Origin of the sequence: Halomonas sp. DP5N14-9 (assembly GCF_019802175.1) — a bacterium.
Lineage (GTDB): Bacteria > Pseudomonadota > Gammaproteobacteria > Pseudomonadales > Halomonadaceae > Halomonas > Halomonas litopenaei.
In genome coordinates this window covers 1-56,522 of the sequence record NZ_JAHVHR010000033.1, presented here as the reverse complement: position 1 = coordinate 56,522, position 56,522 = coordinate 1, and the positions used below count along the sequence as shown (strand labels likewise).

Sequence of the window (56,522 nt, the reverse complement as noted above, 5' to 3'; positions counted from 1 at the left end):
CAGCCGGCTTTCTCGAGGCAGCGGCGGGTGGCCGGGGCCGGGCCGATGCCCATGATCGCCGGGTCGACGCCGGCGTTGGAGTAGGCCTTGATGCGTGCCAGCGGCTCCAGGCCGAGCTCCTTGGCCTTTTCGGCGGAACACAGCATGACCACGGCGGCGCCATCGTTGAGCGAGGAGGCGTTGCCGGCGGTCACGCTGCCGTCCTTCTTGAACGCCGGACGCATGGTGCCGAGTTTTTCTGCGGACACTTCGCGGGGGTTCTCGTCGGTGTCGAAGACCACCGGGTCGCCCTTGCGCTGGGGAATCTCGATCGGCACGATCTGGCCCTTGAAGCGGCCTTCCTTGATCGCGGCGGCGGCCTTTTGCTGGGAGGCGGCGGCGAAGGCGTCCATCTCCTCGCGGGTGACACCGTACTTCTCGCCGAGGTTCTCGGCGGTGATGCCCATATGGTAGTTGTTGAAGGCGTCCCACAGGCCGTCATGGACCATGGTATCGATGGCCTTCCAGTCACCCATGCGCTGGCCGTTGCGTGAATTGGGCAGCACGTGCGGGGAAGCCGACATGTTTTCCTGACCGCCGGCGATGATCACCTCGGCGTCGCCGAGCATGATCGCCTGGGCGCCCAGATGCAGGGCCTTGAGGCCGGAGCCACAGACCTTGTTGATGGTCATGGCGGGCACGGCGTCGGGCAGGCCTGCCTTGATGGACGCCTGACGGGCGGGGTTCTGGCCGACACCTGCGGTCAGCACCTGCCCCAGCAGGACCTCGTCGACCTGTTCCGGCTTGACGCCGGTCTGTGCCAGCACGTCCTTGATCACGGCGGCGCCAAGGTCGCTGGCGGGAATGCCGGCGAGGGAGCCACCGAAGGCGCCAACGGCGGTACGGCGTGCAGCAACGATCACCACTTCTTGCATGGAGTGTCTCCTGACTTTAAGGGGCTGTCCCGTCAGCATAGGGAGCCTTGTGCAACGCGGCAATCCCTGTATGCCCGGTTTCGACGGGGGACTTTAGTATAGCGATCAAGATCAATTCGCGAGCCGTTGTGGTCAATCGCGCATAGAGCACCGACGATCGCTAAAGTAGCAAAGAGTGGCGAAAAGACCACCGGTTGGCCTGGGGGGGGGCTGGACGAGTGTCTCGCAGCGCCCTGGCCCGGTCACTCGGTGGCGGCGACCCCCCGCTGGTGGCCTCGCCGCTCCAGGTTCAAGCGCTCGATGGCTGTCACCAGTTCGCTGGCGTGGGTGATGGCGATGGCGCCCTCCGGGGTGTGCTCCTCGTCGGGAAAGTGGTTGATGTGGATGACCTGCATGCCGGCCTTGAGTCCGGCTTCCACCCCTACCGCAGCGTCGTCGATCACCACGCAGTTCTCCGGTTCGGCGCCCATGCCTTCGGCGGCGGCGAGATACAACCCGGGGTCCGGCTTCCACACCTGCAACTCGTAGGCGCTGTAGAGATTGTCGCCGAAGTGCGGCGCCAGTCCACTGGTTGCCATGGCCAGGCGGATCTTGGCCAGCGGGCCGTTGGAGGCCACCGCCTTGGGGTGGCCGGAAAGCGCTGCAAGGGCTTCCGGGATGCCCGGAACCGGGGTCAGCTCGGCCTTCATGCGCGCGGCCATATTGTCCCGCAGGCGATCCTCCATGACGTCGCGCCGGGCGTCATCGAGGGCGCCGAAGCGTTGCTCGAGTTCTAGCACGATGTCGAGAAAGCGCACGCCGCGAAACTCCTCCATGTACTGCTCGGGCGTGAACGGCAGGCCGAAGTCGGGGAAGGTCTCGGCCATGGCCCGGGCGAGCAGCGGCTCGCTGTCGACCAGGGTGCCGTCGGAGTCGAACAGCAGGCAGAGGGGGGCGGTGGTGTCGGACATGGATACCTCAGAAAAGGAGGAAGGCCACGACAGTGGGGACGGTCGCGGCGGATGATGATCAGACGAAATCCGGCGCGATCAGGCGCGGGATTGCCAGAACGATGTCGGGAAAGACGATCAGCAGCAGAATCACTGCCAGCATTACCGCTAGATACAGCAGGGTGGTGGCGAGCGCTTTCAGCAGCGGAATGCCTCCGATCTTGGCGGAAATCATCAGGCAGAGTCCATAGGGCGGCGTAATGAGGCCGAGCCCCAGCGCCATGACGCCGATGACACCGAATTGCACCGGATGCACCCCGGCCTGCATCGCCAGCGGCTGGAAGATCGGTGCCATGATGGCCATGGCGGGCAGCGAATCCATGAAGGTGCCGATGAGCAGCATCACCAGCGTCATGATGATCAACAGGGTCACCGGGTTGGTGATGTTGACGCCTTCCATCAACTTGGGCGGGATCTGATAGAAGCTGATTAGATAGCCGAAGATGGCCGCGCCCACCAGACTGAAGAGCGAGAGCGAGCACAACCGCACGGTATCGGTCGAGGCATCGAGAACCTGGCGAAAGCTCAGCTCCCGGTAAACGATGAAACCCAGTATCAGAGCGTAGAGCACGGCGATTACCGCCGCTTCGGTGGGGGTTACGATACCCAGGGTAATACCGCCGATGATCACCACCGGGATGCCTGCGGCGAGTAGTCCGTCCTTGCTGGAGCTGGCCAGTTGGCGCCAGCTGGCTCGGGGGCGTACCGGCACCTGGTAGCGCCGCACGTAGCCCATGTTCATCAGCAACTGGGCGACGCCAATCATTACCCCCGGAAGAATCCCGCCCAAGAAGAGCCCGGCGATGGAAGTATTGGTCAGGGCGCCCCATACGATCATGTTGATCGATGGAGGAATGATGATGCCCATGACTGAGGATGCGGCGGTCACGGCCACAGCGAAGTGCGTGGGGTAGCCTTCACGCTGCATGGCCGGGATCAGCACGGTACCGACACCGGCACTGTCGGCGGTGGACGAACCCGACACGCCGGCGAACAGCATGCTGACCATGACGTTGACGTGGGCAAGCGCCCCCTTGACGTGACCGACGAGACGCATGCAAAGAGTGATCAGGCGGTCGGTGATGCGTGCGGCGTTCATCAGATTGCCGGCCAGCAGGAACAACGGCACAGCCAGCAGCACAAAGGAGTCCATGCCGTTGTACATGCGCTGGAACATGACCCAGTAGGTCAGGCGAGGATCGAGGATGACCATGCCTACTGCGGTCAGCACCAGGGCCATGGCGATGGGTACACCAACAACGATAAGCACGCCGAGCAGGCCAAACAGCAGCCATGGCAGGATAAAGATGGCATCCATGGAGATCATGATGGCCTCCCGGCGCCGGTACTCTGTTGAGGCGCATCCAGGTCGAGATGGTGTTCTTGCTGGGCCGCGATGGCCTCCTGCACGGGATCTGGCGTGTTCATGGCGGCTTCCATGGCATCAAGGCCGTCGAGCACGGCCCGGGCCAGACGCTCAAGTGCGAATAGCACAATGAACAGGCCACAGACCATAAAGGCCGAATAGACGAAGATCATTGAAAGCCCCGAGGCGGTAGCGCTGCGGCGCAGGCCTGAGGCGGCGAATTCCTGGCCATACACGACGAAGATGACACCGACTGCAAGGCATGCCAGGTCACGGATCCAGCGGGTTAGGCGATCGGCACGAGTGCCACGGGGAAAGGCCTCGAGTACGAAGTGGTCGGCGTGAAGCACGCCGATGGCGGTTCCCAGCATGATCATCCACTGGAAGGCAAACCGGCTGAATTCTTCGGTCCAGTAAAGGCGTGGCAGCAGCGGCAGGTTCCGGCTGACGATCTGGTAGATGATCATGGCGATAAAACCGAACAGCAACGCCAGCAATATCCAGTGCAGTAGTTTCTCGAGCGCGCGATTCGCGCGCGAGAGCACGTTCAGGAAGAGCCTCATGGTCTCATCCTCTTGAAGGTTGGCACCGGGGCTTGCCCCGGTGCGGGGGGGAGGTTACTCGGCGTTGACGATCATTTGATGCAGCTCGGTCAGGCCCATCTCCTCGATCACCTCGGCCAGCGGCTCACTGACGATTTCCTGCATCTTCTCGCGGTCGAGTTCATGCAGGGTCGCACCTTCTTCGACCAGCAGGTCGAGCGCCTCGGAGTCCTGATCGAGCTGTACCCCGCGGGCATAGCTTGCGGCCTGGTAAGCCGCATCCATGACCGCCTCCTGTTGCGCTTCGTCCAGCCGGTCCCAGGTCATCTCGGACATGGTCAGCAGGCGCACGGTGATGTCGTGTTCGGAAAGGCCGATGTGCGGCGCCACCTCATGGAAGCGCATACGGTGGATCCACTCCGCCTCGTTGAGCAGGCCATCGATGGCGCCCAGTTGCAGGCCGGTATAGATTTCCTTCCAGGCCATCACGGTGGGCTCGGTGCCGAGGGCAGACCAGGCGGTGATCAGCGGCTTGGTGGGGTTGGTGCGAAGCTTCATGCCCTCGAGATCTTCGAGGCTGTCGAGTGCCCGACTGGAGACGATCTGGCGCTTGCCACCGCCGAAGAATGCCAGCACCTTGACTCCGGTCTCGGCGGTGATCTGGTCGGCAATCTCACGGCCAACCTCACCGTCGAGCACGGTTTGCCAGTGCTCCTGGTCGCGGTATAGGAAGGGAATGGAGAAGACGTTGGCGGTATCCGAGAAGTCGGTGATCAATCCCGGGTTGATGATCGACATGTCGAGGGCACCCGCCATTTGCTGCTCGAACATTTCTGTCTCGTGCCCGAGCACGGAGTTGCCCATGATCTGCACACCGAGGTCGGTGTCGGCCTGTTCGAGCAGTTCCTTAAAGCGGGTGGCACCGAGATGGTAGGCAGTGTCCTCGGTGCCGCCGTGACCGAAGCGCAGATCGAAGGCTTGGGCGCTGGCACCGAGGCCGAGCCCGGCGAACAGGGTAGCGCCGACCAGCAGACCGTGGCCGAGGCGCGCAATGGAGGTGCGGGAAAGGGGCTTGGGGGTATGAGTCATGTAAACCTCGATTTATTGTGTTGTCAGGCGTTGGCCGATTCAGGGGATGGGGCCGGCCACCCCATGGATCTTCAGTCGTTCAGCACTTCGTCGTTGACTGGACTCAACGGGCGTTCGCCCTTGAGCGCCAGGCGGATATTGTCCACCGCGCGCTGGGCCATGGCGGTACGCGTCTCGTGGGTGGCCGAGCCGATATGGGGCAGGGCGACCACATTGGCCATGTGCGGCAGCGGTGAATCTGCGGGCAGCGGCTCCTGCTCGTAGACGTCGAGGCCGGCGGCGTGCAGGGTGCCGTCTTGCAGCGCCGCGATCATGGCGGCTTCGTCTACCACCTTGCCACGGGCCAGGTTGACGAAGATGGCGCCGGGCTTCATGCGCTGGAACTCGGCGGCGCCAAAGAGCTTTTCGGTCTCGCGGGAGAGCGGCACCGTGACGCAGACGAAATCGGCCTGCTCGAGCAGCTCTTCCAGCTCGCGTCGCTGGGCGCCGAGTTCTCGCTCGAGCTCAGGCTTGGGTGAGGCCTTGGTATAGAGGATCTTCATGCCGAAGCCCAGGGCGCCGCGGCGGGCGATGGCGGCGCCGATGCGGCCCATGCCGACCATGCCCAGGGTCTTGCCGTGGACGTCGCTGCCATAGAGCGGCTTGCCGATGCTTTCCTTCCAGTTGCCTTGCTTGACCAGCTCGGCCAGTTCGACGGCTCGCCGTGCGGTGCTCATGATCAGCAGAAAGCCCGTATCGGCGGTGGTCTCGGTCAAGACGTCAGGGGTGTTGCACAACAGGATGCCGCGGCGGGTCAGCTCGTCGAGGGGATAGTTGTCGTAGCCCACCGAAATACTGGCGATAGCCTCGAGGTTCGGCGTCCTGTCGAGCAGCGAGGAGGTGATCTTGAGGCTTGAACCAACCAGGCCATGAGCCCGTGACAGGGCGTCGACAAAGGCCGGGTCCTCGGTATGCGAGACGCCCGGCAGGTAGTCCACGTGGAACTCCTCGCGCAGGGCGTCGAGCTGCTCTTGGTTGATCTCGCGAAATACCAGGATGCGTTTGGTCATGGGGTGCTCTTGTCGTTGTGGTGCGGTGGGTTGCCGGCCGTCCTTTTCGGCATGGGGCAGCCGGGGGCCGCGTCGGGTGACGTCTGCCGAAGGCAAGGGGGCCTTCGGCAGTCGGCGCGTCAGGCCGCGGTTGCGGCTTCCAGTTGGTCCAGGCGCTCGCGGTCGGGGAGTCCTTCCATGTCGCCCGGTACCTGGACCTGCTCGGCGCCGATAAGGTTGGCGCGCTTGAGCGCCTGGCGTGGATCGAGACCATCGAGCATGGCGCTGACGAAGCCCACGGCGAAGCCATCCCCGGCGCCGACGGTATCAACCACCGTCTCCACCGGGACGCCGGCCACGGTGAAGGCTTCGTCTTGCCCTGTCAGGGTGCCGCGGTAGTAGCTGCCCTCCGGGCCTAGCTTGATCACCACGGCATCTGCACCCTGATCCAGGTAGAAGCCGGCGATATCGTGGGCGCTGGTCTGGCCGGTCAGCAACTGGCCCTCGGACAGACCGGGCAGCACCCAGTTGGCCTGGGCGGCCAGGCCGTTGAGGGTGTCGCGCATCTCGCTTTCGCTGGCCCACAGGGTCGGACGCAGGTTGGGATCGAAGGACACGCTGGTGCCATGCTGGCGGGCCTTTTCGAGCAGAAACTGCGAGAGTTCACGGCAGCTGGCGGACAACGCAGGCGGGATGCCGGTTGCGTGCAGATGGCGCAGGGTGCTGAAGTCGACGTCCTGGGCGTCGGCCGGCGACAGCTTGCTGGCGGCGCTGTTGTGGCGACGGTATTCGACTCGGGGATCCGCGCCGCCCACCGCGCGCTCCTTGAACACCAGACCGGTGGCGTGCTCGGCGTCGGTGATCAGGTGGCGACAGTCGAGGCCTTCGCGCTCCAGGCTCGCACGCAGGTAGCGGCCAAAACAGTCTTCGCCGACCCGACTGAGCCAGCCCACCTTGAAGCCCAGCCGTGACAGGCCGATGGCCACGTTGGTGTCGGCGCCGGCACAGCTGCGCGAAAAGCGCTCGACCTCGGCCAGGTCGCCCGGGGCGTCGGCGGCGAACAGCGTCATGGCCTCGCCGAAGGTAAGGATGTCAGGAGTGTTCTGGTTCATGAGGAGGTCTCTGAGGTGGAAGACGAAGAGGACACTGAGGAAGGCTCCGCAGTGACGGAAGGGGTGGCAGCGGGCTGGGTGGAGCCCCTTGCCGTCAGCGTCGGGGCGAAGGTCGCACGCTGCGGCGCCTGCCGAGGCCCGACGGCACGGGCGCGCAGGCAGTCGACGGCGGCCTGACCGATGGCACCGGTGGGCTGGGCAAGGGTGGTGATGCCCGGTTCGGTCAGGTCACACCACTCTAGCTCGTCGATGCCCATCAGCCCGATCTCTCCCAGGAGGTAGCCGAGGGCCTTCATGCGTCGGGTCAGTGCCAGGGTTACCTGGCCATTGGCGCAGAGGATCGCCGGGCGGGAATCGCCTGCGCTATCGACAAATCGAGCCAATGCCTGGTCCAGGCGTTGGCGATCGCCAAGCTCGATGACCAGGGTGTCGCCGGATAGCGAGCCGTCACGGCAGCGCTGGTTGAAGCGCTCCAGACGAGCTTGACGAGAGCTGGCCTGGGCCGGCGGTTCGGTAATGAACAACAGGCGCCCGTAGCCCTGTTCGCGCAAGTGCGCGATGGCCATGTCGATGGCGGCGTCGTTGTCGAGCCCTACCTCGTCGGCATGGACGTCGGCGAGGCTGCGATCGAGCAGTACCAACGGCGTGCCGCTGTCGGCCAGCTGGGCGAGGGCGTCGCTGTGGCGGCCGGTCGCGTTTACCACCAGGCCCTCGATACGGTAGGACGACAGCAGCGCCAGCTGCTGGCGCTCCTGCTCGAGGTCGTTATCGCTGTTGCACACCATCAACGACAGTCCCGCCTGACGACAGGCCTGTTCGACGCCATGCATGATCGCCACCGAAAAAGGATTGCGGATATCGGCCACCAGCATGCCGACCAGGCCGGAGGGGCCTCCCTTGAGGCCCCGGGCCATGGGATTGGGCTGGTAGCCCAGCGCAGTGGCGGCAGCGACGATACGCTCGCGCATGGCCTCGGACAGCCGTTCTCGTTCACCGCTGTAGTAGCGCGAGACGCTGGTCTTGGAGACGCCAGCCTGGCGGGCGACTTCGAGGATGGTGGCGGGTCGACGGCGGTCATTCATGGGGCGGCTCTTGGATAAGATGGCATCGTCCGTTTACAAGGGCGACGCTGGCGAGCCCTGTCGAGGTGAGCAGGCCAGGTGATGCGACAACGGCAGGACGTCGAGAAGTCCGTATGGGAACGTTCCCATTGGCTGACAAGCTTAGGCGCTAAAGGCCGAAGCCAGCAACAAGGCGTGCCTTAGACAATGGTCTCGAGGTGATGTAGAGCAATGAAAAGGCCCGACAATTGCCGGGCCTCAGGGTATATGCAGCGGAATTTAGCCGCTGGAGAGCATGGCGTGTCTGTCGCGATCCTTCTGCAGCCGTGAGATGACCGTCGGCAGCTGGAACATGCTGGTGATCATGTGGGCGCCTTCGGGCGTTTCTTCGGCATCGGCGAAGCGATTGAGGTGGACCACGGTCATGCCTGCGGCCAGGGCCGCGTTGACGCCGACGATGGCGTCATCGATGGCGATGCAGTCCTCGGCGGCGAAGCCCATGATGCTGGCGGCATGCAGGTACAGGCAGGGGTCCGGCTTCCAGCAGTTGGCCGTGTAGCCGCTGAACAGGCGATTGCCGAACACCTCGGTCAGGCCCACGGTGGCAAGAGAGGTGCGCACCTTGTTTTCGGGGCCGTTGGAAACCACGCCCATGGGGTAGTGCGACAGCGCGGCGAGGGCCTCGGTGGCACCGGCGATGGGGGTCAGGTCGGTGGCCAGGCGGCGGTTGAGGTTGGCGCGCATGCTCGCTTCCAGCACCTCGAGGTGGTCCGGATCGACCTGACCATGTTGTGCCTCGAGGGTGGCGACGATGTTGCGAAAGCGCGCGCCGCGAAAGTCGCCCATATAGTCCTCGGCCCGGAACGGCAGTCCGGCGGCGGAGAGGCTGACGGCCATCTCGGCGGCCAGCAGGGGTTCACTGTCCACCAGGGTACCGTCACAGTCGAACAGCAGGCAGAGGGGGCGAGCCATGGAGGCGACCTCGCGATTCGTTGCGTTATCGAACAGTGTTGCAGATTTCTGCGGAGTCTGCCTGTGTTCGAAGTCGAAAACCACAATTTTTGAACACTGTTTTTTCACGCTGCGCAGTCCGCACTATTGCGGTGCGGAAAAGGGGAATTTGAGGCGGCGAGGACCTCTTCGCTATGCTGAAACACTGCGGTGTTCGAAACACCACATTCTCGGGGCGGGATGGCCCCGGCCATGGTTCAAGGAGGTACTCATGAAAGAAGAGACACTGTGGTCCATCGTGGGATCCGCGGCCGCGGTGGGGGCCAGCGTGATGTCACGCAAGGCCGCCAAGCGTGCCTATCAAAAGGTATCGGACAAGGAACCGCCGGAAAATCCGGATCGCGACGACGTCGAGTGGCGCGAGGCGATCCTGTGGGGAGCCGCTACCGGCGTGATGGTCGGCGTGGCCCGCGTAGTGGGCCGTAGCGCCGGGCGCAAGGCGCTGGACAAGACCCGCAAGGGCGGGCGTTCTGCCAGGCTGCTGCCCGGCAAGCGTTGATCACAGTACAGCAAGGGGCGTCGCCCACCGCCCCTTCCTGGGTCAACCCGTCATGCCCTTGAGCACCTGGGCCGCGATGTGACCTGCTTCGCTGTGGTCGGGGATCGCCATGAAGGTGCTCTGGGAATAGGCGGGGTCGGGATAGCGGTAGAAGCCTTCGCCACTGGGCAGACCTAGCTTTCCGTTGGCAAGAAAATGCTGATGGAGGAAGTCGGCGTTGGCCCGCATTTCGTCGTTGTCGTCGACCTCGCCCCAGTGGTGGCTGACGTCGAAGCACGTCTTCATGCCGATGATGTCCATCATGCCGCAGGGCCCCGCTGCAGAGCTCCACATTTTCATGAAGGTGCGGTCGATCATCTCGGCGCTGCCGACGCCCTCACGCAGCAGGGTCAGGGAAGCTGTCAGCAGTGGCACCAGCCAGCTGTTGATCAGATAGCCGTTGCGCGGCTTTTCGACCGGGATGGGGATCATGCCGATGTCGATGGCGAAGCGCGTAACCGACTCCAGGGTAGTGAGTGATGTGCGTGGGTGAGCCATCACCTAGGCCACATTCATGATCCACACCAGGTTGGCGAAGTGCAGCGCGCAGTAGCGCTCCGGGCGTCCGCTGTCATCGGCGAAGTCGGCGGGCAGCAGGGTCGAGGAATTGGTTGCCACCAGGGTCTCGGGGCTGAGCAGCGGTGACAAGGTCCGGTACAGCTGGCGCTTGATCTCGGGATCTTCGGGTACGGCTTCGATCACCAGTTCGGCGTCGGCCACCGCTTCGGCCAGGTCGCTGGTGTAGGCGAGCCGCGCGCGGGTGGCGGCGATGGCTTCGGGCTTGGCGCCCACGTCGGCCTGATAGATGCCGGCGTAGTGGTCATGGCTTGCGCGGCAGCGCTCCAGCGCCGTGTCGTCGATGTCATAGACGATGACACTTTTGCCCTTGAAGGCGCTGTGCCAGGCGATCTGGCCACCCAGGACGCCGCCACCCAGCACGCACAGCCTGTGTGGTCCATTTTCGAGAGAAGAGGAAAGGCTCGGGGTCATGTTCTGTCTCCGTGCTGGATCAGAATCTTGGCGTGATCACCGGGATGGCGAAGCGTCTCGAAGGCCGCAGGGACCCCGTCGAGGGTGACGCGGTCGGTGATCAAGGGGGCGGCGTCGAGGCGGCCGTCGGCGAGGTCGGTGAGGGTGGCAGCGAACTCCTCGGGGCGGTAGCCGAACGAGAAGCTGAGGTCCAGCTCCTTGCCAATACCGACGATCGGCTCGATCTGATCGGTCTGCATGCAGACGCCGACCACCACCAGCCGACTTCTTGGTGGCAGGTCGAGCATGGTCCGGGCGATCAGACCGGGCACGCCGACACACTCGAAGGCCACGCAAGGCCTGGGCTGAGCGCCGATCGACAGCATTGCCATGGGGCCGTACATGTCGAAGCCCTGTGGCGCTTCTGCGGCCTCGAGCCAGCAATCAAAGGGGGCACGTTCGGCCGGATCGACAACGATATCGGCACCCAGGCACTCGGCCAGTTGGCGCCGATGGGGGGAGAAGTCGGTGGCCACCACCGGGCCAAAGCCGGCCGCCTTCAGTGCCATCACCACCGACAGGCCGACCGGACCGCAGCCGATCACGATCGGCACTTCGCCTCCGGCGAGCCGGGCTCTGGCGACGGCGTGGCGGCCGATGGCCAGTGGCTCGGTCAGTGCCGCCAGTTCGCTGGGCAAATCGCCGGGCACCTCCAGCAGACTGTGTTCCTGAAGGCGCATCAGCTCACCGAAGCCGCCGGGGTAGGCGTTGGCATAGCCGATGTGATGAAAGCCTTGGGCGTTGACCGCGTAGGGCACCGAGCAGACGCGGGTTCCGGCCTTGTATCGCTTGTCGCTGCCGGTGCCGTGGTCGAGGATCTCGGCACAGAATTCGTGGCCGAAGACCACGCCCTGGTCCGGTTCGAAGGCTACTGGAACGCGGCCCTTGCGAAGCCCCGCCAGCGCATCGTGACAGTGATCTGCCATGTGCAGATCGCTGCCGCAGATACCGCAGGCCAGGGTCTTGACCAGCACTTCTCCCGCTTCCGGCGTCGGGTCGGGCAGTGACTCGAGGCCGAGTCGCTCGTTGCGCAGGACGATCGCGCGCATGGGGAATCTCCTTGGCGTCGATGACGGGCCCCGCGGCACCTGCCTGGCGGGACACATACCGAGCGCAATTGTTGTAGGGAGTCTTGTCGATTGACGCCGCGTGGAGGCGTGATCTTGGCGGGCTAGCGCGGCGCGTCGGTGTAGTGCGGTTGGGGAGGCGTGACATAGCGCGCCGGGTCGAGGCCGCGCTCGGTGATCAGCGCATCGATGAGCCCCATGATGCTGCTGGCGTCCATCAGCCCCAGATAGTTGCCTTGCTGATCGAAGTTGACGTTGGCGCCCTCGACGACCATGAAGGTGTCGGTGATCCCGTCATTGTCGGCGGGAGTGGCGAAGGTATGGATGGAGCCGCCGGGCTCGTACAGGTAGCAGCCGGCGGTCTGGGGTTGATCGGGATACTCGAGATAGTGCCAGCGTCCCGACAGGGTGAAGAAGTGCACCGTACCGGTGTGGTAGTGCTTGGGCAGCACCACACCGGGTTTGAACTTCACCCGCAGCACCCAGACGCCGTTGTGCGGGTCGAGAAACAGCGGCTGGACGTCGACGCCGGGGATGCCTGGCAGCGCGTCTTCATAGATGGGGAGTTCCTGGGTATCCAGGGTCAACAGGGCATCATGGGGCGAAATCTGGAAAGGAAATGGCATCTTGTTGTCGCTCTTTTCGTGGATGGATCAAAGAAACGTCTTCGAAGCATCATCCTCGTCTGCCAGACATCCTCCGATTTGACATTTGATGACAAGGATTTGACCTAGCGCGACACTTAGGGCTAGACCTTAGATGGAGAGGGCTTGTCTGAAAAGTGCCTGCGCTCGGTAATACGGCGTTAAAAATCGGATCAAAATGCTCATTTACACCCCGTAAACTGCGCTTTCTCACCGATTTTTGCCTTGTCTAACCTTCGCTCGTCGACTTTTCGGACAGCGCCTAGGCCAAGCGCGCTGGAGGCAAGAGCCCCAGGATCAACCGCCTCGAAAACGATGAACCGCTTCGAAAATTGAAGAGAGAATCAGCATCCGAGCAACGTAGGTGGTAAGGAAGTCAGGCTGAGGGAGAGAGCATGGCCGACTATTCGCGAGCGTCGTCACTGCACGGTTTCGCCAACTTCGCGCGCCAGCAGGGCATCGACCCCGAGGCCCAGCTTGCTAGGGTGGGGCTATCGCTCTCGTTGCTGGAGTCGCCGGAAAGCATCATCGAGTTCTCGAGTCTGGCGATGCTGCTCGAAAACTGTGCCGAAGCATCCGGGGATTCGCTGTTCGGCCTGAAGTTCGGCCAGTACCAGGGAGTCGATATCTTCGGACCCTTGCTCTACCTGATTCAGAATGCCGCTACGGTCGGCCTGGCGCTGGAGGCGCTGGCAGATCACTTTTCCGCCCACTCGAGCAGTGCGGTCATCGACATCGAACGTGGCCCACGCCAGGCCTTTCTCAGCTACACCATGGTGGGGGGCGGGGCGGCTCCCGGTCGCCAGATCAGCGAGTTGCCGGTAGGCGTCGGCCAGCGCCTGCTGTCGTTGCTGCTGGGGCCGCAGTGGCGTCCCAGGGCCATCTATCTGGCGACGTCCCCCAGCGTGCCTGCGCTCCTGTATCAACGTTTGCTGGGGGTGGTGCCGACCTTCAACAGCCCTTCCGATGGCTGGCTGCTGGAATGTTCCGACCTCGAGCGTCCTCTGGTGACCGCCGACGGACGTCTGCATCGCTTGATGGAGCAGTATCTGACCTATCGGCCGGAACAACTCCCTCAAGATCTGGTCGATGAAGTGTCGTGGCAAATCCGTCAGCAGCTGGGGCAGGGGGGCGCTGGACTCGATGACATCGCCAGGCGACTGGCGCTGAACCCGAGAACGCTGCAGCGACGTCTGGCCACCAGGGGGCGATGTTTCCAGGATCTGGTCGATGAGGTCCGCAGGCAGTTGGCGATTCATTATCTTCGGGAAACGTCGCTGCCGTTGACCGATATCGCGAATCTGCTGGGCTACTCCGAGTTGAGCGCGCTGACGCGAGGTTGTCGCCGCTGGTTTGGGGTTGCGCCGAGTCGCTGGCGCCAGCACCAGCGGCGGAGATCGAACGGCGCAGGTTAGGCGCTGGTCTTTGAGTCGGCAGCCCGGGTGGTGGGCGCGAGGCGATTGCGCTGAAGTGCGCTTAGGTTATCGCTTCAGCACAGCTGCAGCCGGGTGTGGTCCGAAGGATGTGTTTCACTCTCCATGGGGACGGCCCGTGTACCCCTGATGTGGCCATGCCAAGGGGCGCCCAGGTCTTGGTGGACACTAGACTTGTTGCTGCTGACATCACTGTCATCAAGGTTGCCATCAAGAGAGCTATCACCATGAGCGAAGGAGAGGCGCGACGATGACGCCGCTATGGAAGGCATATCGGTTTACGCGCCGCGAGCAGCATGCCGCGGAAGCGGCCAGATCACGGGAGTCGCTGATCCAGATCCTGGATCGCGCCCGGGACGAGGACGTGTCGCTCAATCCGCGTCCTTCCTCCACGATTCTGGCGCTGGGGCTTCTCTGCCTGTTGCTGGGCACGCTCGGCTTTATCATCACCCTGGCGGGAGGGCTCTCCTGGCCGTGGCTGATTCCGCTGGCGCTGGTCGGGGCAGCCTTGCTGGGTTTCGACTGGCACGCCACCGAGCGGGTGGCCGCCTTCCTGCGACTGTTGGTGCGGCGTGCGGCGGAGCTCGACTTTAGACTGGCCGAGCCCGATGTCGATCTTGATGCGATGCTGACGACGCTCCGGCGAAAGATCACCGACTTTCAGCGTACCTATGCGGACAATGGCGAGCTTGAGTACTGCCGCAGGGCGGCCGATGAGCGCGTCGGTGGCGAATACTGGGTCTATCGCTTCGCCTATGACGAGGGCATGGACAAGGACCGTCGGACCTATCATCGCAACGGCCTGATCTGCGATCTCTTCGAGGTGGCGGCGGTGGATCTTTGCAACCCGCGAGAGGGCAAGTGGCGACTGTTGCACCACGGTTCCACCGGCGAACGCTGGGGAGAGGGCGCCTTTTCTCGCTATTTCGTCGCCTGCACGGCGGAACATGACGCCCTGGCGGCGTTTCTTACCGATGATGTCGTTGACTGTCTCGTGCGTCTTGCCCGCAGTTATCCGGAACTGAACGTTCAGGTCACCCGGGATCATCTGCTGTGTCTGACCTGGTCCGGCGAAGACCCCTACGCGCGGTTATTCGAGCCTGTCTCGGTGGCGCCTGCTGCGCGGCGGGCACCCTTTACCTCGAGCCAGGCGCCGGGGGAAGACCCCGATGAGGTCTATCGGGCGCTTGAAAGGCGACTGCGTGCTCCGCGCCATCTCACCGCGCTGGAGCCGCTGCTCAATGCCATCGAGGACATTCGCGCCGAGCTACCGGTGTCCTCGGCCCGCACGGAGGCCAATATTCCGTTGCGGCGACGGCTGGAAGAGTCTACCTGCTGACACCTGACGAGCGGTTTGGTGTTGTACCAGCGGCGCACAACGAAACGCCCCAAGCCTTGCCGGCATGGGGCGTTTTGCGTTACCGCTGCGGGAACCTGATCGACGCTTACTTCACCTTTGGATCAAGTTCACCTCGGGCGTAGCGCTCGAACATGCCTTCCAGGCTGATCGGCTTGATCCTGCTGGCGTTGCCGGCGGTGCCGAAGGCTTCGTAGCGGGCGATGCAGATGTCCTTCATGGCGCTGACGGTAAGCTTGAGGAACTTGCGCGGGTCGAACTCTGCCGGGTTCTCGGCCAGGAAGCGACGTACCGCACCGGTCGAGGCCAGACGCAGATCGGTGTCGATGTTGACCTTGCGCACGCCGTGCTTGATGCCCTCGACGATTTCTTCCACCGGGACGCCGTAGGTCTCGGGGATGGCACCACCGTTGGCGTTGATCACCTCGAGCCACTCCTGGGGCACGCTGGAGGAGCCGTGCATGACCAGGTGGGTATCCGGGATGCGCTCGTGGATTTCCTTGATACGCTGGATCGACAGGGTGTCGCCGGTGGGCGGACGGGTGAACTTGTAGGCGCCGTGGCTGGTGCCGATGGCGATGGCCAGGGCGTCGACGCCGGTGGCCTTGACGAAGTCGGCGGCCTCTTCCGGGTCGGTCAGCAGCTGGTCGTGGCTCAGCTTGCCCTCGGCGCCGATGCCGTCTTCCTCACCGGCCATGCCGGTTTCCAGGCTGCCCAGGCAGCCGAGCTCACCTTCTACCGACACGCCACAGGCGTGGGCCATCTCGACGGTGCGGCGGGTGACGTCGACGTTGTAGTCGTAGTCTGCCGGGGTCTTGCCGTCCTCGCCCAGGGAGCCGTCCATCATCACCGAGGAGAAGCCGAGCTGGATCGAGCGCTGGCACACAGCGGGGCTGGTGCCGTGGTCCTGGTGCATGACCACCGGAATATGCGGAAACTCTTCCACGGCGGCCAGGATCAGGTGGCGCAGGAAGGGGGCGCCGGCGTATTTGCGGGCGCCGGCGGAGGCCTGCAGAATCACCGGGGAGTCGGTGGCGTCCGCGGCTTCCATGATGGCGCGAACCTGCTCGAGGTTATTGACGTTGAAGGCCGGCACGCCGTAGCCATGTTCGGCGGCGTGGTCCAGCAATTGGCGCATACTGACGAGTGCCATGGAGGTACCTGATTCTTGAAGAGGTCGAGAGCGCGATGCTGTCGCGCCCATGTCGCTTGGGTTGTCAAAGGGCCGGCGATGGCCGGCCCCGGGGCTTAGGCTTGGTAGAAAGCACCGACGAGCGCCGCTGCTTTTTCGGCAAACCTCAGCGAGCGGCGGCCTCGAGGGCGCTGACCGCCGGCAGTTCCTTGCCCTCGACGTACTCGAGGAAGGCACCGCCTCCGGTGGAGATGTAGGACACCTGCTCGGCGATGCCGTACTTGTCGATGGCTGCCAGGGTGTCACCGCCGCCGGCGATGGAGAAGCCGTCGCTTTCGGCGATGGCCTTGGACAGGGCCTCGGTGCCGCCACCGAACTGGTCGATCTCGAACACCCCGACGGGGCCGTTCCACAGGATGGTGCCGGCGCTCTTGAGCATGTCGCCCAGGCGGGCGGCGGTATCCGGGCCGATGTCGAGGATCATTTCGTTGTCGGCGACCTGGTCCACCGGCTTGGTGACGGCTTCGGCGGAGTCGGAGAACTCGGTGGCCACGACCACGTCGGTGGGCAGCGGAATCTCGACCCTGGCCATCAGCGCCTTGGCCTTGTCCACCAGGTCGGCCTCGTAAAGCGACTTGCCGACGTTGTGACCCGCCGCGGCGATGAAGGTGTTGGCGATACCGCCGCCGACGATCAGCTGGTCGCACTTTTCGGACAGGGCGTTGAGCACCTCGAGCTTGGTCGAGACCTTGGAGCCGCCGACGATGGCGGTCATCGGGCGCCTGGGAGTCGCCAGTGCCTTTTCCAGGGCATCGAGTTCGGCGGCCAGCAAGGGGCCCGCGCAGGCGGTCGGTGCGAAGCGGGCCACCCCGTGGGTGGAGGCCTGGGCACGGTGGGCGGTACCGAAGGCGTCCATCACAAAGACGTCACACAGCTCGGCGTAGCGCTTGGCCAGGGCTTCGTCGTCCTTCTTCTCGCCCTGGTTGAAGCGCACGTTCTCGAGCAGTACCACGTCGCCGTCTTCCAGGCTCGGTTCCTGCTCGAGATAGTCGGTCACCAGGCGCACGGGGCAGTCCAGCAGGTCACCGAGGTAGGCCGCCACCGGTGCCAGGGTGAACTCGTCGGCCGGCTCGCCTTCGGTGGGGCGGCCCAGGTGGCTCATCAGCAGCACCTTGGCACCTGCGTCGCGAGCTGCCTTGATGGTCGGCAAGCTGGCGCGCAGACGGGCATCGCTGGTCACCTGGCCGTGTTTGACAGGTACGTTGAGGTCTTCGCGAATCAGTACCCGCTGACCCTTGAGGTCGAGATCGGTCATCTTGCGCACGTTCATGTCGGCAGATCCTCGTCTGGAAAGTCTGAGGGAGACAGCGAATGGCAACGGCTGGTCAGTGGAAGTGTCATCGCTCGGGAACCCGGGGAAGGCTGGCGAGGCGCCCGGCCACGTCCAGCATGCGGTTGGCGAAGCCCCATTCGTTGTCGAACCAGCAAAGCAGCTTGAGCAGGCGGCCACCGGCCACCCGCGTCTGAGTGGCGTCTACGATACCGGAGCGGGGATCGTGGTTGAAGTCGATGGACGCCATGGGCTCCTCGGTATACCCCAGCAGGTCAGGAAGCCGTGACTCGCTGGCCTCGCGCAGCAGTCGGTTGACCTCGCTGGCCGAGGTATCGCGCTTGACGCAGATGGACATGTCCATGGCCGAGACGTTGATCGTCGGCACCCGTACATGGAGGCACTCGAAGCGCTCCGCCAGGTGCGGCATCAGGCGATTGATGCCTCGGGCCAGGCCGGTGTCCACCGGCACGATGGATTGCATCGCCGAGCGGGTCAGGCGCAGATCGGTCTGGTGGTAGGCATCGATCACCGGCTGGTCGTTCATGGCCGAGTGAATGGTCGTGGTCACACCGTGCTCGATGCCCAGCGCCTCGTCGAGCACGGTCAGGATCGGCACCAGGCAGTTGGTGGTGCAGGACGCTGCCGAGACCACCCGGGCATCGGGCGTCAGGTCGTCGTCATTGATGCCGCTGACGATGGTGGCGTCGACGTCGCTTTCTGCCGGCTGGGAGAACAACAGCCGGCCGGCTCCTGCCGCGAGATGGCGCTCGGCGGTGGCGCGATCCTTGAAGCTGCCGGAGCACTCCAGCACCAGGTCGATGCCGAGTGACCGCCAGGGCAGGCGGTCAGGGTCCTCTTCGGACAGCACCCGGATCGCATGACCGTTGATGATCAGATGGCCGTCGCGGCTTTCCACCCGGCCGGGGAAGCGTCCGTGGGTGGTGTCGTAGCGAGTCAGGTAGGTAATGGTATCGAGTCCCGAGAGCTCATTGATCGCCACCACCTCGAAGCTGGGGTCGTTGCGTTCGATGAGGGCTCGCAGGACGCACTGGCCGATGCGGCCGTAGCCATTGATGGCAATACGCTGGGCCATGGGGCTCGATACTCTCCACGGAGGGATGGACACAGGCGCGAAAGTCTATCTCAAATCGCCCCGCGCGTCGCGGCTCCAGCGGCGTCACACTGGGCATAAAACCGCGCAGGTAGCATAAAAATAAAGCTGAATCGGTTCAGCCGAGCATGCCGGCCAGGCGCCAGGCCAGCGGCATCATCAGCGCCGTCAACACCCCGGTCAGCGTCATGCCGAGAGAAGCGAAGGCACCGGCGGTGGGGCCCAGCTCGAAGGCGCGCACGGTACCGATGGCGTGGCCGTTGATGCCCAGCGCCAGCCCCAGCAGGCGCTGATCGGTGATCTTCAAGAGCCGGCCGAACAGGCTGACGCAGGCGGTGGCCGCGACGCCGGTGATCAACAATCCCCCCATCAGGATCGGCACGGAGCCGCCCAGGCGCTCGGTGATGCCCATGGCGATGGGAGCGGTCACCGATTTGGGTGCCAGCGAGGCCAGCAGTTCCGGCGGCGCCCCCAGTGCCCAGGCGATCAGCAACGCATAGCAGGCGGCCAGCACCGTCGACACCGGCAGGCAGACCAGCAGCGGTCGCCATAGCGCGCGTATGTGGTGCATCTGCTGGTAGAGCGGTACCGCCAGGGCCACCGTGGCCGGGCCCAGCAACAGCATCAGCCACTGGGCGCCCTGGCGATAGTCGACGTAGGCGATGCCGGCCGCCTTGAGCGTCGCGGCGAGCAGCAACGAGGCCAGCAGTACCGGCGGGCACCAGCCGGGAGAGCCGAGCCGCCGAAACAGCGCCATGCCGGCCAAGTAGGCGCCGATGGACAGGGCGATGGCCAGCATCGATGTATCGAGGTGATCGACCACGGCGAGGCTCATGAGGTTTTTCCTTGGGCGGTGGTGGTCGCCTCGGAGGGCGTCGCCGGCAGCAGGCGGCGCATCAGCCACAGGGTGCTGGCAACGCTCAACAGAGTGCCTAGGGTCAGCGCCAGCCCCACGGCGAGCCAGTGCCCCGAGATCTGGTCGAGCACCCAGAACACCCCGACCACGCCGGGCATGATCAGCATCGCCAGCAGCATGATCAGCGGCTGTGCCGCCGCTGCCACGTCTTCGTGCATGCGGCCTCGTAGTACGAAGACACCAGTCAATAGCATCAGTCCGACGACGCCGGGGGACAGCGGCAGTTCACCCAGGCTGACCACCAGGTCGCCGACCAGCCACAGCAGCGAAAGCCATAAAAAGCCTCGTAACACGGACATTGCAATCCTCTTGGGTCATTGTCACTGGCCGGGGCCAGGGGAATTGAGCCATTGTGCCGACTCATGGTGCCTTGGTCAGCAGGGGCTCTCGTTGCAGCGCGTCATCCGCTACCCTGTGTAGACTGACTATTCGCCTACCGCCCGACTGGGTCGGGCATGACAGGGAGATTGATGATGAGTGATATTGCCAGCTGGCTGGGTGCCGAGGCAGAGGACCTTTTGACTCATGAATGTCGCGGTATCGCCAAGGAGCAACTCCACCTGCCGGGATCGGACTTCGTCGACAGGGTGATGATGGACTCCGACCGCTCGCCGGCGGTGCTGCGCAGCATGCAGACGATGTTCAACCATGGCCGTCTGGGGGGCACCGGCTACCTCAGCATCCTGCCGGTGGATCAGGGGATCGAACACTCCGCTGGCGCCTCCTTCGCACCCAACCCGATCTACTTCGATCCGGCCAACATTGTGGAGCTGGCGATCGAGGGCGGCTGCAACGCCGTGGCTTCCACCCTGGGTGGCCTGTCGTCGGTGGCGCGCCGCTATGCCCACCGCATCCCGATGATGCTCAAGTTGAACCACAACGAGACGCTGACCTATCCGGCGATCTACGATCAGACCCTGTTCGCCGAGGTCGACCAGGCCTTCGACATGGGGTGCGTCGCCGTGGGTGCGACCATCTACTTCGGTTCTCCCGAGAGCCGTCGCCAGATCGAAGAGATCAGCGCGGCCTTCGAGCGCGCCCACGAGTTGGGCATGGTGACGGTGCTGTGGGCCTATCTGCGTAACCCGGCCTTCAAGCATGAGGGCACCGACTACCATGTGGCCTCCGACCTCACCAGTCAGGCGGTGCACCTGGCGGCGACGCTCAAGGCGGACATCGTCAAGCAGAAGCTGCCCGAGAACAACGATGGCTATCGCACCATCGGCTTCGGCAACACCCACGAGAAGGTCTACAGCGAGTTGACCAGCGATCACCCGATCGATCTGGCCCGCTATCAGGTGGCCAACGCCTACATGGGTCGTGCCGGGCTGATCAACTCCGGCGGTGCCTCCACCGGAGAAGGCGACTTGACCCAGGCGGTGCGTACCGCGGTGATCAACAAGCGGGCCGGTGGCATGGGCCTGATCTCCGGGCGCAAGGCCTTCCAGAAGCCGATGCGCGACGGGGTAAGCCTGCTCAACGCCATTCAGGACGTCTATCTGGCGCCGGATGTCACCATCGCCTGATCCAAGCCTGCCTCGACAACCGCGCAGGATAGAGGACCAGGCCGCCTAGGCCGACCATCAAGGTCGCTAGATACAGCAGGGGCACGGCGTAAGCCGTGCCCCTGCTCGTTTCTGCTGGTCACGCTTTTGGTCGCAACAGGCCGGGCGTGCCGGCCCGCGCTGGACTTAACCCAGCAGCGCCTTGGCGCGTTCCACCAGGTTGTCCACGGTGAAACCGAAGTGCTTGAACAGGTCGCCCGCCGGGGCCGACTCGCCAAAGCTGGACATGCCGATGGTGTCGCCGTCGAGGCCCACGTACTTGCTCCAGTAGTCGCGATGGCCTGCCTCGATGGCCAGACGGGCGCGAACACTGCGCGGCAGGACGGACTCACGGTAGTCGGCGTCCTGGCTGTCGAAGACGTCGGTGGCCGGCATCGATACCACGCGCACCTGCTTGCCTTCGGCTTCCAGGGTTTCGGCGGCCTGCATGGCCAGTGTCACCTCGGAGCCGGTGGCGATCAGGATCAGCTCAGGGGTGCCTTCGCTGTCCTTGAGTACGTAGCCACCACGCTGGATGTTGGCCAGCTGGCTCTTGTTGCGCTCTTGGTGGGGCAGGCCCTGGCGGGACAGTACCAGCGCGGTGGGGCCGGCGCTGCGCTTGACCGCGTGGGCCCAGGCGGCAGCGGTCTCGACCGCATCGCAGGGGCGCCAGGTGCACAGGTTCGGGGTGGTACGCAGACTGGTCAGCTGCTCGATCGGCTGGTGGGTCGGGCCGTCCTCGCCCAGACCGATGGAGTCGTGGGTGTAGACGAAGATGGCGCGCTGGTTCATCAGCGCCGCCATGCGCACGGCGTTGCGCATGTATTCCATGAAGATCAGGAAGGTGGCGCCGTAGGGCACGAAGCCGCCGTGCAGGGCGATACCGTTCATGATGGCGCCCATGCCGAACTCGCGCACCCCGTAGTGCAGGTAGTTGCCGCCTGCGGCTTCGGCGCTGATGGCCTCGGCACCCTTCCAGAAGGTCAGGTTGGAAGGCGCCAGGTCGGCGCTGCCACCCAGCAGCTCCGGCAGCTGCGGGCCGAGCTCGTTGAGGCAGTTCAGCGAGGCCTTGCGTGAGGCCACGGACTCGCCCTTCTCCTGGGCGGCCTCGACCAGCGCTTCGCTGTTGAGCTCGCTCGGCAATTCACCCTTCTGGCGACGCAGGAATTCGCGGGCCAGCTCCGGGTGCTCCTGCTGGTAGCGCTCGAAGCGAGCCTGCCAGTCAGCCTGGTGCTTCTGGCCACGCTCGCAGGCGTCCCAGCCCTGGTAGATATCCTCGGGGATATGGAAGGGCGCGTGGGGCCAGTCGAGTTGCTTGCGCGCCGCTGCGACTTCCTCTTCGCCGAGTGCCGCGCCGTGGCATTCTTCCTTGCCCTGCTTGTTGGGGGCGCCGAAGCCGATGACGGTCTTGCAGATGATCAGGGTCGGGCGATCCTGCTGGGTGCGGGCCATCTCGATGGCGGCCTTGATCTCCTCGGGCTTGTGCCCGTCCACCGCCGGTACCACGTGCCAGCCGTAGGCTTCGAAGCGCTTGGCGGTATCGTCGGTGAACCAGCCTTCGACCTCGCCGTCGATGGAGATGCCGTTGTCATCGTAGAAGGCGATCAGCTTGCCGAGCTGGTGGGTGCCGGCAAGCGAGGCGACCTCATGGGAGATGCCTTCCATCAGGCAGCCGTCGCCGAGGAAGCAGTAGGTGTAGTGGTCGACGATCTCGTGGCCCGGGCGGTTGAACTGACCCGCCAGGGTGCGCTCTGCCATGGCCATGCCGACGGCGTTGGCCAGGCCCTGGCCGAGGGGGCCGGTGGTGGTCTCGACGCCGGGAGCGTAGCCGTACTCGGGGTGACCAGCGGTCTTGGCGTGGAGCTGGCGGAAGTTCTGCAGTTCTTCCAGACCCAGGTCGTAGCCTGACAGGTGCAGCAGGGAGTACAGCAGCATGGAGCCGTGGCCGTTGGACAGCACGAAACGGTCGCGATCGGCCCACTTGGGATCGTCAGGGTTGTGAACGAGGTAGTCGTTCCACAGCACCTCGGCGATATCGGCCATACCCATCGGGGCTCCGGGGTGGCCGGAGTTGGCCTTCTGGACGGCATCCATGGAAAGGGCGCGAATGGCGTTGGCCAGTTCGAAACGGGACGGCATTGAGGGCTCCTCGCCTGGGGCAAAGTGGCAATCTGACGTTGGCCTGCCCGGTGGGGGCGGCGCAGCGGCGTCAAGGATAGGCGCCGCCTGTCGTGCCTGTGGACAACGAGGGCGGGAGGGGCGGCGCGGATCGATCGGGGACATATTGTCGCCGGAAATGACAGATCCATCAAATGCCGGGGACTTGATCCATGCCTGGCAGGGTCTGCCATGGCCCGGCCTGTTGCTAGGAACCGGACGGTCGAGCGTGTAGAATTTCGTCCCGCCAGGTCCACGCGGAATCTGCATAGTGCGATCGTCGATCACGGTCGCTCCCGTTTCCATCTTGCCAGGCCCGCCTGCCGATTATCCTACAGAGGGTCGAGGACGCCATGAGCGAATACTCCCTGTTTACCTCCGAGTCCGTGTCCGAAGGACACCCGGACAAGATTGCCGATCAGATTTCCGATGCCGTGCTCGATGCCCTGATCGCGCGGGACAAGAATGCCCGTGTGGCCTGCGAGACCCTGGTCAAGACCGGTGTCGCCATCGTGGCCGGCGAGATCACCACCTCCGCCTGGGTGGATCTCGAGGAGCTGGTGCGCAAGGTGATCATGGATATCGGCTATACCTCCTCCGACGTCGGTTTCGACGGCGAGACCTGCGGGGTGCTCAACCTGATCGGCAAGCAAAGCGTCGAAATCGCCCAGGGCGTCGATCGCGAAAAGCCCGAGGATCAGGGCGCCGGTGATCAGGGCCTGATGTTCGGCTATGCCACCAACGAAACCGACTCCTACATGCCGGCGCCGATCCACTACAGCCATCGGCTGGTGGAGCGCCAGGCCGAGCTGCGTAAGCGTGGCCTGCTGCCCTGGCTGCGTCCCGATGCCAAGAGCCAGCTGACCTTCCGTTACGACGATGCCGGCAAGCCCTGCGCGGTCGATGCCGTGGTGCTGTCCACCCAGCATGATCCGGACATCGACCAGGAGCAGCTGCGCCAGATGGTCCAGCGCGAGATCATCGAGCAGGTACTGCCGGCGGAGTGGCTGTCCGACAGCACGCGTTATCACATCAACCCGACCGGCAAGTTCGTCATCGGCGGTCCGGTGGGTGACTGTGGCCTGACCGGGCGCAAGATCATCGTCGACACTTACGGCGGCATGGCGCGACATGGTGGTGGTGCCTTCTCCGGCAAGGACCCGTCCAAGGTCGACCGCAGCGCCGCCTACGCCGGCCGCTACGTGGCCAAGAACGTGGTAGCGGCGGGACTGGCCGAGCGTTGCGAGATCCAGGTGTCCTACGCCATCGGTGTCGCCGAGCCGACCTCGGTGTCGATCAACACCTTCGGCACGGGTCGTATCGATGACGAGCGTATCGTCGAGCTGGTGCGCGATCACTTCGACCTGCGTCCCAATGCCATTACTCGCATGCTGGATCTGCTGCATCCCATGTATCAGCTGACCGCAGCCTACGGTCACTTTGGCCGTGAGCCCTTCGAGACCAGCTATAGCTGGACCGATACCGAAGGCGAGATCCACACCGAGACCTTTACCGCCTTCCCGTGGGAGAAGGTCGACCGGGCCGACGCTCTGCGCGCCGCCGCCGGTATCTGATCCCTCTTTGTGGCATCAGCGGCACGGTGCCCACGCGCCTGCCGACATGACAAGGCCCGCCTGGTTCGCCAGGCGGGCCTTGTCGCATTGGGGCGGCGGGGGGCCGGCGAATGTGCGAAGAGACGTTGGCAGAGCGGTCGCAAGTTTTCTGGTGACCTGGCGGTGATTGTGCGTCTTTGCCTACCTCTTTGTCGCCGGGTTATGCGTCAAACGGCGATATCATCTCATTCCTTTTCATATCCGCGCATGCGGGCGGAGAAGCCTTTGGCTCACGGCTAATATTAGATGGAGGCAGGATGCAGATGCCGCTTAGTCGGCAGCGCAGTATCGCATCAGCTCGTCATCATCTGTCAGGCAGCCAGTGATGGTCGTTGGTTCTCGGTAGTCAAAGGTTCGATGTGTCGTCGTCCATCGCCAGGTCGTTGTCGAGAAACCGCTGTCGGGAAACCGCTGTTCAAGAACCATCGGCGGCCAAGTGGCCTGCACGGGAAAGTGACGCCCACGTCGCCGGAAAAGCGGTTAGAAAGCGGCTGGAAGGCGGTTAGAAAGCGGTTGGAAAGCGGTTGGAAGGTGGCCAGAGCGTGAGAATGATTAGTGATAAAAAACGCTGGCGAGCCGCCTGATAGATGTCAGGAAAGAGGCGCTTTCGGCGACAGGCATGTATGGCCTGTGTGAATTGGACGTCGGTATATATCCATGTCCTTGGCATTTGGGGCGCGGGACAGGAGGCCGTTCGTGGAAGCACATGTCTTGGCCGCGATTGAAGTGTGGTCGGCACGATGGTGTGGTCGGCACGATGGAAAGAGGCCATAGCGCCCGTGACAGGAATACTGGCTGGTGCCCCGGGCGGCACGAAGAGAAGAAGAGCCAAAGTGCGGGTGAGACCAGATCAGGGACATGAGCGCTGCGCCAAGACGGTAGCAACGACAGGGGGATCAGAAGATGGGCGAAGCAAGGCACCACTATCACTTCTATCAGCGCCATCATCAGGGGCACTTTCAGCGTCTTCACGCGGACCCGACCTGCTCGCGAACCAGGCTGGCGTCACAGCAGGAACTCTGGCGCAAGGAGTCGCGGTCGCGTAAGGGGCCTGGCGATGACGGGACCACCGAGGCTGGATGGCGATACTCCCATGACGTGGTATCGCCGGACGGTGACGATGATTATCTCCAGTATCGTGAGCTATTCATGACCAAGTTGGCGCTGGAGGCTACCGCCGCATTGGCAACGTTCCTGGTGACTGCCGCCGCCATCATGATGATTCTGCTTCAGCACCAGGGACTCTTGACCGCCGTCATCGTCATTGCACTGAGCGTGCCCGCCTTTGTGCTGTCGACGCAGCGCCTTTCGTGCCTGGGGCATGATGCAACGATGTTCGAGAGCGAACCCTTGGGAGATATTCGATTATGAGCATCGGTCAACAGGTGCTGCTCGGCGTCGCTATTACCTCGCCGTTGCTGGTGCTGACATGGTGGTCGGTGCGACGTACCGATCGCCACCTGAGAAAGCGTCGCCAGTAGCACCTCAGCATACGGGCTCTCCGTACAGCTGCGCCGTTCAGGTATGTCGTCTGAGCACGCCGTTCGAATGTGCCGATCGGTCGAGGCGTTCGGCCGTCATGTCAGGACGTGGCCTTCGATGATCACCTTCGGTCGTGACCAAGGAGGGCCAGATGGCCGGGCGTCTCGTCTCTTGTCAGAGTTTCGTATCTTGTCAGAAAAGCACCACCCTCTCGTCTCACCGTTCCTCAGCCAGCTGGCGATGCCTGCTGTTCGTGGTGTCGCTGGTCCTGCCGTCGTGGGCCAACGCCAGCTGTCCTGACTGGACGGCGAGCACGGCGTCCAGTCGCATCACCGAGTTGACCAGCCACCTGCGGCAGTGGGAGCTGGCCTACCGCAAGGACGGCAGCTCGCCTGTCAGCGATGATGTGTTCGACCAGACCGAACGTCGGTGGCGCGAACTCCAGCGCTGTTTTCCCGAGCTCGAGGTGGCGGACTTCAAGGATAGGTCTTCCGCGCCGACAGTGGATAGTGCCACCCCTTGGCAGCGCCACCCTGTGGCGCATACCGGGCTTCGCAAGGCGCAGGGCGCCGCCGAGGTGAAGTGTTGGCTTTCGACCGGTGTTCCAGACTCGCCGGCGCCGCAAGCTTCGTCGCCACAGAGACAGGAGTCACAGTCGGCGACGATAGCACCGGCCGACCGCGCTACCGATGTCTGGATTCAGCCCAAGGTGGATGGTGTGGCGGTCAGCCTTGTCTATCACGAAGGCCGCCTGGCGGGCGTGTACAGTCGTGGGGACGGGCGGACCGGCCAGGACTGGACACGCCATGCCGCAGTCATCCCGTCGATTCCCCAGCGCCTGGCAGGTGATTGGCAGTCGCTTGCCGACGGCGATGGTCTGGTGTTTCAGGGTGAGCTGTATGAGCGCCTTGAAGATCATGTCCAGCAGCGGGATGGCGGGGCAGGGGCACGCTCCCATGTGGCCGGCTGGCTTGCCCGCGATGAGTTGTCCCCTGCGCTGGGCCAGCGTATCGGTCTGTTCGTCTGGTCCTGGCCGATGGGGCCGCGGGCGCTCGAGGAGCGACTGTCAGGGCTCGAGCGCCTGGGCCTGGGTCAAATATCGCGATACACCCACCCTGTTGAATCCCAGGAGGACGCCGCCGCCTGGCGCGAGCGCTGGTATCGCTCGCCGCTGCCCTTCGCCACCGATGGCGTGGTACTACGGCGTGGGCGCAGGCCCGACGGTGTGACCTGGCAGGCCGAGCCGCCGCACTGGGCACTGGCCTGGAAGTATCCACCGCGAGAGGCCCTGGCGGAGGTAGCCGACATAGCGTTCCGCATTGGTCGCAGCGGTCGCATCACCCCGGTGGCCCGGCTTGTGCCGGTGGAGGTGGATGGACGCAGGCTGAGCCAGGTCAGCCTGGGGAGCCTGTCACGCTGGCGCGAGTGGGATCTGCGGCCCGGCGATCAGGCGATCATCGAGTTGGCCGGGCTGATCATCCCTCAGCTAAAGGGGGTGGCCTGGCGCGCAGCCGAGAGGCCTGACCTCGAGGTTCCCGCGGAATCGGACTTTCACCTGCTGAGCTGCTGGCACCCGACCCCGGGCTGCCGGCAGCAGTTTCTGGCTCGCCTGGCCTGGCTCAGTGATTCATCGGCGCTGGATCTCGACGGCGTCGGGGAAGGCACCTGGAAGGCGCTGGTGGACGCTGGCCTGGTGGAGGGGTTGCTGGACTGGCGGGAACTGACGCCAGAGCGACTGGCCCAGGCAGGCGGCATCGGCAAGGTCACCGCAGAGCGTCTTGGTGTTGCCTTCTCCGAGACCAGCCATCGCGGCTTCCCGCAGTGGCTAAGCGCCCTGGGAGCGCCCTCGGCCGGGGGTATCTCCGAGCACGACTCCTGGCGCACGCTGTCGGCGTTGGACGCTGCCGGCTGGCGCCGCCGCCCTGGCGTCGGTGTTGTCGGCGCCAGGCGCTGGCGGGCGTTTCTTTCGCATCCCGAGGTCGTCGTCCTGGCGCGGCAACTGGCCGACGCCGGTATTGCTGGCTTCGTCGGAGCCTTCGACGATGACGCGACACGTTCGATTGCCACGCCGGGCTCGGCAGGCCCTTTGCACCGTCCTTTGAATCGCCCTTCTCATAGCCCTTCGAACCGCTCTCCAGCTAGTCCCTTACACCGCGCACCAGCTTCCCCCTCAGCGACTCGACTGAAAAGTGATGCTGGCGCCCGGCTAGAGATCGACGCAGCGCCCTGGTTGGCGAGTCCGCCATGGTGACTCCTATAGTGAAGGCTGGATAACCAGCAGGAGGCGAGCATGACTCCGACCGAGGCTTCGCAAAGGGCGCAGTGGGCTCAGCGTCAGGATGACTACCGGGTCGCCGATATCGGCCTGGCCGACTGGGGGCGCCGCGAGATTCGCATCGCCGAAAGCGAGATGCCGGCCTTGATGTCCCTCAGGGCCCGGTACCGTGAGGTCCAGCCGCTCAAGGGCGCACGTATCGCCGGCTGTATCCATATGACGATTCAGACCGCGGTGCTGATCGAGACCCTGGTCGACCTTGGTGCGAGCGTGCGCTGGTCGTCCTGCAATATCTTTTCCACCCAGGACCACGCTGCCGCCGCCATCGCCGCAGCAGGCATCCCGGTATTTGCCTGGAAGGGCGAGAGCGAGGACGAGTTCTGGTGGTGTATCGAGCAGACGGTGGATGGCGCCGACGGCTGGACCCCCAATCTGGTGCTGGATGATGGCGGAGACCTGACGCTGCTGTTGCACGAGCGACATCCGGACAAGCTTGACGCCATTCACGGCATCAGTGAAGAGACCACCACCGGTGTCCATCGACTGCTCGAGATGCTCAGGGCAGGCACCTTGAAAGTGCCGGCCATCAACGTCAACGACGCCGTCACCAAGTCGAAGAATGACAACAAGTACGGCTGTCGCCACAGTTTGAACGACGCCATCAAGCGCGGGCTCGATCACCTGCTGGCGGGCAAGCAGGCACTGGTGGTGGGCTATGGGGACGTGGGCAAGGGGTCGGCGGCCTCGCTGCGCCAGGAGGGCATGATCGTGCGTGTCGCCGAGATCGACCCGATCTGTGCCATGCAGGCCTGCATGGATGGCTTCGAGGTGGTTTCTCCCTATCGCGGCGGTGTCAATCGTGGCGTCGACAGTCTCGATCTCGAACTGCTCGGCAAGACCGACCTGGTGGTGACCTGCACCGGCAATATCGGCGCCTGTGACGCCGCCATGCTGGGCGCTCTCAAGAATGGCGCGGTGGTCTGCAATATCGGCCACTTCGACAGCGAGATCGATACCGCCTACATGCGAAAGCAATGGCTCTGGGAGGAGGTCAAGCCCCAGGTGCACAAGATCTACCGTGACGCCGGGCCGGGGCAGACGTACGATCCCGACAGCCGCAATGTTATCTACCTGCTGGCCGAGGGGCGTCTGGTCAACCTGGGCAACGCCACCGGCCACCCCTCGCGGGTGATGGACGGCTCCTTCGCCAATCAGGTGCTGGCGCAGATGCACCTGTACGCCCGGCGTTTTGCCGAGCTGGGCCCCGACGAGCGCGACGGCATGATCGATGTCACGGTGCTGCCACGCCATCTCGACGAGGAGGTGGCACGCTACATGGTGGAGGGCTTTGGTGGCGTGATCACTCAGCTGACCGAGGCTCAGTCGGAGTACGTCGGAGTGCCGGTGGAGGGGCCATACAAGCCAGACCACTATCGTTACTGAGGCTTGCCGGATAGGGGGCTGTGCGCCCCGCCAGCCTTGATCGGGGCAGGGAACCAGGGCTAGGTAGTCAGCCTGGGGCGAGCCTGGGGAATAGCGGGGCAGGGGGCGGCACCGGTCATCGTTTCGTCATGGCCGCGCCATGGCAGTGTCACCGGGACAGGACAGGCTGGGTGGGCGTCACAGGAGAATGCCCATGGCCACGTCACTGACCGCTCGTACCCTGTTCATTTCCGATCTTCACCTCGGCACCCGGGATTGCCAGGCCGCCCTGCTGTCGCGGCTGCTGCGCCGCGTGCGCCCGGAGCGCCTGTATCTGGTGGGGGATGTGATCGACCTTATCGCCATGCACCGTCGGGCGTCACTGCCGGCGGAGCAGCAGCGCCTGGTGGGGCGACTGTTGCGCCTGGCCAAGGGCGGATGCGAGATCATCTACATCCCCGGCAACCACGACGCGGCCTTGCGTCAGCTGTGTGGCATCCGTATGCACCGGATGCGCATCGAGCGCCGGGCGATCCACGAGACCGCCGATGGTCGTCGCCTGCTGGTCAGCCACGGCGACGAGTTCGATACCCATGTGCGCCTGGCCCCCTGGCTGATGGCGCTGGGTGATGGCATGCATCAGTTCGTGCTGTCGCTCAATCGCTGGTGCAACAAGGCGCGCAGCCTGCTGGGCCTGCCTTACTGGTCGCTGGCGGCGGCGGTCAAGGGGCGCATCGGCGCGGCCCAGCGCTATGTCGAACAGTTCGAGCAGGCGGCCATCCACCAGGCGGCCCGGGAAGGACTCGATGGCTACGTCGGCGGGCATATCCACAAGGCAGGATTTCGTGCCCAGGATGGCGTGCTCTACTGCAACGACGGTGACTGGGTGGAGCATTGCACGGCGCTGATCGAGCGCCCCGACGGCAGCCTGGCGCTGATCGACTGGGAAGGGCAGGTGATCGAGGCCGAGCCTTCGATGCCCCGCGCCTGCCCCGAGGGCGCCCTGGCGGGGGCCTGAGAGGCCTCCCCCATCGCTCGTGTTGTATCCGTTCGCTTTACCGGCCTTGCTCAGTCGTTTTCTTCAGGCTTCCTGGCCGACAACGCCGCTCCGACTGACGGGTAGCGCATTGGCCTTTGCCAGTGTTCTGCCAGCCTCCAGTAATTCTTCCGCCAGCCGCGGGTCATTGACCGTACGCGCCATGGCCAGACTGCCGATCATTGCAATCGTCTGGCCGAGCGCGCGCTTTCGCGTGTCGGTGTCCATGTCAGAGGTGTCGACAAAGCGCGTCAGGAAGCCTTCCAGCAGGGCGGTATAGGTGGTGCGCACCTGCTCGTCGCGCTGTGCCACATCGCTGACCAGGCAGGCCAGTGGGCAGGTTGCCTCGTCCTTGGCGAGAGATTGGCTCAAGTAGGCCTCGATGCGGGCTTCTCGACTTTCGAGGTGATCGAGCGCGATGGCCCCGCGCCTGGCAGCATGACGGATGGCATTGGCGTAGAGCGTCGATTTGCTGTCGAAGTGGGCGTAGAAGGCGCCCCGGGTCAGGCCGGCGGCGGCCATCACCTCGTCGATACTGACGGCATCGTAGCCTTTTCGGGTAAAGCAGCGGGCAGCTGCGTCGAGGATACGGGTGCGGGTCTCGTGCTTGCGTTCGCGGCTCCAGGGCATGGGCCGTCTCCGATGGCAGAATATGTTATTGAACATATGGTGTCAGCGGCCATGCTGCAAGACGAGCGAGCACGACTCGCGCACACGTCGGCGTATATATCGGCAAGGGCCGGCGGTTTATCGTCTGGTAACCAGGAGGTTGGCATGGCAAGCGTACATATCGTGGGTCCCGCGTTCTCGAACTTCGTGCGCAGCGTGGTGCTGGTGTGTCACGAGAAGGGCATCGAGCACAGTGTCGGGATGGAGGTCGAAGGACGTCGGGTCGAGCTGCATTCACCGGAGTTCAAGGCGCTCAATCCCTTCGACAAGATTCCCGTGCTGATTCACGGCGAACGACGCCTGTACGAGAGCGTTGCCATCTGCCGCTACCTGGAGGGCGCCTTCGATGGGCCCGACCTGCTACCCAGGGACGACTGGACGCGAGCCCAGGTGGACCAGTGGTGTGCTGCGCTGGCCACCCAGGCCGACCAGGCCATCGTGCGGCGCTACCTGCTGGAACTGGTCTTTCCCAAGGGGCCCAATGGCGAGGTGAGGGAAGACCGGGTACGCGAGGCGGCCCCGGAGGTGGCACGGATACTGACCATCCTGGAACACCAGTTGGCGGGGAGAGACTTTCTCGTCGGTGATGGCTTCACCCTGGCCGATGCCCTGGCGGCGCCGATGCTCGACTATCTGGAGGCCACGCCGCCCGCCGCCTCGCTGATGGAGGCGGCGCCAAATACCCGAGCCTACGTGGAGCGTCTGAGATCGCGGCCTTCCGGCAAGGCGGTATTGGTAGCGCCCGTGTTTCCCCGCTAGTCACTCTCGGCGCTAGCGACTTTCGCCTTTCAGCTTCACTGCACCAGTCCAAGCATCCCGCTCAGGTACAGCGGAATCACCAGCGGCGCGGCCAGGGTGGTGATCAACACCGCCAGGGCGCCCTTCTCGGGCGCGATGCCGAGTTCCATGGCCACTACCACCACGTTGGCGGCCATGGGCACCACCCCGATCAACAGCAGCGCCAACGCCATGTCCTGTGACAGCCCGGTGGTGGCCTTGAGCAACAGGACGGCGCCCAGCATCAGCAGTGGCCACAGGGCATAACGCACCGCCACGCAGGCGCCGATAAAGCGCCCATCCAGCGAGCGCACGGAAACACGACCCAGGGTCATGCCGATGATCATCATGCCGAGCAGGGTGTAGGTTGCCGGAAACACCGACATGGCATCGGTCACCGGCGCTGGCACGGTCATGCCGACTCCTTCCACCAGCAGCGCCGCCAGAAAGGCGTAGATCAGCGGCAGCCTGGCGATCTTGAGCAGGCTGTCACGCACCGTAAAGCGGCCGCGGGCGCTTAGATAGAAGCCGACGGTGAACTCGTAAAGGGTGACGCCGAGTGCGCAGAACAGGTACAGGGTGACGCCGGAGGGGGGCAGCAACACCAGCGCCACCGGCAAACCAAAGTAGCCGGTGTTGCCGGTGCCGGCAGAAAACGCCAGCACCGAGCCTTCCTCATCCCCCAGCCAGCGCTTGCCCAGCCGATTGATGAGCACGGCCACCAGACTTGCGATCACGAACAGGGCAGCGGTCAGGGCGAGGTAGACCGGCGTCGGACCGCCCAGTACCAGCGCGCGGAAGAAGGTCAGCGGAGCGATCAGGTAGATCAGCAGGGTGGCGATGGGACGAGGGTCGACCTTGAGCCGCCTGGCGGACAGGACGCCGAGGGCGACGAAGGCGAGCAGGGTCCACAGGGGGCCCATCAGCGAGGTCGGGTCGACGGCCATGTTCATCATCCTTGGGTGCCAGGCCCCGTATCATGCCGTCTGGGCGCGCCGGTGTCAGCCCGGTCCGGCTGCCGAGGTCATTTTTTAGAACACATGGTTATGAGTCTCCCTTTTCTTATATGAAGAGAATTGAAGTTTACCCGCGAAACTTTCATTGGTCGGGGTGAGGCCGAGTCGTCACAATGGCACCCATCACCTTTACGGCCGCCGATTTGCGGTAGCCCGACACGCTTCACGAGGACCCCGAGATGAGCGCACAAGAGCACCCGCTGGGCATCAGCTTCGAATTCTTCCCCCCGAATACCGACGCCGGGCGGGAGAAGCTGATGCGCAACCGGGACCTCTTGGCCGAGCGCAATCCGCGGTTCTTTTCCGTCACCTACGGTGCCGGCGGTTCCACCCAGAATCGCACCATCACCACCGTCAACGCGGTGCGCGAGTGCGGCATCACCACCGCGCCGCACCTGTCCTGCGTCGGCAGCGAGAAGGCCCAGCTGCGCGAGCTGCTGACCGACTACAAGGCCCAGGGCATCAACAGCCTGGTGGCCCTGCGCGGCGACCTGCCTTCCGGCATGGGCGGCATCGGCGAGCTGCGCTACGCCAACGAGCTGGTGGAGTTCATCCGCGAGGAGACCGGTGATCACTTCGAGATTGCGGTGGCGGCCTACCCGGAGTCTCACCCCCAGGCGGCGAGCTTCGAGTCGGATCTGCAGAACTTTGCCCGCAAGATGAATGCCGGTGCCAATCTGGCGATCACCCAGTACTTCTTCACCGCCGACGCCTACTTCCACTTCGTCGAGCGGGCTCGCCAGCTTGGCGTGGAAGCACCGATCATCCCCGGCATCATGCCGATCACCAACTACTCCAAGCTGGCGCGCTTCTCCGACGCCTGCGGTGCCGAGATTCCGCGCTGGATTCGCAAGCAGCTCGAGGCGTACGGTGATGACAGCGCCGCCATCGCCGACTTCGGCGAAGAGGTGATCTCGCGCCTGGCCCAGCGCCTGCTCGACGGCGGCGCCCCGGGACTGCACTTCTACACCCTCAACCAGGCCGAGCCGACGCTGAAGATCGTCGACAACATCACCGGCCGCTCATGACACCAACAACAACGCTGGACGGGTCGCGCTAGCCAGTCGCGACCACAACAACAAGAACGTCGGCCCCGCCCTGTGCGGGGCCGACGTCGTTCTGGGGGAGGGTAGAGAAACGAAGAAGCCTGGCGGTTGGGCGCAGGCTAACGGCGGGCGGCCGTCGTCATGAGGGGAGTCCCAGGCACGAAAAAGCCCCGCCATGGGGCGGGGCCAGAGGGCGGGGCTCAAGGTGCGGGATTAAAGGGGGGCGGGGTTCAGCCTGCGGTGGCGCTGCGGGTGCCGCCGCCGCTGGCGCGCTGCATCACGAACAGGCCGATGGCGATGGCCAGCCCTGCCAGGTCGGTGACGATGCCACCGTAGATCAGGCACAGGGCGCCGATCAGCATCACCAGCCGCTGCCAGGCCTTCACCGGTCCGAAGAACCAGGCCTGGACGGTGGCCGCCAGCAGCACGATGCCGATGGTGGCGGTGGTGCCGACCCGCAGGATCTGGGGCCAGTCGCCTTCCATCAGCATGGCCGGGCTGTAGAAGAACATGAACGGCACGATGAAGGCTGCCAGGCCGATCTTGAACGAGGCCACCGAGGTGCCCATGGCGTTGTCGCCGGAGATACCCGCCGCCGCGTAGGAGGCCAGCGCCACCGGAGGGGTGATCGCCGAGACCACCGCGAAGTAGAACACGAAGAAGTGCGCCACCAGCGGCTGGATGCCGATGTCGATCAGGCCCGGGGCGACCACCGAGGCGGCTACCGCGTAGGCGGCGGTGGTGGGCATGCCCATGCCCAAGAGGATCGAGATGCACATGGCGAAGAACAGCGCCAGCAGCTGGCTGACACCGGCCAGGCCCAGCAGCAGCGACGAGAAGCGCGCGCCGACGCCGGTCAGGGCGATGACGCCGACGATCAGGCCGGCGCAGGCACACACCGCGATGATCTGGATCGACATGGTGCCGGCCAGGCTGAGGGCCCGCAGGATGGAACGAATGCCCATCTTGTGGGGTGACAGCCAGCTCACCACCGCGGCGGAGGCGGTCGCCAGCGTGCCGGCGCGGATCACCGAGTAACCCATGAACAGCGCTGTGATCAGGATGATGATCGGGGCGAACAGGTAGACCTGCTTGATCAGCTTGGAGAACTGCGGAATCTCTTCCTTGCGCATGCCGCGCATGCCCTTGCGGGCCGCCTCGAAGTCGACCATGAAGTAGACAGAGGCGAAGTACAGGATCGCCGGGATCAAGGCGGCCACCGCGATCTCGGTATAAGGAATACCGGTGATCTCGGCCATGATGAAGGCGCCGGCACCCATGATCGGCGGCATGATCTGGCCACCGGTGGAGGCGGCCGCCTCGATGGCGCCTGCGCTTCTGGCCGGATAGCCGACCTTCTTCATCAGCGGGATGGTGAGCGAGCCGGTGGACACCACGTTACCGGCGCTGGTGCCGTTGATCATGCCCATCAGGCCGGAGGCGAAGATCGAGACCTTGGCGGGGCCGCCACGGGCGCGACCGGCGCCGGCGAAGGCGAAGTTGACGAAGTAGTCACCGACCTTGGAGGCCTGCAGGAAGGCCGCGAAGATGATGAACAGGATGATATAGGTGGAGGACACCGCCGTGGTCGGGCCGAGGATGCCGGCGTCGGTGTAGACCTGGCTGAAGAAGCGCCCCAGCGACAGCCCCGGATAGCCGAGGAAGCCTGGCAGCCAGGGGCCCATGAAGACGTAGGCCAGGAAGATGGCGGAGATCACCACCAGCGCCAGACCGGCGACGCGGCGGGTCAGCTCGAGGATCAGCAGCGAGCCGGAGATGGCGGCCCAACTGATGCCCATGGGCGCGAAGGAGGTGCCGGTGGAGGCACGCAGCGGACTATTGAAGACCACCAGCAGGTAGCCGGCCACGGCGGCGGCGCAGACCATCAACACGACGTCGGCCAGCAGCAATTGGTGGCGGGCCTGACGGGGAAACCAGGAAAGCGCAATGGCACCGACGGTGGCCAGAATCAGCGGCGCGCCGTAGTGCCAGTTTTCGATGGCCGGCTCGATGCGCATGGCGCCGCCGGCCATGGTCTGCTGCATCAGCACCACCTGGATCAGGGCGTAGCCTGCGGGCAGCAGCAACGCCAGGGCGATCACGCTGGCCCAGCGCGGCGCACCGTCCTGGCCGTCCTCGACGAAGCGCGAGCCGGTGTAGAGGCCGAAGCCGAGGATCAGCGCGCCGGCGATATGGATGATGCGGAACGACCAGGTCTCGATGGGGTAGATATTGAGCGAGACCAGGTGAAAGACGGTGTAGGCCACGGCGAGTACGCCGAACAGCCACCACTTGCCGCCCTGGAAGACACGGCGATTGGGTTCGACGGCTTCGTCGTCGACGCCCGAGGCGACGATGGGTTCGACCGAAGCGTCGGTCGCATCCTCGTCGCGGGGAGAATCTGGGGTGTGGGTCATGGAGCGATACCTTGAGAAACGGACGACCGGCCTGGTGCCCGCCCGCGGACTGGCCGCGGGCGGGTGATCCTGATTACTGCTTGATCATGGACGGATCGATCTCGTAGCCGTTTTCCTCGTACCAGCGCGCGGCGCCGGGGTGGAACGGCAGCACGGTGTTGTACTGAATGTTCTCGGGAATGGTGGTCGCGGCACTGCGGTGCACGTCGAGCATCTTGTCGTTGTTTTCCATGGTCAGCTTGGTGACCTCGTAGACGAAGTCCTCGGGCAGGTCACAGCCGGCGATGGCGAAGTTCCACATGGACACCGCACGGGCGTCTTCCTCGAGGGTGGTGTAGGTGCTGGCCGGGATCTGGAAGGCCGAGACCGGGAACTTGTCGAGGACCTGCTGCTGCTCTTCCTCGGTGAATTCGACGATGTTGACGTCGGTCTGCACCTCGAGCTGGCTGACCGCGGGGATCGGAATGCCGGCGGCGAAGGCGATCACGTCGAGCAGGCCGTCCTGCAGCTGCCCGCCCAGGTCGGACCAGCCGCCGTTGCGGCGATCGAAGTTGACGCCCAGCTCTTCGAGGATGGCCGGGAAGTAGGTGTCGGAGGTGGAGGCTGCCGGGCCGAAGCCGATACGGGCGCCGTCGGGAATCTCGGAGATCGAGGTGATGCCGCTGTCGGACAGGGCGGTGATGGAGAACGGGGTCTCGTACATCGGGAACATGGCGCAGACGTTGTCCATCTTCACGCCGGGGGCCAGCGGGCTCTTGCCGTTCACCGCGTCGGAGGCGGGACCCATGGTGGTCAGGCCGAAGGCCACGTCGCCGCCGTGCACCAGCGCCAGGTTCTGGGTCGGGCCACCGGTGACTTCGCCGCCGCCGGATAGACCGAGCTGGTCGGCGACCAGGTTGGCCCAGCCGGAGCCGTAGACGAAGTAGGTGCCGCCCTGGCTCGCGGTGCCCACGGTGAAGCTTTCAGGCCAGTCTTCACGGTCTGCCTGGGCGGCAGCGGACACCAGCAGGGTGCCAGCGAAGGTGGTGGCGAGGACGCCGGTGAGGAGCCGGGTAGAGGTGCTCATGCAATGTCTCCCAATGCGATGGACGTTGTGGTTATCGTGCTGCGGTCTCAAGCCTAGACGCCAAGACCGAGCCTGACCGGACGTCGGTCAACGCAAGAGGTATCGCAAGGGGTGTGCCCGACCCAAGAATTTATCTGTAAATCAGTTGGTTATTAAAGAGGCTTTAGACATTGGTCGAAAATGTCGACACGGCCTTTGTCCGAAGTTTCGCACGTTTGCCGAATTAGAGTGTGCGGATATCCGCACACCCTTGAGCGTAAAAGCGTCGCGCGCTGAATCAGTGGCGTTTGCCGGGGTCGAGAATGCGAACCGGCTGGATCTCTTCAGTGGCGGGGGCCTCGGAGTCCTGGTTGACCCGGGTGGCGAGCTCCTCGACCACGTCGTCCTCGATCGGTAGCTGTTCGAAGAAGTCGCAGCTGACGCACTCACGGTAGCGCACGCCGTTCTGCTCCCAGGCGCGGATACGGTCCATGGCGGCGCAGCGGGGGCAGACGACGCCGGCGATAAAGCGTTTCTTGACGGTCATGTCGGTCTCCACAAATGGCAACGCCCCCGCTGGCGGCGGGGGCGTCGACGAGACGGATGGTCAGGCGGCGCGGATGCCGCTGTGGCGCAGCAGCGGTTCGATGCTCGGCTCGCGGCCGCGGAAGGCCTTGAACAGTTCGGCGGCATCCCTGGCACCGCCTTGCTCGAGGATCTCGCGGCGGAAGCGAGTGCCGGTCTCGGCGTCGAAGGTGCCGGCCTCCTCGAAGGCACTCCAGGCGTCGGCGGACAGCACCTCGGCCCACTTGTAGCTGTAGTAGCCCGCCGCATAGCCGCCGGCGAAGATGTGGCCGAAGCTGTTCTGGAAGCGGTTGAATTCGACTCGCGGTACCACCGAGACCTTGGCGCGGACATCGTCCAGCAGCGCCTGGATGTCGGCGGCAGACGGCGCGGCCGGCTCCAGGTGCAGGCGGAAATCGAACAGCGACAGCTCGACCTGGCGCAGCATGCCCATGGCGGACTGGAAGTTCTTGGCCGCGGTGAGCTTGTCGAACAGCTCGTCGGGCAGCGGCTCGCCGGTGTCGACGTGGCCGGAGATCAAATCCAGCCCTTCACGCTCCCAGCAGAAGTTCTCCATGAACTGGCTCGGCAGTTCCACCGCGTCCCAGGCCACCCCGTTGATGCCCGACACGTCGGCCACCTCCTGGCGGGTGAGCATATGGTGCAGGCCGTGGCCAAACTCGTGGAACAGGGTGGTGACCTCGTCGTGGGTCAACAGCGCCGGCTTGTCGCCCACCGGGCGGGTGAAGTTGCAGGTCAGGTAGGCCACCGGCAGCTGCAGCTCGACGCCGTGACGGCGACGCACCCGGCACTCGTCCATCCAGGCGCCGCCGCGCTTGCCTTCCCGGGCGTAGAGATCGAGATAGAAGCCGGCGATGGGCTGGCCGTTCTCGAGCACCCGGTAGAAGCTGACGTCCTCGTGGTAGCTGGGGGCGTCGGGATCCTGCTCGACCTGCACGCCGTAGAGGCGCTCGACCACGCTGAACAGCCCGGCGACCGCCTTGGGCGCAGGGAAGTAGGGGCGCAGCTGCTCCTGGGAGATGGCGTAGCGGGCCTCGCGCAGTTTCTCGCTGGCGTAGCCCACATCCCAGGGGGCGAGTTCCTCGAGCCCCAGCTCGTCACGGGCAAAGGCCTCGAGCTCGCTGAATTCCTGTTGGCCCTGGGGCAGGGCCCGTCTGGCCAGGTCGTCTAGGAAGCCGATGACCTCGCTGGGGCTGTCGGCCATCTTGGTCGCCAGCGAGTAGTCGGCGTAGCTGGAGAAGCCCAGCAGCTCGGCCATCTCGCGGCGCAGCGCCAGGGTCTCTTCCATGATCGGGGCGTTGTCGTACTCGCCTGCGTTGGGGCCCTTCTCGGAGGCCCGGGTGACGAAGGCTGTGTAGACCTCACGGCGCAGTTCGCGGTCTTCGGCGTAGCTCAGCACCGGGAAGAAGCTGGGGAAGTCCAGGGTGATGCGATAGCCCTTGTTGCCCTTGGCCTCGGCGTTGGCCGCCAGGGTGTCCAGGGCGCTCTGGGGCAGGCCGGCCAGACGGCTGTCATCGTCGAGTTCCAGCGCCCAGGCCTGGGTCGCGTCCAGCAGTTGGTTGGAGAAGGTGCTCGACAGACTCGACAGGCGCGTGCGGATTTCCGCCGAGCGCTGTTTCTTGTCTGCCGGCAGGTCGACGCCGGCCAGGCGGAAGTCACGCAGGGCGTTGTCCACCGAGCGCTGGCGAGCCTCGTCGAGCTCGGCGAAGGCCGGGCTGTCCTTGAGCGCCTGCCAGGCGCGGAACAGGCCTTCGTGCTGGCCGATCCAGGTGCTGTAGGCGGAGAGCTTCTCGAGGCAGCCGTCGTGGGCCTCGCGCAGCTCCGGTGTGCTCATGGTCGAGTTGAGGTGCGATACCGGCGACCAGGCCTGGGCCAGGCGATCGCTCATCTCTTCCAGCGGCGCCGCCAGGCTGTCCCAGCTGGGGGTGTCGCGCTCGGCTTCGGCCACCAGCTTCTCGACGCCTTCGCGCAGCTCCTCGAGCAGCGTGTCCACCGCAGGGGCGACGTGCTCCGGGCGAATCTCGCCGAATGGCGGCAGGGTGTGGCGTTCTAGCAGCGGATTGCGGGACATGGGCACCTCTCGGGAATTCGACAATGGTTCAGTAAATGCGGGCGACTGCCGGCGGTTTCAATGTGCTAGTCTTGCGGCCTTCGTTTTTCTCGATCTGGACACCGAAAGACCATGAACCAAACGCTGGAACGCTGGAGTTCGCGCCGCGCCTTTATCCTGGCCGTGACCGGGGCCGCCGTCGGTCTTGGCAATATCTGGCGCTTCCCCTACATCACCGGGGAGAACGGGGGCGCCGCCTTCCTGCTGCTCTATGTAGGCTTCGTGGTGGTGCTGGGCCTGCCGGTGATGATGGCAGAGATCATGATCGGCCGGGCCGGTCGGCGCAGCCCGATGCAGTCGCTCGCTGAGCTGGCGCGTCAGCGCGGCACCTCGAGCCACTGGAAGTGGCTGGGGCTGTTCGGCGCCTTCACGGTGTTCTGTATCCTGTCGTTTTACTCGGTGGTGTCCGGCTGGTCCATCGACTTTATGGTCAAGGCCTTCAGCGGAGGCTTCGCAGGCCAGAGTGCGCCGCAGATCGGCGCAGGCTTCGACGCCTTCCTGGCTGACCCGCTGCGAATGACGCTCAACCACACTCTGTTTCTGGTGATGACCATGGTGGTGGTCGCCGCCGGCGTGGCCAAGGGCCTGGAGCGCCTCAACAATCTGCTGATGCCGGCGCTCTACCTGCTGCTGATCGTACTGGCCGGTCACGCCGTGACCATGGACGGCTTCGGTCCGGCCATGGCCTGGCTGTTCACCCCGGACTTCTCGGCGCTGACGCCGATGGTGCTGGTGCACGCCATGGGACATGCCTTCTTCACCCTGGCGGTGGGGGCCTGCGCGCTGATGGCCTACGGCGCCTATATGCCCGACCACCAGAGCCTGCCTGGCGCCGCCGGCGCGGTGGCGGTGCTTGATGTGCTGGTGGCGCTGCTGGCCGGTATTGCGATCTTCTCGGTGGTGTTCACCCAGGGCATGGATCCGGGGGAGGGTCCAGGACTGGTATTCGTGACCCTGCCGGTGGCCTTCGCCGAGCTGCCCGGTGGTCCCTTCTGGCTGGGACTTTTCTTCCTGCTGCTGCTGCTGGCGACCTGGACTTCATCGATCAACCTGGCCGAACCGATGGTCTCGACCCTGGTGGGCTGGGGGCTGTCGCGGCGCATGGCCGCCCTGGCGGTGGGCCTGTGCGTATGGCTGGTGGGGCTGTTGTGCGTGCTGTCGTTCTCGAGTCTGAGCGACGTCCAGCTGATCGGCGAGATGAACTTCTTCGGCGTGGTCAGCACCATCCCGCCGGAGATATTCCTGCCGCTGGGCGGTCTGTTGATCGCCATCTTTGCCGCCTGGGTGATGCCTGAGCAGGAAGCGCTGCGGGCGCTGGATGCGGGGCCCAATGGCTTTCGCGTGTGGCGCGCCGTGGTACGCTGGGTGTCGATTCCGCTGGTACTGGTGGTGCTGTTCAGCGGTCTGCTGTAGTGCCGCGACCGACCGGCGCACAACCTTCAGGAGAGACAGCGATGGCAGACAGGGTGGCAACGGAAGCGCACGATGGTACGCCGGGGTATCCGGTGATCCGTTCCTGGCAGGGCGTAAGCCCCAGGCTGGGCGCGCGGGTCTATATCGACCCCCAGTGCATGGTATTGGGTGACGTGGAGCTGGGCGACGACTGTTCGGTGTGGCCGATGGCGGTGATTCGCGGAGACATGCACCGGATTCGCATCGGCTCGCGCACCAGCGTGCAGGACGGCAGCGTGCTGCACATCACCCACGCCAGCGACTTCAATCAAGGCGGCTGGCCGCTGACCATCGGCGATGAAGTCACCATCGGCCACAAGGCGGTGCTGCATGGCTGCACCCTGGGCAATCGGATTCTGGTGGGCATGGGCGCCATCGTCATGGACGGGGCGGTGGTCGAGGACGAGGTGATCATCGCCGCCGGTGCGGTGGTGCCCCCCGGCAAGCGCCTGGAAAGCGGCCACGTCTACGCCGGCAACCCGGCCAAGGCGCTGCGCCCGCTGAAGGATTCTGAGCGCGCCTTCTTCCCCTACACCGCAGGCAACTACGTCAAGCTCAAGGATCAGTACCTGGTCTCGGCCCAGGGCTGACGACAGAGCCGCAGTGGTGAAGAACACGGATCTGCCCGCGCAGGTCCGTGTTTTTTTATCCAGTATGTTTCCAACCAATTGTTTCTATTGAACTGCCGGGCGATAATCTGGTCATTTATCCAGTATATGCCTTTTGAGGAGCCCGCCCGGCATGGCCAACTTCCGCACCCACCTCAGCGTGGCCGCCGCCGGCGGCGCGGTGCTGGCCCATGGCGGCTGGCAGGCGGGGCTGTGGTCGGCACTCGACAGCCTGCCGATGCTGGCGCTGACGACCCTGGGCGGCATCCTCCCCGATATCGACTCCGACAGCTCCAAGGCGATCCGGCTGATCTTCAATCTGATGGCGGTGCCGGCGGTGGTGGCCGGCGCGGTGATGCTGCAGGAGAGGTTCTCCGACGGCACCTTGCTGCTGGTGTGCGGCGCCATCTATCTGGCGGTGCGCTATGTGGCCGGCGCGATCTTTGCCCGCTTCACCGTCCACCGGGGGCTTTGGCACTCGCTACTGGCCGCGGCCATGTGCGGCCTTGCGACCGCGGCGCTCAGCCACCATCTGTTCGCACCACCGGACGCCATGGCCTGGGCCCACGGCGGCGCCCTGACCTTTGGCTTTGCCATCCATCTGTTGCTCGATGAGCTTTACAGCGTGGATCTGAACGGGGCGCGACTGAAACGTTCCTTCGGTACCGCCTTCAAACCGTTTGACTGGGGCGATCCCGGCAACTCTCTGGCGATGCTGTGCGTGACCCTGAGTCTGGCGCCCTGGCTGCCGTCCTGGGACGCGCTGCAGGGGCTGGTCGATCAGGGCGTAGCGCTGGTGTCGGGGCGCTGGCGATAGTCGTCGGGCTTGAGGGCGTGCTTCTTGAGCTTGTCGTAGAGGGTCTTGCGCGGCAGTCCCAGGTGCTCGCAGACCTCGTTGATACGGCCGTGGTGGCGGGCCAGCGACTGGCTGACCAGCTGTTTCTCGAACAGCTCCACCTGCTGGGGCAGCGGCAGCTCGCCACCGTCGCTGCCGACGCCTTCCATCAAGGCGTCGAGGCGGTAGTCGCAGGTGCTGCCGAGCAGCACGTAGCGCTCTGCCAGGTTGCGTAGTTCACGGGCGTTGCCGGGCCAGTCGTGGGCCAGCAGCGCGGTGACGCCGGCCGCGTCCAGCGGCGGCGCTTCCATGCCGCTGCGGCTGGCGGCCACCGCGGCGAAGTGGTGAAACAGCAGCGGGATGTCCTCGCGGCGCTCGCGCAGCGGCGGAATCATCAGGGTCACCACGTTGAGGCGGTAGTACAGGTCCTCGCGGAACTCGCCGGCCTCGGCGGCCGCCTTGAGGTCGATCTTGGTGGCGGCGATCACCCGAATGTCGAGTGTCACCGGGGTATTGCTGCCCAGGCGCTCGACCTGGCGCTCCTGCAGTACGCGCAGCAGCTTGACCTGCAGCGCCAGCGGCATGGACTCGATCTCGTCGAGGAAGACGGTGCCGCCGGCGGCATGCTCGAACTTGCCGATGCGCCGCTCCACAGCGCCGGTAAAGGCGCCTTTCTCGTGGCCGAACAGCTCGGATTCGATGGTGCTCTCGGGCACCGCGCCGCAGTTGATGGCGACGAAGGGCTTGCCGCCTCGGGCGCTGCGCTCGTGGATCGCGCGGGCCACCAGGTCCTTGCCGGCGCCGGTCTCGCCGAACAGCAGCACGTCGGCCTCGACCTGACTGATGCGCTGGACCATCGACGACAGCCGCTTGATCGCCGGGGTGCGCCCTACCAGACGTGGGCCTGGCGCGGTCTGCTGGGCCTCGAGCTCGGCCTTGAGGAAGCGGTTTTCCAGGCTCAGTCGACGCTTCTCGACGCCTCGCCGCACGACCTCGCCCAGGCGTTCACCGGGAAACGGCTTCTCGAGAAAGTCCCAGGCGCCTTCCCGCATGGCCTCCACCGCGGTGGATACGTCGCCATGACCGGTGATCAGTACCACCGGCAGGTCCGGGTCGCGCTGACGAATCTCTCTGAGCAGGCTCATGCCGTCCATGCCGGGCATGCGGATATCGCTGATCACCACCCCGCTGAAGTCCCGGTCCAGGGTGGCCAGGGCCTGTTCGGCGCTGGGAAAGGGCAGCGGTCGATAGCCGGCCAGTTCCAGCGTCTGGCCCAGGGTGACCCTCAGGTGCTCTTCGTCGTCGATGATCATCACGGGGGCTTCGTCGGTCATGTGGCGTGGCTCTCATCGTGGGGCGGGAGGACGTGCTCGGCCTGGGGCAGCTCGATGGTAAAGCGTGCTCCGCCCAGAGGCGAGACACCGGCCTGCAGGCGGCCGCCGAGATCATCGATGATCCGTGCGGAGATGGACAGCCCGAGCCCCAGTCCGGCGCCGGGGGCCTTGGTGGTGTAGAAGGGCTCGAACACCTGGCGGCGCTGGTCCTCGGGGACGCCGGGGCCGTTGTCGTCGACCCATAGCCTGACGCGGCCATCGGCGGCGGCCACGCCCAGTATCAGCTGTGGTGACGGCGTCTGTGCCATGGCCTGAAGGGCATTGCCGATCAGGTTGACCAGCACCTGCTCGAGTCTGACCAGGTCGGCCAGTACCCAGGGCGCTTCCTCCGGGGTGTCGAACACCACCTCGACCTGTTGCTCGCCGAGGCGTGCCTTGAACAGGCGCAGGGCGTAGTCGAGGCAGGCGCGGGTCGACACCGGGCTTGGCGGCTCACCGCTCTTGCGCGAGAACTGGCGTAGCTGGGCGCTGATCTCGGCCATGCGGCCGGTGAGTTCGATGATCTCGCCGAGGTTGGCGTCGACGGTGTCGTGGCGCTGTCGGGCGAGAAAGCCCCGGGCGTTCTCGGCGTAGGCGCGGATGGCCGCCAGTGGCTGATTGAGCTCGTGGTTGATGCCGGCGGCGAGCTGGCCGAGCACCGCCAGTTTGGCGGCCTGGGTCAGCTCGTCACGGGTCTGGCGCAGAGTCGCCTCGGTGCGTCGGCGCTCCTCGATTTCGTCGGATAGCCGGCGATTGGTGGCGAGCAGGTCGCGGGTCCGGCTGGCCACGTTGCGCTCGAGTTCGTCGCGGGCTTGCGCCAGGGTGGTGCGCTCACGCTCGGCGAAGGCTTCGCGCTCCCGGCGCAGTCGGTGGCGCTGCCAGCCGATGCCTCCGGCCAGCGCCAGCAGGCCGTATAGACCACCCCCCATCAGCATCGCCTGCCACTGGGCCTCGATCACCGGGGCCATGGGCTTGAGGATATGCATCTGCCAGCCCAGGGTGGGAAAGTTCCGAGTGACGCCAAGGTAGTGCCCGGACGCCAGCGGGCCGCTGTCGAAGCCCACCAGTCTGGCGTCGTTGGCGAGGTGATCGACGACCTCGAGGCCGCTCGGCTTCAGCGCTTCATCGGCGTAACGCCGCGAGTCGCGCAGCTCGGCCAGGCGCGGTGGCGCCAGCGGGGTGAGAGAGGTCAGGCGTAGCTCGGGTTGGCTGGCCATGAACACGATACCGTTCTGGTCCACCACCAGCAGGCTGGTCCCCGGACTCTGCCAGCTCGCCTCCAGCGTATCGACGCGGACCTTGACCACCATGACCCCGGCCGGGGTGGCGTCGGGATTGACCTCGTCGAGCCAGACCGGCGCCGAGAAGTAGTAGCCGCGATCCATCGATACCACGCCGAGGCCGTGGAAGCGGCCGTAGTGCCCGGCGATGGCGTCCTGGTAGTAGGGGCGAAAACGATAGTTCTGGCCGATGAAGTTGTCGGGGCGGTGCCAGTTGCTGGCCGCCAGGGTGGTGCCCTCGGCGTCGAGCAGGTAGATATCGGAGACGCCGGTGGTACTGCGGAAGCGGTTGAGCAGTCGGTTGAGTGGCATCACGTCCTGGCCGTCCGGGGCGCTCAGGTATCGCTTGACGGTTTCCCGGGTGGCGAGCAGTTCCGGCAGGTATTCGTGGCGTGACAGGTAACCGGTCAGGCCAGTGGCGGAAAGCCGGAGTTCGGTATCGGCATCACGCTTGAGCGAGGCCAGCGCCTGCTCACGGGCCAGGGTGGCGCTCTGCCAAAGCACCAGGGCGAGACCCAGCGCCAGCGCCAGCGCCAGGGTGCGGCGATTCAGCCAGCGTGACCAGCGTCGCATCGACTAGCGCGACCGGCGCGGCGGCATGACCTGGGCACGCCGCAGCGCTCGCTGCGAGCGGGTCTCGGCGCGCTCCATCTCGAGCAGACCCTCTTCGACGTAGACCAGGTGTTCGTGGGCCAGCGCCTGGGCGTCTTCGGCGCGCCCCTCGAGGATAGCGTCGAGCAGTGCCCGGTGCTGCTGCATCAGGCGGGGGCGTGCCTCCGGCTTCTCGAACAGATGGGCGAGATTGTCGACGATGCTGCGTTCCAGCAGGTGGAAGATGCCGCGAATGGTGTGTAGCAACAGGACGTTGTGGGCGGACTCGGCGATCGCCAGGTGGAAGGCGGCGTCGGCCTTGGCCTCACCCTGGGGGTCCTCGCCGAGAAAGGACGTCTCGAGCTCTTCGAAGCGCTGAATCAACAGCGCCCTGTCGGTGGGTGTCGAGCGTAGCGCCGCATAGTAGGCTGACAGGCCTTCCATGGCGTCACGGAATTCGAGCAGGTCCAGGTGGAACTCGCCGTGGCGAGACAGCATCTCCAGCAGCGGGTCGCTGTAGCCGCTGTTGAGAGCCTCGGTGATATAGGTGCCACCGCCCTGGCGGCTGACCAGCAGGCCGCGGGCGGCCAGTTTCTGGATCGCTTCGCGCAACGACGGGCGCGAGACGCCGAAGCGCTCGGCCAGTTCGCGTTCGGGGGGCAGGCGCTGGCCGGGGGTCAGGCTGCCTTCCAGAATCAGCGCCTCGAGGCGCTCGGTGATCACATCGGCCAGGCGAGGCTGGCGCACGGGCTGGTAGGCCATGGCGGTTTATCATCGACGTGGGAACGAGGCCGCCAGTGTAACGACAACTAATTGGTATTACCAATAGACGAGGTTGTCCTGTTGCCTATTCTGATCCTCGTTCTTCCCGAATTATCAACCTGTTACGTTCACGGCCATCGAGACATAGACCAAAGTATAGCGCAAAGTCCGAGCAAAAATCGGCGTCTGGTTTGACACTCTGGAAGAGCGAACCTACTGTGCCTAGATTCGGCGTTGTCAATTGGTTTTACCAATTTACTCCAACTCTATCCCTGGCGGTCGTTGGCAAGACCGATGATGCTCCGGGGGCCTCGGTTCCGGCGGTCCAGACGAGGCGTGCAGCGGTAGCCTGCTCGCCTCTGTTGTGCCGCTATTGATACCGGGAACAACGACAACGTCCTGCCGTGCCTGACCCTGAGGACCCCGCGATGACCGCCGTCAAGCTTTATCCCCCTCGCCCCGACAAGGTCTACCTGTTCGGAACCTGTCTGATCGACATGCTCTATCCCGAGGCTGGCCTCGATGCCGTTCGGCTGCTCGAGCGGGAAGGGATCGAGGTGATCTTCCCCGACGACCAGACCTGCTGCGGCCAGCCTGCCTACACCTCGGGCTATCACACCGAGGCCAGGGCGGTGGCCAGGGCCCAGCTCGATCTGTTCCCCGAGCCCTGGCCGATCATCGTGCCGTCCGGCTCCTGCGGCGGCATGATGCGTACCCACTATCCCTCGCTGTTTGCCGGCACCCCCGAGGAGGCAAGGGCCAGGGAGGTCGCTGATCGGGTGTTCGAACTGACCGAATTCCTGGTGCACGTCTGCCACCTGACGCTTGAGGATCGAGGCGCGCCGGAGAAGGTCGCCATGCATACCTCGTGCAGCGCCCGTCGCGAAATGGGCCTCGCCGAGACCGGCCCCGCGCTGCTGGCCAAGCTCGGCCAGGTCGAGCTGGTGGAGCAGGAGCGGGCCAGCGAATGCTGTGGATTCGGCGGGACCTTTGCGGTGCGCCATCCGGAGGTGTCCGGTGCCATGGTCGAAGACAAGAGTCGTGCCATCGAAGCCGCCGGCGCCGAGCGTTTCGTGACCTCCGACTGTGGCTGTCTGATGAACATCGCCGGGCGTCTGGCCCACCGCGACAGCACGCTCGAAGGCGAGCACATCGCTTCCTATCTGTGGCGGAGGACCTCATGAGCCAGCCTGTTCAGACCTTTACTCCCGAGGCGTTCCATCGCCAGGCCCACGAGGCGCTGGAGAATCCGCAGATCCGTGCCAACTTCCGCAAGGCGATGGACGGCCTGATGGGCAAGCGTCGCAAGGCCTTCGACGACTGGGACCTGGAGACCCTGCGTGAGCTGGGGGCCAATATCCGGCTACGTGCGCTGTCGAAGCTGCCCGACCTGCTGGAGCAGCTCGAGGCCAACTGCGAGGCCAATGGCATCCGCGTGCACTGGGCCGAGAATGGCGAGCAGGCCTGCGAGCTGATCACCGAGGTCTGTCAGCGTCATGGTGCGTCCTCGGTGATCAAGGGCAAGTCCATGGTGTCCGAGGAAATGCACCTGAACGCCCACCTGGAGAAGGCTGGCATCGATGCCCTGGAGTCGGATCTGGGCGAGTACCTGGTGCAGCTCAACGAGCAGACGCCGTCTCATATCATCATGCCGGCGATTCACCTCAATACTGGCGAAATCTCCGACATCATGCACGAGCGCACCGGGACCGAGCGCACCACCGACGTGGACGCGATGACCGCAGCGGCCAGGGCCCAGCTGCGCGAGCGTTTCATGACGGCGGATGTCGGGGTGTCCGGGGTCAATTTCGCGGTGGCCGAGACCGGTACCCTGTGCCTGGTGGAGAACGAGGGCAACGGGCGCCTGACCACCACCGCGCCGCCGGTGCACATCGCCGTGACCGGCATCGAGAAGGTGGTCGAGCACCTGGCCGACGTGCCGCCGCTCTACGCCCTGCTGACGCGCTCTGCCACCGGCCAGCACGTGACCACCTACTTCAACATGATCAGCTCGCCACGCAAGGCCGACGAACACGACGGTCCCGAAGAGGTGCATCTGGTGCTGGTCGACAGCGGTCGCTCGCGGGTCTACCAGGACGATGAACTGCTCGACACCCTGCGCTGCATCCGTTGCGGCGCTTGCATGAACCACTGCCCGGTGTACACCCGGGTCGGCGGTCACACCTACGGCACCACCTACCCGGGGCCGATCGGCGCCATCCTGATGCCGCACCTCATGGGGCTTGAAGCGACCAAGGATCTACCGTCGGCGTCGAGCCTGTGCGGCGCCTGCGGTGAGGTGTGCCCGGTCAAGATCCCGATTCCGGACCTGCTGGTGCGTCTGCGGCGTGAGGCCGTGGGCGACGGCGTCGGCAATGTGCCCGGTGCCGGGGTCAAGCGCTCGCGCAAGGAGGTCGCCGCATGGAAGAGCTGGCAGTGGCTGGCTACCCATCCCGGAGCCTGGCGAGGCGCTACCCTGGTCGCCGGCAGCTTCCGTGCGCTGGCGCCGTCCCACCTGGGGCCCTGGACGCAGTACCGCAGCGCCCCGAAGCCGGCCAAGACGTCACTTCACACGCTGATCAAGCGTCATCGCAAGGAGAAGGGCGAATGAGTGCCAGAGACAACATTCTGGGTCGCCTGCGCGATCGCCAGGGCGGACCGCTGTCGGCCCCCGACAGCGACTTCGGCGTGGTCACCGGGCGCCAGTGGTCGCGCCACGAACGACTCGAGCGCTTCGAGCACTGGATCTCCTCGGTGCATGGCGAGGTGATTCACTGTGACTCTGCCGGCTGGACCGAGACCCTCGCCAGGGTGCTGGCGGACAAAGGCGTCAAGCGCCTGGCGCTGGGCCGGGAGCATCCGGTAGCGCAGCAGGCCCGTGAGGCCCTGGCGGATCATGAGGTCGAGCTGGTCGACGCCGACCGTGACATCGAGGGCTGGAAGCGTGAGCTGTTCGACGGCGTCGAGGCTGGCCTTACGTCCACCCGTGGCGCCATCGCCGAGACCGGCAGTCTGTGGCTGTGGCCGACCCCGGATGAACCGCGTCTGCTGAGCCTGGTGCCGCCTTTGCATATCGCCGTGCTCGATGCCGACAGCGTCGAAGACACCTTCTTCGATGTCGTCACCGGGCAAGGCTGGGCCAGCGCCATGCCGACCAATGCGCTGCTGATCTCGGGGCCGAGCAAGACCTCGGATATCGAGCAGACGCTGGCCTACGGCGTACACGGTCCAAGAGAACTGGTGGTCATCCTGCGCGACGCCTGATTCACCGTGCTCGCGTGCGACACCTGCGACATCGGAGTGGTTTGCGTCCTGACGCGCGTCATGCAAGTTGGTTATAGTGTGCGTTCCCGGCGATGTTCTGTTGTCGGCGCAGGAAGCGAAATTCAACTGATGGAGGCAGGCATGTCCAAGCAGCAGTGTCCGGGGTCGAAACGCCCACTTTGCAAGGCCATTTCCCCGTTGCTGGTGGTCAGCGGGGTGTCCATGGCGGTCTTGCTGAGCGGATGCCAGGACGACGGCGGTAGCCAGGGCGGGCGGTTTGTCGAGGCGCCGGATGTTGCGCTGGGCGAAGCGATTGAGGGCGAATTGACCTCGCAAAGCGGGATCAACCTCAAGGATGGCTCGCGCCACGACCGTCGCTGGGTCTGCGGCGAGGCCGAATCTGGTGTGCTGTACCGGCTCGATTCACCCTTTGCCGCCAGCCTCTCGGTGTATTCCGAAGACGGCAAGTGGCAGGGAGGTGCGAGCAGCACCCAGGAGGCGCCGGCATCGCTGTTGCTGTCTTCCGCCGAGGGGTGCTCGCTGGTGGTCGTCAGCAGCGACGACATGGCAGGCTTTGGCCCCTACTCGCTGAAGCCGAGTGAGGCCCAGGCATCCGAGACGCTGGGCGACGACCAGGACGTCGTCGGGGCGCTGGGAGGCGAGGCGGCGAGCTACAGCTTCTCGCTGGAGCAGGCTCGCCAGGTCTCTCTGGTGCTTGCCGGTGCGTCTGACGCATCGCTGGTGCTCAGTGGCAATGGTGTCGAGCATAAGGCCGCGCGCTGCGGTGATGACCAGCAGACTCTGAAGACCTTCCTCGATCCTGGTGACTATGAGGTGCGTGTGACGCCTGGTCAGCCGGTCAAGGAGCGCGTGGACGTAGAGTGCCAGGACGACTTCGTCAGCGTCGGCGACGGCTATCGCCTGTCGATGCAGCAAGCCGATCTTTCCAGCGGCGAGCGTAATGCCGGACCGCTGCGCGCCGGTGACAGCATCACCGGTACCCTGGCTGACGCCTCCTCCAGCAATACCTACAGCCTCAAGATCGATGAGCCCTCCAGCGTCAATCTGGCGCTCGCCTCCAGCGATTTCGACACCGTGCTGCGGGTACGCGGCGGCCAGACCAATATCGAGGTCGATGATTCGGGCAGCGGTACCGACTCTCATCTCGACAGCGTGCTGATGCCGGGCGACTACCGGGTGGTGGTCAGCGGCTACGGGGGCGAGTCCGGCGGCTATTCGCTGGAGCTTTCGACCTCGCCCTTCGACGGCGAGTTGAAGAACGAAGGGGCCATCGAGCCAGGTGAGTCTGTGCAGGGCATGGCCGGCGGGTTTCAACCCAATGCCTACACCCTGGACATCGAGCAGCCCTCCGAGGTGACGATTGCACTGTCGTCCTCTGCCTTCGACACCCAGCTCTATCTTGAGGGCAACGGTGTGTCGCTCAGCGACGATGACGGCGGCGGTGGTACCAATTCGCGGCTGAGCGAGGTGCTCGAGCCCGGCAGCTATCGCATCGAGGTGGCAAGCTACTCGGGTGTCGCTTCCGGCATGTTCCGGTTGGAGACCGACGTCACTGCCTTCGATGGCGAAATGCGCAACAGCGGTGAGCTGCAGCAGGGAGACACGGTGCGCGGCATGGTGGGGGCCAGCGGTGTCAATCAATACAGCTTCACCCTGGAAGACGCCGCAGAGGTGACCCTGGAGATGAACTCCAGCGCCTTCGACGCCATGCTTGGCCTGCGCGGCGAAGGAATCGACACCAGCGATGACGATGGTGGCTCGGGTACCAATTCGCGTATCAGCGCGATCCTCGAGGCTGGTACCTACAGTGTCGATGCGCGAAGCTTCAGTGGCTCCGGCACCTACTCGCTGAGCCTGTCGCAGACGCCCTTCAGCGGCGAACTGCGCTCCGAGGGTGAGATTCGCACCGGCGAGACCCTTTACGGTCAACTCGATGCCAGCGGCAGGCTCAACTACCAGCTGGTGGTCGAAGAGGCTGGCGTCATCAGCATCGAGACTCAGTCCGACGCCGTGGATACGCTGTTGGAGCTCGAGGGTGAGGGCGTGTTCTTCCAGGACGACGACGGTGGCAGTACCCAACTCGGGTCGCTGATCGAAACCCGTCTGGAGCCAGGTGTCTATGACGTTACCGTCAGCGGCTATGGCGGGGGCGGCGGCATCGTCCAGATCGACGTCAGGGGCTAACCCCTAGCGCCAAACGCCACTCTCCGGAGTGGCGTTTTAGTATCTGAACGGCTGCAATAGCGAATAATCAGACAGGGAGCGCACCATGACGGCCATCACCACCACCAAGCCCAGCATTTCCATCGACGAGTTGACGGCGATGCTGACCGAACGCCTGTCCACCGAGCGATTGGTCCAGGATCCGCTGCGCCGGCTGGCCTACGGTACCGATGCCAGCTTCTATCGGCTGGTGCCGAGCCTGGTGGTGAGGCCGGAGACCGAACAGGAGCTTGTCGAAGTCATTGGCGCCTGCCGCGAGGGCAACTGGCCGATGACCTTTCGCGCCGCAGGTACCTCGCTGTCCGGTCAGGCCATCACCGATGGGGTGCTGATTCAGCTGGGACGTGGCTGGCGCGATGCCAGGGTGCTCGATGACGGTGCCAGAATTGACCTGCAGCCAGGCGTTATCGGCGCCAGGGCCAACGAGCTGCTGGCGCCCTTTGGGCGCAAGATCGGGCCGGACCCGGCGTCCATCGCCAGTTGCATGATCGGCGGCATCGCCGCCAACAATGCATCGGGCATGTGCTGTGGCACCGCCCAGAATACTTATCGGACCCTGGACAGCCTGCGCATGGTGCTGCTCGATGGCACGGTACTGGATACCGCCGATGCCGACAGCGTGGCAGCCTTTCGTCAAAGCCATGCGGCCCTGCTCGATGGGCTGGAGCGACTGTCGACCAATGTGCGCACCGATCTCGAGCTGGCCAAGCGCATTCGCCACAAGTATCGCCTGAAAAACACCACCGGCTACGCGCTCAACAGCCTGGTGGATTTCCGTGACGGTGTGGACATCCTGGCCCACCTGATGATCGGCTCCGAGGGTACCCTGGGCTGTATCACGCGGATTACCTATCAGTCGGTGCCGGAGCCGCCACGCAAGGCCGCCGCCCTGATCTTCTTCCCGGATCTCGGCAGCGCCTGCCGTGCCACCATCGCCTTGCGTGGCACCGGCGTGGCGGCGGTGGAACTGATGGATCGTGCGGGGCTGCGTTCGGTGGAGCGGCAGCCGGGCATGCCGGAGCAGCTGCGTGAGCTACCGGACGGCGCCACGGCATTGCTGGTGGATGTCCGCGAGGAGGATGGGCCTCGGCTGGAGGCGCGTATCGAGGAGGTCGGCCAGGCGCTGGAAGGCATCACCACCCTCGAGCCCATCGCCTTCACCGAAGACCCGGTCAGCTACGCGCTCTACTGGAAGGTACGCAAGGGACTGTTCCCCGCCGTCGGTGCTGTGCGTGATCTTGGAACTACCGTGGTGATCGAGGACGTGGCTTTTCCCATCGAACGGCTGGAGGAGGGTGTCGCCGCCCTGACCGAGGCGTTCAAGCGCCATGGCTACGACGACGCCCTGCTGTTTGGTCACGCCCTGGAAGGCAATCTGCATTTCGTCTTCCCTCAGGGCTTTGAGCGTCCGGGGGAGAAGGAGCGCTACCAGGCGCTGATGGCAGATGTCGCCCAGTTGGTAGCCGTGGACTTCGGTGGCTCGCTCAAGGCCGAGCACGGCACCGGCCGCAATATGGCACCCTTTGTGGAGCTGGAGTGGGGCGAAGAGGCCTATGCTCTGATGTGGCAGATAAAGGCGTTGTTCGATCCGGGCCATCTGCTCAACCCCGATGTGATGCTGACGCGCAACCCGACGCTGCACCTCGAAAATCTGAAGCCATTGCCTGAGGCCGACCCCATCGTCGATCGCTGCATCGAGTGTGGCTTCTGCGAAGCCGTGTGTCCTTCACGCGAGCTGACGCTGACGCCTCGCCAGCGCATCGTGCTGACCCGCGAGCGAGTTCGCCTGGCAGCCCTGGATGAGTTGAGCGATGAAGAGCGAGAGCGTCGCGATGCCTTTGAGCAGAGTGCGCTTTACGATATCGATGTCACCTGTGCCGCCGATGGCATGTGCGGGACGCGCTGCCCGGTCGGTATCAATACCGGCGAGATGGTGCTCGCCATGCGCCAGGAACGTCATGTTGGCAAGCAGGAATTGGCAAGGCGAATCGGGCGTCACTTCTCCGGGGCTACCAAGATTGCCCGGGGCGGCCTGCGTGCGGCCAGCCTGGGGCGTGGGATCATCGGCGACGCTTTGATGGCCCGAGCCAGTCAGGGTGTTCACAAGGCCAGCGGCAAGCGTGTCCCACAGTGGATACCGGCGATACCCGCCGCCGCCCCGATTCGGGTGCTCAAGTCGTCGCGGCCATCGGCGGGCGCATCGTCCGCCGAGGGGCCGCGCGATTCGGTGGTGTACTTCCCTTCCTGCGCCACTCGGGTGTTTGGCGCCGACAAGCGGGACGACTCGGCGCGTGCGGTGATGGAGATCGTACTGAGTCTGCTCGACAGAGCCGGGTATGACGTCATCATTCCCGAAATGCCAGGCCACCTGTGTTGCGGGATGGCGTTTTCCTCCAAGGGGATGGATAACGAGGCGACGCACAAGGCGCGCGAACTCAACCGGGAGTTGCTGGTCGCGAGCCAGAACGGTCGTTTCCCGGTGCTGTTCGATACCAGTCCTTGCAGCTTGCAGGTCGAGGGGCATCTGGATGAGCGCTTGAAGGTGCAGGAGCCGGTGGCCTTCGCCCATGACCACCTGTTGCCGCGCCTGGAGGTGACGCCGCTGGACTGCAAGGTGGCGGTGCACGTGACCTGCTCCAGCCATCGCAAGGGGCTGACCGACTCCTTCGTGGAGCTGGCGCGTGCGTGTGCCAGGGAGGTGGTGGTGCCGGATGGTATCAGTTGCTGCGGATTTGCCGGCGACAAGGGCTTGCGCGTACCGGAACTGACGGCTTCATCGCTGCGCGATCTGTCGGGGCAGGTGGCGGGCTGTGACTTTGGTGTCTCCAATTCGAGAACCTGCGAGATGGGCATGACCCAGCACTCCGGCCTTACCTATCACTCCATACTGGAGTTGCTGGACCGCGCGAGTCAGCCGACTGCTCAAGGGGGCGTATCGGAAGAGCGCACCGTCTCGCTGTAAGGCCCTGCTCCAGATCGTGACTGAAGCCTGAACCGCTGTCGATGACGCCCCGAAGACAGCTCGATGAACTTTTTTGCATAAGGGTATTGCCAAGGGCGGAGGGGATGCGTAAAGTACGCATCCGCTGCCGGCGACGAGCAAACGTCACAGGCGGTTAAGGGTGGTAAAAGTGATTGTTTTGAAAAGGCTTTTTCAAGTCTTCGAAAAATTCTCCACTTGACGGGCAACGAGAAATCGGTAAAATGCTCGCCACTCGATCGGAGTCGCCAGGACGGCATCGCAGGA

At 64.8% G+C, this 56,522-nt stretch carries 47 protein-coding genes (1 of these 47 running past the window's edge); 19 read left to right on the top strand and 28 right to left on the bottom strand.

Annotated features, from left to right (window positions below):
* From KUW00_RS19195 to KUW00_RS19155, 9 genes are all read right to left on the bottom strand, one after another.
* Positions 1 to 914: the 5' portion of an acetyl-CoA C-acetyltransferase gene (locus KUW00_RS19195; RefSeq protein ID WP_045992260.1), read on the bottom strand. Its footprint begins 262 nt before the window's first position; the window shows 914 of its 1,176 coding nt (coding positions 1-914); its start codon is at positions 912 to 914; the stop codon falls past the left edge of the window.
* Between the two features lie 242 nt (positions 915 to 1,156).
* A complete protein-coding gene (locus tag KUW00_RS19190) occupies positions 1,157 to 1,864 on the bottom strand; it encodes an HAD family hydrolase (protein WP_108450006.1) in 708 nt (235 codons plus the stop codon).
* 58 nt (positions 1,865 to 1,922) lie between these two features.
* Positions 1,923 to 3,230 (bottom strand): TRAP transporter large permease, encoded by a 1,308-nt coding sequence (locus KUW00_RS19185; protein WP_108131780.1) that lies wholly within the window; start codon positions 3,228 to 3,230, stop codon positions 1,923 to 1,925.
* On the bottom strand, positions 3,227 to 3,832 hold the full coding sequence (locus tag KUW00_RS19180) for a TRAP transporter small permease (protein WP_108131779.1): 606 nt from the start codon (positions 3,830 to 3,832) through the stop codon (positions 3,227 to 3,229). The genes KUW00_RS19185 and KUW00_RS19180 overlap by 4 nt, the downstream gene beginning before the upstream one ends.
* A gap of 54 nt (positions 3,833 to 3,886) precedes the next feature.
* Entirely contained in the window at positions 3,887 to 4,900 is a 1,014-nt protein-coding gene (locus tag KUW00_RS19175) for a TRAP transporter substrate-binding protein (protein ID WP_222569898.1), read from the bottom strand.
* Between the two features lie 71 nt (positions 4,901 to 4,971).
* The gene (locus KUW00_RS19170) at positions 4,972 to 5,949 is read right to left on the bottom strand and encodes a 2-hydroxyacid dehydrogenase (RefSeq protein WP_222569897.1); all 978 of its coding nucleotides are present in this window, start codon (positions 5,947 to 5,949) and stop codon (positions 4,972 to 4,974) included.
* Between the two features lie 119 nt (positions 5,950 to 6,068).
* The gene (locus KUW00_RS19165; protein ID WP_045992257.1) at positions 6,069 to 7,040 is read right to left on the bottom strand and encodes a sugar kinase; all 972 of its coding nucleotides are present in this window, start codon (positions 7,038 to 7,040) and stop codon (positions 6,069 to 6,071) included.
* On the bottom strand, positions 7,037 to 8,122 hold the full coding sequence (locus tag KUW00_RS19160; protein ID WP_222569896.1) for a LacI family DNA-binding transcriptional regulator: 1,086 nt from the start codon (positions 8,120 to 8,122) through the stop codon (positions 7,037 to 7,039). Before KUW00_RS19160 ends, KUW00_RS19165 begins: the two co-directional genes overlap by 4 nt.
* A gap of 258 nt (positions 8,123 to 8,380) precedes the next feature.
* Complete coding sequence (locus KUW00_RS19155; protein WP_045992255.1) at positions 8,381 to 9,073, bottom strand: HAD-IA family hydrolase; 693 nt, start codon at positions 9,071 to 9,073, stop codon at positions 8,381 to 8,383.
* Between the two features lie 250 nt (positions 9,074 to 9,323).
* Here KUW00_RS19155 and KUW00_RS19150 point away from each other — a divergent pair, with 250 nt between their 5' ends.
* Positions 9,324 to 9,611, top strand: coding sequence for a DUF4235 domain-containing protein (locus KUW00_RS19150; RefSeq protein ID WP_052704310.1), 288 nt, complete (start codon positions 9,324 to 9,326; stop codon positions 9,609 to 9,611).
* Between the two features lie 42 nt (positions 9,612 to 9,653).
* Here the strand turns inward: KUW00_RS19150 and KUW00_RS19145 are convergent, their stop codons facing one another.
* The 4 genes from KUW00_RS19145 to KUW00_RS19130 form a co-directional block, all read right to left on the bottom strand.
* The gene (locus KUW00_RS19145; RefSeq protein WP_222569895.1) at positions 9,654 to 10,148 is read right to left on the bottom strand and encodes a 3-hydroxyacyl-CoA dehydrogenase family protein; all 495 of its coding nucleotides are present in this window, start codon (positions 10,146 to 10,148) and stop codon (positions 9,654 to 9,656) included.
* A 3-nt stretch (positions 10,149 to 10,151) separates the two neighbouring features.
* Positions 10,152 to 10,640 carry a 3-hydroxyacyl-CoA dehydrogenase NAD-binding domain-containing protein gene (locus tag KUW00_RS19140; RefSeq protein ID WP_222569894.1) on the bottom strand — a complete coding sequence of 163 codons (489 nt, stop codon included), beginning with the start codon at positions 10,638 to 10,640 and terminating at the stop codon, positions 10,152 to 10,154.
* A complete protein-coding gene (locus KUW00_RS19135; protein WP_222569893.1) occupies positions 10,637 to 11,728 on the bottom strand; it encodes a zinc-binding dehydrogenase in 1,092 nt (363 codons plus the stop codon). The genes KUW00_RS19140 and KUW00_RS19135 overlap by 4 nt, the downstream gene beginning before the upstream one ends.
* A 122-nt stretch (positions 11,729 to 11,850) precedes the next feature.
* Positions 11,851 to 12,372, bottom strand: coding sequence for a 2,4'-dihydroxyacetophenone dioxygenase family protein (locus tag KUW00_RS19130; RefSeq protein ID WP_222569892.1), 522 nt, complete (start codon positions 12,370 to 12,372; stop codon positions 11,851 to 11,853).
* Between the two features lie 413 nt (positions 12,373 to 12,785).
* On the opposite strand from KUW00_RS19130, the gene KUW00_RS19125 reads away from it, so the two are divergent.
* Both KUW00_RS19125 and KUW00_RS19120 read left to right on the top strand, forming a co-directional pair.
* Positions 12,786 to 13,805 (top strand): AraC family transcriptional regulator, encoded by a 1,020-nt coding sequence (locus KUW00_RS19125; RefSeq protein ID WP_108131769.1) that lies wholly within the window; start codon positions 12,786 to 12,788, stop codon positions 13,803 to 13,805.
* 268 nt (positions 13,806 to 14,073) lie between these two features.
* Positions 14,074 to 15,162: a hypothetical protein gene (locus KUW00_RS19120; protein WP_045992250.1), complete on the top strand. Its 1,089-nt coding sequence runs from the start codon at positions 14,074 to 14,076 to the stop codon at positions 15,160 to 15,162.
* Positions 15,163 to 15,268: 106 nt separating this feature from the next.
* On the opposite strand, the gene fba is transcribed toward KUW00_RS19120, so the two are convergent.
* From fba to KUW00_RS19095, 5 genes are all read right to left on the bottom strand, one after another.
* Positions 15,269 to 16,333: a class II fructose-bisphosphate aldolase gene (fba, locus tag KUW00_RS19115; RefSeq protein WP_045992249.1), complete on the bottom strand. Its 1,065-nt coding sequence runs from the start codon at positions 16,331 to 16,333 to the stop codon at positions 15,269 to 15,271.
* 145 nt (positions 16,334 to 16,478) lie between these two features.
* Positions 16,479 to 17,642 carry a phosphoglycerate kinase gene (locus tag KUW00_RS19110; RefSeq protein ID WP_045992248.1) on the bottom strand — a complete coding sequence of 388 codons (1,164 nt, stop codon included), beginning with the start codon at positions 17,640 to 17,642 and terminating at the stop codon, positions 16,479 to 16,481.
* Between the two features lie 67 nt (positions 17,643 to 17,709).
* Complete coding sequence (locus KUW00_RS19105; protein ID WP_108449997.1) at positions 17,710 to 18,738, bottom strand: type I glyceraldehyde-3-phosphate dehydrogenase; 1,029 nt, start codon at positions 18,736 to 18,738, stop codon at positions 17,710 to 17,712.
* 136 nt (positions 18,739 to 18,874) lie between these two features.
* Complete coding sequence (locus KUW00_RS19100) at positions 18,875 to 19,591, bottom strand: LrgB family protein (RefSeq protein ID WP_108131766.1); 717 nt, start codon at positions 19,589 to 19,591, stop codon at positions 18,875 to 18,877.
* On the bottom strand, positions 19,588 to 19,971 hold the full coding sequence (locus KUW00_RS19095) for a CidA/LrgA family protein (RefSeq protein WP_045992245.1): 384 nt from the start codon (positions 19,969 to 19,971) through the stop codon (positions 19,588 to 19,590). The genes KUW00_RS19100 and KUW00_RS19095 overlap by 4 nt, the downstream gene beginning before the upstream one ends.
* A 174-nt stretch (positions 19,972 to 20,145) precedes the next feature.
* On the opposite strand from KUW00_RS19095, the gene KUW00_RS19090 reads away from it, so the two are divergent.
* Positions 20,146 to 21,198, top strand: coding sequence for a class I fructose-bisphosphate aldolase (locus tag KUW00_RS19090; RefSeq protein ID WP_045992244.1), 1,053 nt, complete (start codon positions 20,146 to 20,148; stop codon positions 21,196 to 21,198).
* Between the two features lie 165 nt (positions 21,199 to 21,363).
* Here the strand turns inward: KUW00_RS19090 and tkt are convergent, their stop codons facing one another.
* Positions 21,364 to 23,355: a transketolase gene (gene tkt / locus KUW00_RS19085; RefSeq protein WP_108131765.1), complete on the bottom strand. Its 1,992-nt coding sequence runs from the start codon at positions 23,353 to 23,355 to the stop codon at positions 21,364 to 21,366.
* A 371-nt stretch (positions 23,356 to 23,726) separates the two neighbouring features.
* On the opposite strand from tkt, the gene metK reads away from it, so the two are divergent.
* The 5 genes from metK to KUW00_RS19060 all read left to right on the top strand — a co-directional run bounded on the left by metK (position 23,727) and on the right by KUW00_RS19060 (position 31,183).
* Complete coding sequence (metK, locus tag KUW00_RS19080) at positions 23,727 to 24,947, top strand: methionine adenosyltransferase (protein WP_045992242.1); 1,221 nt, start codon at positions 23,727 to 23,729, stop codon at positions 24,945 to 24,947.
* Between the two features lie 942 nt (positions 24,948 to 25,889).
* Entirely contained in the window at positions 25,890 to 26,357 is a 468-nt protein-coding gene (locus KUW00_RS19075; RefSeq protein ID WP_222569891.1) for a hypothetical protein, read from the top strand.
* Positions 26,358 to 26,619: 262 nt separating this feature from the next.
* Entirely contained in the window at positions 26,620 to 28,719 is a 2,100-nt protein-coding gene (gene ligB / locus KUW00_RS19070; RefSeq protein WP_222569890.1) for an NAD-dependent DNA ligase LigB, read from the top strand.
* A gap of 39 nt (positions 28,720 to 28,758) precedes the next feature.
* Positions 28,759 to 30,186, top strand: a complete 1,428-nt coding sequence (gene ahcY / locus KUW00_RS19065; protein ID WP_222569889.1) for an adenosylhomocysteinase — start codon at positions 28,759 to 28,761, stop codon at positions 30,184 to 30,186.
* Positions 30,187 to 30,379: 193 nt separating this feature from the next.
* Positions 30,380 to 31,183, top strand: coding sequence for a UDP-2,3-diacylglucosamine diphosphatase (locus KUW00_RS19060; RefSeq protein ID WP_222569888.1), 804 nt, complete (start codon positions 30,380 to 30,382; stop codon positions 31,181 to 31,183).
* Between the two features lie 63 nt (positions 31,184 to 31,246).
* On the opposite strand, the gene KUW00_RS19055 is transcribed toward KUW00_RS19060, so the two are convergent.
* Positions 31,247 to 31,831, bottom strand: coding sequence for a TetR/AcrR family transcriptional regulator (locus tag KUW00_RS19055; protein ID WP_261392275.1), 585 nt, complete (start codon positions 31,829 to 31,831; stop codon positions 31,247 to 31,249).
* Between the two features lie 144 nt (positions 31,832 to 31,975).
* On the opposite strand from KUW00_RS19055, the gene KUW00_RS19050 reads away from it, so the two are divergent.
* Positions 31,976 to 32,629 (top strand): glutathione S-transferase family protein, encoded by a 654-nt coding sequence (locus KUW00_RS19050; RefSeq protein ID WP_222569886.1) that lies wholly within the window; start codon positions 31,976 to 31,978, stop codon positions 32,627 to 32,629.
* 35 nt (positions 32,630 to 32,664) lie between these two features.
* Here the strand turns inward: KUW00_RS19050 and KUW00_RS19045 are convergent, their stop codons facing one another.
* Positions 32,665 to 33,594 (bottom strand): AEC family transporter, encoded by a 930-nt coding sequence (locus KUW00_RS19045; protein WP_213227312.1) that lies wholly within the window; start codon positions 33,592 to 33,594, stop codon positions 32,665 to 32,667.
* A 248-nt stretch (positions 33,595 to 33,842) separates the two neighbouring features.
* Here KUW00_RS19045 and metF point away from each other — a divergent pair, with 248 nt between their 5' ends.
* Complete coding sequence (metF, locus tag KUW00_RS19040; RefSeq protein ID WP_108131758.1) at positions 33,843 to 34,691, top strand: methylenetetrahydrofolate reductase [NAD(P)H]; 849 nt, start codon at positions 33,843 to 33,845, stop codon at positions 34,689 to 34,691.
* Between the two features lie 248 nt (positions 34,692 to 34,939).
* On the opposite strand, the gene KUW00_RS19035 is transcribed toward metF, so the two are convergent.
* The 4 genes from KUW00_RS19035 to prlC form a co-directional block, all read right to left on the bottom strand.
* Complete coding sequence (locus KUW00_RS19035; protein WP_124805095.1) at positions 34,940 to 37,126, bottom strand: TRAP transporter permease; 2,187 nt, start codon at positions 37,124 to 37,126, stop codon at positions 34,940 to 34,942.
* Between the two features lie 73 nt (positions 37,127 to 37,199).
* Complete coding sequence (locus KUW00_RS19030; RefSeq protein WP_045992233.1) at positions 37,200 to 38,192, bottom strand: TAXI family TRAP transporter solute-binding subunit; 993 nt, start codon at positions 38,190 to 38,192, stop codon at positions 37,200 to 37,202.
* 277 nt (positions 38,193 to 38,469) lie between these two features.
* On the bottom strand, positions 38,470 to 38,718 hold the full coding sequence (locus tag KUW00_RS19025; RefSeq protein ID WP_045992232.1) for a YheV family putative zinc ribbon protein: 249 nt from the start codon (positions 38,716 to 38,718) through the stop codon (positions 38,470 to 38,472).
* A 60-nt stretch (positions 38,719 to 38,778) separates the two neighbouring features.
* Positions 38,779 to 40,827: an oligopeptidase A gene (gene prlC, locus KUW00_RS19020; RefSeq protein WP_222569885.1), complete on the bottom strand. Its 2,049-nt coding sequence runs from the start codon at positions 40,825 to 40,827 to the stop codon at positions 38,779 to 38,781.
* A 111-nt stretch (positions 40,828 to 40,938) separates the two neighbouring features.
* Between prlC and KUW00_RS19015 the strand changes: the two genes are divergently transcribed.
* The 3 genes from KUW00_RS19015 to KUW00_RS19005 all read left to right on the top strand — a co-directional run bounded on the left by KUW00_RS19015 (position 40,939) and on the right by KUW00_RS19005 (position 43,743).
* Entirely contained in the window at positions 40,939 to 42,279 is a 1,341-nt protein-coding gene (locus tag KUW00_RS19015) for a sodium-dependent transporter (RefSeq protein ID WP_222569884.1), read from the top strand.
* Positions 42,280 to 42,320: 41 nt separating this feature from the next.
* Entirely contained in the window at positions 42,321 to 42,908 is a 588-nt protein-coding gene (locus tag KUW00_RS19010) for a gamma carbonic anhydrase family protein (protein WP_108449989.1), read from the top strand.
* Between the two features lie 151 nt (positions 42,909 to 43,059).
* The gene (locus KUW00_RS19005) at positions 43,060 to 43,743 is read left to right on the top strand and encodes a metal-dependent hydrolase (protein ID WP_045992228.1); all 684 of its coding nucleotides are present in this window, start codon (positions 43,060 to 43,062) and stop codon (positions 43,741 to 43,743) included.
* On the opposite strand, the gene KUW00_RS19000 is transcribed toward KUW00_RS19005, so the two are convergent.
* The 3 genes from KUW00_RS19000 to KUW00_RS18990 are packed head-to-tail and all read right to left on the bottom strand — an operon-like array spanning position 43,707 to position 47,767.
* Entirely contained in the window at positions 43,707 to 45,095 is a 1,389-nt protein-coding gene (locus KUW00_RS19000; protein WP_213227304.1) for a sigma-54-dependent transcriptional regulator, read from the bottom strand. The two genes, KUW00_RS19005 and KUW00_RS19000, sit on opposite strands and share 37 nt — an antisense overlap.
* On the bottom strand, positions 45,092 to 46,987 hold the full coding sequence (locus tag KUW00_RS18995; protein WP_222569883.1) for an ATP-binding protein: 1,896 nt from the start codon (positions 46,985 to 46,987) through the stop codon (positions 45,092 to 45,094). Before KUW00_RS18995 ends, KUW00_RS19000 begins: the two co-directional genes overlap by 4 nt.
* A 3-nt stretch (positions 46,988 to 46,990) precedes the next feature.
* Positions 46,991 to 47,767 carry a GntR family transcriptional regulator gene (locus KUW00_RS18990; RefSeq protein WP_045992225.1) on the bottom strand — a complete coding sequence of 259 codons (777 nt, stop codon included), beginning with the start codon at positions 47,765 to 47,767 and terminating at the stop codon, positions 46,991 to 46,993.
* Between the two features lie 428 nt (positions 47,768 to 48,195).
* Here KUW00_RS18990 and KUW00_RS18985 point away from each other — a divergent pair, with 428 nt between their 5' ends.
* The 5 genes from KUW00_RS18985 (at position 48,196) to KUW00_RS18965 (ending at position 56,237) form a co-directional block, all read left to right on the top strand.
* On the top strand, positions 48,196 to 48,951 hold the full coding sequence (locus KUW00_RS18985; protein ID WP_045992224.1) for a (Fe-S)-binding protein: 756 nt from the start codon (positions 48,196 to 48,198) through the stop codon (positions 48,949 to 48,951).
* Positions 48,948 to 50,378 carry a LutB/LldF family L-lactate oxidation iron-sulfur protein gene (locus KUW00_RS18980; protein ID WP_045992223.1) on the top strand — a complete coding sequence of 477 codons (1,431 nt, stop codon included), beginning with the start codon at positions 48,948 to 48,950 and terminating at the stop codon, positions 50,376 to 50,378. The genes KUW00_RS18985 and KUW00_RS18980 overlap by 4 nt, the downstream gene beginning before the upstream one ends.
* Positions 50,375 to 51,031, top strand: coding sequence for a lactate utilization protein C (locus tag KUW00_RS18975; RefSeq protein WP_108449986.1), 657 nt, complete (start codon positions 50,375 to 50,377; stop codon positions 51,029 to 51,031). The genes KUW00_RS18980 and KUW00_RS18975 overlap by 4 nt, the downstream gene beginning before the upstream one ends.
* Before the next feature lie 141 nt (positions 51,032 to 51,172).
* A complete protein-coding gene (locus KUW00_RS18970; RefSeq protein ID WP_222569882.1) occupies positions 51,173 to 53,236 on the top strand; it encodes a hypothetical protein in 2,064 nt (687 codons plus the stop codon).
* 85 nt (positions 53,237 to 53,321) lie between these two features.
* A complete protein-coding gene (locus KUW00_RS18965; RefSeq protein WP_222569881.1) occupies positions 53,322 to 56,237 on the top strand; it encodes an FAD-binding and (Fe-S)-binding domain-containing protein in 2,916 nt (971 codons plus the stop codon).
* The last annotated feature ends 285 nt before the right edge of the window (positions 56,238 to 56,522 follow it).

Excerpts from the sequence above, each read along its gene's own strand:
- KUW00_RS19125 (WP_108131769.1), top strand. The coding sequence starts at position 12,786 with ATGGCCGACTATTCGCGAGCGTCGTCACTGCACGGTTTCGCCAACTTC.
- KUW00_RS19135 (WP_222569893.1), bottom strand. The coding sequence starts at position 11,728 with ATGCGCGCGATCGTCCTGCGCAACGAGCGACTCGGCCTCGAGTCACTG.
- fba (WP_045992249.1), bottom strand. The coding sequence starts at position 16,333 with ATGGCACTCGTCAGTATGCGCCAATTGCTGGACCACGCCGCCGAACAT.
- KUW00_RS19155 (WP_045992255.1), bottom strand. The coding sequence starts at position 9,073 with ATGGCTCGCCCCCTCTGCCTGCTGTTCGACTGTGACGGTACCCTGGTG.
- KUW00_RS19035 (WP_124805095.1), bottom strand. The coding sequence starts at position 37,126 with ATGACCCACACCCCAGATTCTCCCCGCGACGAGGATGCGACCGACGCT.
- KUW00_RS19190 (WP_108450006.1), bottom strand. The coding sequence starts at position 1,864 with ATGTCCGACACCACCGCCCCCCTCTGCCTGCTGTTCGACTCCGACGGC.
- ligB (WP_222569890.1), top strand. The coding sequence starts at position 26,620 with ATGGCCGGGCGTCTCGTCTCTTGTCAGAGTTTCGTATCTTGTCAGAAA.
- KUW00_RS18980 (WP_045992223.1), top strand. The coding sequence starts at position 48,948 with ATGAGCCAGCCTGTTCAGACCTTTACTCCCGAGGCGTTCCATCGCCAG.
- KUW00_RS19090 (WP_045992244.1), top strand. The coding sequence starts at position 20,146 with ATGAGTGATATTGCCAGCTGGCTGGGTGCCGAGGCAGAGGACCTTTTG.
- metK (WP_045992242.1), top strand. The coding sequence starts at position 23,727 with ATGAGCGAATACTCCCTGTTTACCTCCGAGTCCGTGTCCGAAGGACAC.
- KUW00_RS18965 (WP_222569881.1), top strand. The coding sequence starts at position 53,322 with ATGACGGCCATCACCACCACCAAGCCCAGCATTTCCATCGACGAGTTG.
- KUW00_RS19045 (WP_213227312.1), bottom strand. The coding sequence starts at position 33,594 with ATGGCCGTCGACCCGACCTCGCTGATGGGCCCCCTGTGGACCCTGCTC.
- KUW00_RS19165 (WP_045992257.1), bottom strand. The coding sequence starts at position 7,040 with ATGAACCAGAACACTCCTGACATCCTTACCTTCGGCGAGGCCATGACG.
- prlC (WP_222569885.1), bottom strand. The coding sequence starts at position 40,827 with ATGTCCCGCAATCCGCTGCTAGAACGCCACACCCTGCCGCCATTCGGC.
- KUW00_RS18985 (WP_045992224.1), top strand. The coding sequence starts at position 48,196 with ATGACCGCCGTCAAGCTTTATCCCCCTCGCCCCGACAAGGTCTACCTG.
- KUW00_RS19060 (WP_222569888.1), top strand. The coding sequence starts at position 30,380 with ATGGCCACGTCACTGACCGCTCGTACCCTGTTCATTTCCGATCTTCAC.
- KUW00_RS19010 (WP_108449989.1), top strand. The coding sequence starts at position 42,321 with ATGGCAGACAGGGTGGCAACGGAAGCGCACGATGGTACGCCGGGGTAT.
- KUW00_RS19100 (WP_108131766.1), bottom strand. The coding sequence starts at position 19,591 with ATGAGCCTCGCCGTGGTCGATCACCTCGATACATCGATGCTGGCCATC.
- ahcY (WP_222569889.1), top strand. The coding sequence starts at position 28,759 with ATGACTCCGACCGAGGCTTCGCAAAGGGCGCAGTGGGCTCAGCGTCAG.
- KUW00_RS19160 (WP_222569896.1), bottom strand. The coding sequence starts at position 8,122 with ATGAATGACCGCCGTCGACCCGCCACCATCCTCGAAGTCGCCCGCCAG.
- metF (WP_108131758.1), top strand. The coding sequence starts at position 33,843 with ATGAGCGCACAAGAGCACCCGCTGGGCATCAGCTTCGAATTCTTCCCC.
- KUW00_RS18995 (WP_222569883.1), bottom strand. The coding sequence starts at position 46,987 with ATGCGACGCTGGTCACGCTGGCTGAATCGCCGCACCCTGGCGCTGGCG.
- KUW00_RS19005 (WP_045992228.1), top strand. The coding sequence starts at position 43,060 with ATGGCCAACTTCCGCACCCACCTCAGCGTGGCCGCCGCCGGCGGCGCG.
- KUW00_RS19120 (WP_045992250.1), top strand. The coding sequence starts at position 14,074 with ATGACGCCGCTATGGAAGGCATATCGGTTTACGCGCCGCGAGCAGCAT.
- KUW00_RS19030 (WP_045992233.1), bottom strand. The coding sequence starts at position 38,192 with ATGAGCACCTCTACCCGGCTCCTCACCGGCGTCCTCGCCACCACCTTC.
- KUW00_RS19170 (WP_222569897.1), bottom strand. The coding sequence starts at position 5,949 with ATGACCAAACGCATCCTGGTATTTCGCGAGATCAACCAAGAGCAGCTC.
- KUW00_RS19000 (WP_213227304.1), bottom strand. The coding sequence starts at position 45,095 with ATGACCGACGAAGCCCCCGTGATGATCATCGACGACGAAGAGCACCTG.
- KUW00_RS19025 (WP_045992232.1), bottom strand. The coding sequence starts at position 38,718 with ATGACCGTCAAGAAACGCTTTATCGCCGGCGTCGTCTGCCCCCGCTGC.
- KUW00_RS19110 (WP_045992248.1), bottom strand. The coding sequence starts at position 17,642 with ATGAACGTGCGCAAGATGACCGATCTCGACCTCAAGGGTCAGCGGGTA.
- KUW00_RS19140 (WP_222569894.1), bottom strand. The coding sequence starts at position 10,640 with ATGACCCCGAGCCTTTCCTCTTCTCTCGAAAATGGACCACACAGGCTG.
- KUW00_RS19075 (WP_222569891.1), top strand. The coding sequence starts at position 25,890 with ATGGGCGAAGCAAGGCACCACTATCACTTCTATCAGCGCCATCATCAG.
- KUW00_RS19150 (WP_052704310.1), top strand. The coding sequence starts at position 9,324 with ATGAAAGAAGAGACACTGTGGTCCATCGTGGGATCCGCGGCCGCGGTG.
- KUW00_RS19180 (WP_108131779.1), bottom strand. The coding sequence starts at position 3,832 with ATGAGGCTCTTCCTGAACGTGCTCTCGCGCGCGAATCGCGCGCTCGAG.
- KUW00_RS18975 (WP_108449986.1), top strand. The coding sequence starts at position 50,375 with ATGAGTGCCAGAGACAACATTCTGGGTCGCCTGCGCGATCGCCAGGGC.
- KUW00_RS19185 (WP_108131780.1), bottom strand. The coding sequence starts at position 3,230 with ATGATCTCCATGGATGCCATCTTTATCCTGCCATGGCTGCTGTTTGGC.
- KUW00_RS19175 (WP_222569898.1), bottom strand. The coding sequence starts at position 4,900 with ATGACTCATACCCCCAAGCCCCTTTCCCGCACCTCCATTGCGCGCCTC.
- KUW00_RS19050 (WP_222569886.1), top strand. The coding sequence starts at position 31,976 with ATGGCAAGCGTACATATCGTGGGTCCCGCGTTCTCGAACTTCGTGCGC.
- KUW00_RS18970 (WP_222569882.1), top strand. The coding sequence starts at position 51,173 with ATGTCCAAGCAGCAGTGTCCGGGGTCGAAACGCCCACTTTGCAAGGCC.
- KUW00_RS19095 (WP_045992245.1), bottom strand. The coding sequence starts at position 19,971 with ATGTCCGTGTTACGAGGCTTTTTATGGCTTTCGCTGCTGTGGCTGGTC.
- KUW00_RS19105 (WP_108449997.1), bottom strand. The coding sequence starts at position 18,738 with ATGGCCCAGCGTATTGCCATCAATGGCTACGGCCGCATCGGCCAGTGC.
- KUW00_RS19055 (WP_261392275.1), bottom strand. The coding sequence starts at position 31,831 with ATGCCCTGGAGCCGCGAACGCAAGCACGAGACCCGCACCCGTATCCTC.
- KUW00_RS19015 (WP_222569884.1), top strand. The coding sequence starts at position 40,939 with ATGAACCAAACGCTGGAACGCTGGAGTTCGCGCCGCGCCTTTATCCTG.
- KUW00_RS19130 (WP_222569892.1), bottom strand. The coding sequence starts at position 12,372 with ATGCCATTTCCTTTCCAGATTTCGCCCCATGATGCCCTGTTGACCCTG.
- KUW00_RS18990 (WP_045992225.1), bottom strand. The coding sequence starts at position 47,767 with ATGGCCTACCAGCCCGTGCGCCAGCCTCGCCTGGCCGATGTGATCACC.
- tkt (WP_108131765.1), bottom strand. The coding sequence starts at position 23,355 with ATGCCGTCCCGTTTCGAACTGGCCAACGCCATTCGCGCCCTTTCCATG.
- KUW00_RS19145 (WP_222569895.1), bottom strand. The coding sequence starts at position 10,148 with ATGGCTCACCCACGCACATCACTCACTACCCTGGAGTCGGTTACGCGC.